The 57,671-nt window shown below is 33.4% G+C and carries 49 protein-coding genes and 1 other RNA gene (2 of these 50 running past the window's edge); 4 read left to right on the plus strand and 46 right to left on the minus strand.

All coding sequences use genetic code 11. The features are described 5' to 3' along the window. The 3 genes from P3F81_RS10295 to P3F81_RS10305 form a co-directional block, all read right to left on the minus strand. Nucleotides 1-1,253, minus strand: the 5' portion of a protein-coding gene (locus P3F81_RS10295; RefSeq protein ID WP_309320374.1) for a hypothetical protein. 1,198 nt of this gene lie to the left of the window's left edge; the window shows 1,253 of its 2,451 coding nt (coding positions 1-1,253); it begins with the start codon at nucleotides 1,251-1,253; its stop codon lies off the left edge, out of view. 379 nt (nucleotides 1,254-1,632) lie between these two features. After that, the gene (locus tag P3F81_RS10300) at nucleotides 1,633-4,374 is read right to left on the minus strand and encodes an AAA domain-containing protein (protein ID WP_147670065.1); all 2,742 of its coding nucleotides are present in this window, start codon (nucleotides 4,372-4,374) and stop codon (nucleotides 1,633-1,635) included. Nucleotides 4,375-5,028: 654 nt separating this feature from the next. Further along, nucleotides 5,029-5,256 (minus strand): hypothetical protein, encoded by a 228-nt coding sequence (locus P3F81_RS10305; RefSeq protein WP_147670066.1) that lies wholly within the window; start codon nucleotides 5,254-5,256, stop codon nucleotides 5,029-5,031. A gap of 813 nt (nucleotides 5,257-6,069) precedes the next feature. Here P3F81_RS10305 and P3F81_RS10310 point away from each other — a divergent pair. After that, the gene (locus P3F81_RS10310; RefSeq protein ID WP_147670067.1) at nucleotides 6,070-6,780 is read left to right on the plus strand and encodes a spore photoproduct lyase family protein; all 711 of its coding nucleotides are present in this window, start codon (nucleotides 6,070-6,072) and stop codon (nucleotides 6,778-6,780) included. Between the two features lie 484 nt (nucleotides 6,781-7,264). Here the strand turns inward: P3F81_RS10310 and P3F81_RS10315 are convergent, their stop codons facing one another. From P3F81_RS10315 to P3F81_RS10355, 9 genes are all read right to left on the minus strand, one after another. Further along, nucleotides 7,265-8,992 (minus strand): methyl-accepting chemotaxis protein, encoded by a 1,728-nt coding sequence (locus P3F81_RS10315; RefSeq protein WP_147670068.1) that lies wholly within the window; start codon nucleotides 8,990-8,992, stop codon nucleotides 7,265-7,267. A 648-nt stretch (nucleotides 8,993-9,640) separates the two neighbouring features. Further along, nucleotides 9,641-10,462: an HNH endonuclease gene (locus P3F81_RS10320; RefSeq protein WP_147670069.1), complete on the minus strand. Its 822-nt coding sequence runs from the start codon at nucleotides 10,460-10,462 to the stop codon at nucleotides 9,641-9,643. Nucleotides 10,463-10,958: 496 nt separating this feature from the next. Beyond that, nucleotides 10,959-12,860, minus strand: coding sequence for a hypothetical protein (locus P3F81_RS10325; RefSeq protein ID WP_147670070.1), 1,902 nt, complete (start codon nucleotides 12,858-12,860; stop codon nucleotides 10,959-10,961). Then, nucleotides 12,857-13,315 carry a hypothetical protein gene (locus tag P3F81_RS10330; protein WP_147670071.1) on the minus strand — a complete coding sequence of 153 codons (459 nt, stop codon included), beginning with the start codon at nucleotides 13,313-13,315 and terminating at the stop codon, nucleotides 12,857-12,859. Before P3F81_RS10330 ends, P3F81_RS10325 begins: the two co-directional genes overlap by 4 nt. Next, entirely contained in the window at nucleotides 13,305-14,627 is a 1,323-nt protein-coding gene (locus P3F81_RS10335) for an SIR2 family NAD-dependent protein deacylase (protein WP_147670072.1), read from the minus strand. The genes P3F81_RS10330 and P3F81_RS10335 overlap by 11 nt, the downstream gene beginning before the upstream one ends. Before the next feature lie 275 nt (nucleotides 14,628-14,902). Beyond that, the gene (locus P3F81_RS10340; protein ID WP_147670073.1) at nucleotides 14,903-16,432 is read right to left on the minus strand and encodes a recombinase family protein; all 1,530 of its coding nucleotides are present in this window, start codon (nucleotides 16,430-16,432) and stop codon (nucleotides 14,903-14,905) included. A 198-nt stretch (nucleotides 16,433-16,630) separates the two neighbouring features. Continuing rightward, a complete protein-coding gene (locus P3F81_RS10345) occupies nucleotides 16,631-17,056 on the minus strand; it encodes a hypothetical protein (protein ID WP_147670074.1) in 426 nt (141 codons plus the stop codon). 17 nt (nucleotides 17,057-17,073) lie between these two features. After that, nucleotides 17,074-17,451, minus strand: coding sequence for a hypothetical protein (locus P3F81_RS10350; RefSeq protein WP_147670075.1), 378 nt, complete (start codon nucleotides 17,449-17,451; stop codon nucleotides 17,074-17,076). Between the two features lies 1 nt (nucleotide 17,452). Then, nucleotides 17,453-19,147 carry a DUF927 domain-containing protein gene (locus tag P3F81_RS10355; RefSeq protein WP_147670076.1) on the minus strand — a complete coding sequence of 565 codons (1,695 nt, stop codon included), beginning with the start codon at nucleotides 19,145-19,147 and terminating at the stop codon, nucleotides 17,453-17,455. 297 nt (nucleotides 19,148-19,444) lie between these two features. Here P3F81_RS10355 and P3F81_RS10360 point away from each other — a divergent pair, with 297 nt between their 5' ends. Further along, entirely contained in the window at nucleotides 19,445-19,969 is a 525-nt protein-coding gene (locus P3F81_RS10360; RefSeq protein ID WP_147670077.1) for a winged helix-turn-helix transcriptional regulator, read from the plus strand. Nucleotides 19,970-20,176: 207 nt separating this feature from the next. Here the strand turns inward: P3F81_RS10360 and P3F81_RS10365 are convergent, their stop codons facing one another. From P3F81_RS10365 to secG, 17 genes are all read right to left on the minus strand, one after another. Next, nucleotides 20,177-21,742 (minus strand): recombinase family protein, encoded by a 1,566-nt coding sequence (locus P3F81_RS10365; RefSeq protein ID WP_309320376.1) that lies wholly within the window; start codon nucleotides 21,740-21,742, stop codon nucleotides 20,177-20,179. Next, complete coding sequence (locus P3F81_RS10370; protein WP_147670079.1) at nucleotides 21,735-22,403, minus strand: DUF1643 domain-containing protein; 669 nt, start codon at nucleotides 22,401-22,403, stop codon at nucleotides 21,735-21,737. Before P3F81_RS10370 ends, P3F81_RS10365 begins: the two co-directional genes overlap by 8 nt. 259 nt (nucleotides 22,404-22,662) lie before the next feature. Then, a complete protein-coding gene (locus P3F81_RS10375) occupies nucleotides 22,663-23,877 on the minus strand; it encodes a hypothetical protein (RefSeq protein ID WP_147670080.1) in 1,215 nt (404 codons plus the stop codon). A 22-nt stretch (nucleotides 23,878-23,899) separates the two neighbouring features. Beyond that, complete coding sequence (locus P3F81_RS10380; RefSeq protein WP_309320378.1) at nucleotides 23,900-24,112, minus strand: helix-turn-helix domain-containing protein; 213 nt, start codon at nucleotides 24,110-24,112, stop codon at nucleotides 23,900-23,902. Between the two features lie 149 nt (nucleotides 24,113-24,261). Next, nucleotides 24,262-24,561, minus strand: coding sequence for a DUF960 family protein (locus P3F81_RS10385; RefSeq protein ID WP_147670081.1), 300 nt, complete (start codon nucleotides 24,559-24,561; stop codon nucleotides 24,262-24,264). A 152-nt stretch (nucleotides 24,562-24,713) separates the two neighbouring features. Further along, complete coding sequence (locus P3F81_RS10390; RefSeq protein WP_147670082.1) at nucleotides 24,714-25,070, minus strand: hypothetical protein; 357 nt, start codon at nucleotides 25,068-25,070, stop codon at nucleotides 24,714-24,716. A 23-nt stretch (nucleotides 25,071-25,093) separates the two neighbouring features. Beyond that, entirely contained in the window at nucleotides 25,094-25,693 is a 600-nt protein-coding gene (locus P3F81_RS10395; protein WP_147670083.1) for a JAB domain-containing protein, read from the minus strand. 260 nt (nucleotides 25,694-25,953) lie between these two features. Next, nucleotides 25,954-26,349: a type II toxin-antitoxin system death-on-curing family toxin gene (locus P3F81_RS10400; RefSeq protein WP_147670084.1), complete on the minus strand. Its 396-nt coding sequence runs from the start codon at nucleotides 26,347-26,349 to the stop codon at nucleotides 25,954-25,956. 2 nt (nucleotides 26,350-26,351) lie between these two features. Next, complete coding sequence (locus P3F81_RS10405) at nucleotides 26,352-26,621, minus strand: hypothetical protein (protein ID WP_147670085.1); 270 nt, start codon at nucleotides 26,619-26,621, stop codon at nucleotides 26,352-26,354. A gap of 157 nt (nucleotides 26,622-26,778) precedes the next feature. Then, nucleotides 26,779-27,174, minus strand: coding sequence for a type II toxin-antitoxin system death-on-curing family toxin (locus P3F81_RS10410; RefSeq protein WP_147670084.1), 396 nt, complete (start codon nucleotides 27,172-27,174; stop codon nucleotides 26,779-26,781). Between the two features lie 2 nt (nucleotides 27,175-27,176). Then, on the minus strand, nucleotides 27,177-27,446 hold the full coding sequence (locus P3F81_RS10415; protein ID WP_147670085.1) for a hypothetical protein: 270 nt from the start codon (nucleotides 27,444-27,446) through the stop codon (nucleotides 27,177-27,179). Nucleotides 27,447-27,531: 85 nt separating this feature from the next. Continuing rightward, nucleotides 27,532-27,884: a transfer-messenger RNA gene (gene ssrA / locus P3F81_RS10420) on the minus strand. A 108-nt stretch (nucleotides 27,885-27,992) separates the two neighbouring features. After that, nucleotides 27,993-29,105, minus strand: a complete 1,113-nt coding sequence (locus P3F81_RS10425; protein ID WP_309320379.1) for an HD-GYP domain-containing protein — start codon at nucleotides 29,103-29,105, stop codon at nucleotides 27,993-27,995. Between the two features lie 309 nt (nucleotides 29,106-29,414). Continuing rightward, complete coding sequence (gene smpB, locus P3F81_RS10430) at nucleotides 29,415-29,891, minus strand: SsrA-binding protein SmpB (RefSeq protein WP_147670087.1); 477 nt, start codon at nucleotides 29,889-29,891, stop codon at nucleotides 29,415-29,417. Nucleotides 29,892-29,981: 90 nt separating this feature from the next. Next, a complete protein-coding gene (gene rnr, locus P3F81_RS10435; protein WP_147670088.1) occupies nucleotides 29,982-32,327 on the minus strand; it encodes a ribonuclease R in 2,346 nt (781 codons plus the stop codon). Between the two features lie 35 nt (nucleotides 32,328-32,362). After that, nucleotides 32,363-33,118, minus strand: a complete 756-nt coding sequence (locus tag P3F81_RS10440) for an alpha/beta hydrolase (protein WP_147670089.1) — start codon at nucleotides 33,116-33,118, stop codon at nucleotides 32,363-32,365. Between the two features lie 146 nt (nucleotides 33,119-33,264). Further along, nucleotides 33,265-33,495: a preprotein translocase subunit SecG gene (secG, locus tag P3F81_RS10445; RefSeq protein ID WP_147670090.1), complete on the minus strand. Its 231-nt coding sequence runs from the start codon at nucleotides 33,493-33,495 to the stop codon at nucleotides 33,265-33,267. Between the two features lie 510 nt (nucleotides 33,496-34,005). Between secG and pckA the strand changes: the two genes are divergently transcribed. Beyond that, nucleotides 34,006-35,586 (plus strand): phosphoenolpyruvate carboxykinase (ATP), encoded by a 1,581-nt coding sequence (pckA, locus tag P3F81_RS10450; RefSeq protein ID WP_147670091.1) that lies wholly within the window; start codon nucleotides 34,006-34,008, stop codon nucleotides 35,584-35,586. A gap of 122 nt (nucleotides 35,587-35,708) precedes the next feature. Here pckA and pyk read toward each other — a convergent pair whose 3' ends face one another. The 6 genes from pyk to eno form a co-directional block, all read right to left on the minus strand. After that, nucleotides 35,709-37,127 carry a pyruvate kinase gene (gene pyk, locus P3F81_RS10455; protein WP_147670092.1) on the minus strand — a complete coding sequence of 473 codons (1,419 nt, stop codon included), beginning with the start codon at nucleotides 37,125-37,127 and terminating at the stop codon, nucleotides 35,709-35,711. A 104-nt stretch (nucleotides 37,128-37,231) separates the two neighbouring features. After that, nucleotides 37,232-38,437: an anaerobic glycerol-3-phosphate dehydrogenase subunit C gene (locus tag P3F81_RS10460; protein ID WP_147670093.1), complete on the minus strand. Its 1,206-nt coding sequence runs from the start codon at nucleotides 38,435-38,437 to the stop codon at nucleotides 37,232-37,234. Between the two features lie 18 nt (nucleotides 38,438-38,455). Then, nucleotides 38,456-39,697, minus strand: coding sequence for an anaerobic glycerol-3-phosphate dehydrogenase subunit GlpB (gene glpB / locus P3F81_RS10465; RefSeq protein WP_147670094.1), 1,242 nt, complete (start codon nucleotides 39,695-39,697; stop codon nucleotides 38,456-38,458). Beyond that, nucleotides 39,687-41,300, minus strand: coding sequence for an anaerobic glycerol-3-phosphate dehydrogenase subunit GlpA (gene glpA / locus P3F81_RS10470; RefSeq protein ID WP_147670095.1), 1,614 nt, complete (start codon nucleotides 41,298-41,300; stop codon nucleotides 39,687-39,689). Before glpA ends, glpB begins: the two co-directional genes overlap by 11 nt. A gap of 412 nt (nucleotides 41,301-41,712) precedes the next feature. Beyond that, complete coding sequence (gene phnD / locus P3F81_RS10475; protein WP_147670096.1) at nucleotides 41,713-43,641, minus strand: phosphate/phosphite/phosphonate ABC transporter substrate-binding protein; 1,929 nt, start codon at nucleotides 43,639-43,641, stop codon at nucleotides 41,713-41,715. Nucleotides 43,642-43,894: 253 nt separating this feature from the next. Then, nucleotides 43,895-45,181, minus strand: a complete 1,287-nt coding sequence (gene eno / locus P3F81_RS10480; RefSeq protein ID WP_147670097.1) for a phosphopyruvate hydratase — start codon at nucleotides 45,179-45,181, stop codon at nucleotides 43,895-43,897. A 210-nt stretch (nucleotides 45,182-45,391) separates the two neighbouring features. On the opposite strand from eno, the gene fliD reads away from it, so the two are divergent. Further along, on the plus strand, nucleotides 45,392-46,102 hold the full coding sequence (gene fliD / locus P3F81_RS10485) for a flagellar filament capping protein FliD (protein WP_309320380.1): 711 nt from the start codon (nucleotides 45,392-45,394) through the stop codon (nucleotides 46,100-46,102). A 34-nt stretch (nucleotides 46,103-46,136) separates the two neighbouring features. Here the strand turns inward: fliD and P3F81_RS10490 are convergent, their stop codons facing one another. The 11 genes from P3F81_RS10490 to P3F81_RS10540 all read right to left on the minus strand — a co-directional run. Then, the gene (locus P3F81_RS10490; RefSeq protein ID WP_147670099.1) at nucleotides 46,137-46,553 is read right to left on the minus strand and encodes a CBS domain-containing protein; all 417 of its coding nucleotides are present in this window, start codon (nucleotides 46,551-46,553) and stop codon (nucleotides 46,137-46,139) included. A gap of 167 nt (nucleotides 46,554-46,720) precedes the next feature. Continuing rightward, on the minus strand, nucleotides 46,721-48,253 hold the full coding sequence (gene gpmI / locus P3F81_RS10495) for a 2,3-bisphosphoglycerate-independent phosphoglycerate mutase (protein ID WP_147670100.1): 1,533 nt from the start codon (nucleotides 48,251-48,253) through the stop codon (nucleotides 46,721-46,723). Between the two features lie 19 nt (nucleotides 48,254-48,272). After that, on the minus strand, nucleotides 48,273-49,019 hold the full coding sequence (tpiA, locus tag P3F81_RS10500) for a triose-phosphate isomerase (protein ID WP_147670101.1): 747 nt from the start codon (nucleotides 49,017-49,019) through the stop codon (nucleotides 48,273-48,275). A 66-nt stretch (nucleotides 49,020-49,085) separates the two neighbouring features. Next, on the minus strand, nucleotides 49,086-50,273 hold the full coding sequence (locus P3F81_RS10505; RefSeq protein WP_147670102.1) for a phosphoglycerate kinase: 1,188 nt from the start codon (nucleotides 50,271-50,273) through the stop codon (nucleotides 49,086-49,088). A 72-nt stretch (nucleotides 50,274-50,345) separates the two neighbouring features. Then, nucleotides 50,346-51,359: a type I glyceraldehyde-3-phosphate dehydrogenase gene (gene gap, locus P3F81_RS10510; RefSeq protein ID WP_147670103.1), complete on the minus strand. Its 1,014-nt coding sequence runs from the start codon at nucleotides 51,357-51,359 to the stop codon at nucleotides 50,346-50,348. 482 nt (nucleotides 51,360-51,841) lie between these two features. Next, nucleotides 51,842-53,200 (minus strand): thioether cross-link-forming SCIFF peptide maturase, encoded by a 1,359-nt coding sequence (gene scfB, locus P3F81_RS10515; RefSeq protein WP_147670207.1) that lies wholly within the window; start codon nucleotides 53,198-53,200, stop codon nucleotides 51,842-51,844. 342 nt (nucleotides 53,201-53,542) lie between these two features. Continuing rightward, nucleotides 53,543-53,683, minus strand: a complete 141-nt coding sequence (gene scfA, locus P3F81_RS10520; protein ID WP_147670104.1) for a six-cysteine ranthipeptide SCIFF — start codon at nucleotides 53,681-53,683, stop codon at nucleotides 53,543-53,545. A 78-nt stretch (nucleotides 53,684-53,761) separates the two neighbouring features. Beyond that, nucleotides 53,762-54,841, minus strand: coding sequence for a copper amine oxidase (locus tag P3F81_RS10525; protein WP_147670105.1), 1,080 nt, complete (start codon nucleotides 54,839-54,841; stop codon nucleotides 53,762-53,764). A gap of 94 nt (nucleotides 54,842-54,935) precedes the next feature. Next, nucleotides 54,936-55,700 carry a polysaccharide deacetylase family protein gene (locus P3F81_RS10530; protein ID WP_147670106.1) on the minus strand — a complete coding sequence of 255 codons (765 nt, stop codon included), beginning with the start codon at nucleotides 55,698-55,700 and terminating at the stop codon, nucleotides 54,936-54,938. Further along, nucleotides 55,684-56,640, minus strand: a complete 957-nt coding sequence (whiA, locus tag P3F81_RS10535) for a DNA-binding protein WhiA (protein WP_147670107.1) — start codon at nucleotides 56,638-56,640, stop codon at nucleotides 55,684-55,686. Before whiA ends, P3F81_RS10530 begins: the two co-directional genes overlap by 17 nt. A gap of 6 nt (nucleotides 56,641-56,646) precedes the next feature. Further along, nucleotides 56,647-57,671: the 3' portion of a gluconeogenesis factor YvcK family protein gene (locus P3F81_RS10540; protein WP_147670108.1), read on the minus strand. 349 nt of this gene lie beyond the right edge of the window; only the last 1,025 of its 1,374 coding nucleotides appear in the window; its start codon lies beyond the right edge, outside the window — the gene reads right to left on this strand; the stop codon is at nucleotides 56,647-56,649.

A 57,671-nucleotide genomic window follows, 5' to 3' on the forward strand; every position in this document is an offset into this window, starting at 1 on the left:
ACACCGGCAGTCGCATAATCACAAGCCATCTCAAATGCCTCAATCGCACAAGAACGGATATCTATTTCGATTCGATCATCTTTAGCCCACCCTAACAGTCGTTTGATTGCTTCTTCTTCGTTTTTCGATACCGTGTCTCTTTTTTTACTTTCAAGCCTTTGATCCCAACTTATGGTACAATCAAAAAATTGATCACGGTATACTTTAATAATGTCCTCTTGAACTGCTGGGCGGACACGAATAAATGAATCTGAAAGCACCTTATCAACCCTCTCAGGATAATCCCGGAAAACTGCTTGTAAAAGATGAATGATCTTTCCGGAAGGTGTCTCTATTCCCGACTGCGCATCTTCATGCATTTCTAATGCTTTCACAAGATTATCAAGAAGATTCAGCACAATTTGCGGTCTTTCCTCTTGAATCAGTTTTAGTGCCCCGCATAATTGAACACGTGAATGATCATCTTGTTTCTGTAAAATTCGGCTAATAACGTGCTGAACACTATTCGGTTCAGCATCAAAGCAATGAATAAGGACTGCTGTACTTTTAGGATATGCCAGCTTACTATCTCCCCTAATACCAAAATGGTGATAGTGATCTTGTGCTAGTATCAATTTTTCAATATACTCTTCATCAAGAGGATATGTAATAGAATTTCCAAGAGCCTCAAGAACCGAAGCAGATAGTTCTACATGTAGCCTCTTTTCAATGTTATCTAAGGCTATCCTATAAAGTCGAGAAGATAAATCAGCGCGTTTCGCCGCTAATTCTGAGCATATTGGAAGTATTAGCCCACTAAATTCTGTCGATATCGCAAAACCAAAAATAAGATTGACTGCCACATCTGGAAAAATATCTGCAGCCAAATGTGCTGATTGCTTTAGACTTTCGGCAGCCCGTTTTCTTGACTTTTCATTCTCATCGAAAAAAGCTTCTAGAAATTCAATGATACGCTGGGATTCAGATTCCACCTCAACGGCAATCTTCTTAGACATTATGCGCATTTCCGAGCGAAGTTGCGATATACGTTCTGCTTCTTTTTTATTTTCCTGTTCGTATTTTTGCATCTCCACTCGATTATCTTCAATTATTTTTGTTCCCCATGTCGTATTCCCATTAGGAATTTGATTACTACATACAGCACAATTCTTTATAAGAAATTCTGAAAATATCCAGCGCAAATTCATAGATTGTGATTCGCCATGCACATATGGACATCCTAAACTATGAGTCGCAATAGGCAATCCCGACATTTGGGCATAAAGTCCTTCGGAAACCCTTTTAATCTTAACACTCTTACACCAACCTTGCATTTGCCGGAGGCAATCAGCATTATCATGTCCTAGCTTTAAAGCCCTCTCAAAATCATCTTTCTGTGATTCATCAAACCGTCGCAATATTTTCACCTACCCAATATTTTAGAGACACTTGTCATGATTTATCAGGTCTCCCAATATACATCTCGTTTATATTTAAAATCGGAGAATTTTATGTATTTAAAAGAAGTAAGCCATCTGCTCATTATACTTTGTCTCTATACCCGAAATATAGGAATACAAAAGAAGTTCATTCATCACCAATAATACCATATAAGTTTTTACACTCCCATTTTTATTGAAAGATTTGAGATATTTAGCTATCTAAACTTTGCTCTTTTGCCTTTAAACTTTGAATAAGTTTATCATACAATTTTGCTTCTTCTCCGCTTTCATTAGTTTTAATTCTTAAAATAGGGATATCATATTTCTTTAAAATAGTATCTTTCAATTTATCCCGTTCCAGTTGTTTAGGATTATTAGCATGAAACTCATAACCATCTACTTCAACTGCAAGTACTGGTGATTTATCTGACTTATTAAAAATGAGAAAATCCGTATGAGTTAATACATTCATAGTAAAGCTATATTCACTCGGATCTAGTTTTTCTGAATTGCGAATGAGCATTTTTAATGGCTGATGCAATACGCAATCAAGGTAATTAAATTCTGGCAAGTTTAGAACCTTTTCAATTACGATATACATTAGGTTCTCTGATTCATAATGCGATACATTCTTTTTCTTTTTCATAAGTGCAAGTAAACGATCAGAATAATCATGATATAGCAAATCAAATACTGAATAAATGCTGCTATTAATAATTTCAAAGTTATTATACTCAATGTATCTTACTAAATCACCAATGTTAGAGCCAGCTTTCTTTTCACCTTCTGAAATAATAACGACTAACTTGTCCACCGCACGAGAAACAGCCACATTGATTAAATTAGGATTATCTACAAAACTATTTATTTCATTTACAACTGTCGTGAGAATAACAACATCTTTTTCCCGACCTTGGTACTTATGAATGGTATCAACTTCAATATTTCGTGTTCCTATAGATTCTTTTACTTTATCTGTTTGAAGTCGATAAGGAGAAATAACCCCAACAGTTTGTTTTGGATCGTTATCAGTTTGATACGGAAGTACTTCTTGTAATATAACGTCAATTTGACGCTGGTTATAGTTCCCCCGCGCATGATTGCCTTTCACCGTCTTATATGCTACTAATGGATTTTTACGGCCATCATCTTCTGTAAGTATAATCAATTCATTATTGTAAAACTTCTGATTACAAAAACCAATAATTTGCGGATGACATCGATAATGTTCTTTTAGCAACGACCTAGGAACATCATTAAACAATCCTGTAATTGATGAAAGCATGCTGTTATCTGCATAATGATATGCTTTATTTAACTGATACTTTTCAAATATCCGATTAGACTCTTTAGAAATGCTATTTGAAACCACATTAGGCAATTGCTTTAGATCACCCACAATAACAGCATTCCTAGCGCAAGATAAAGCTAATGATCCAGCAACAATATCAACCTGTGAAGCCTCATCCATAATTACATAGTCAAATAAGTAGTCTGGACTGATACAACTCCTCAAAGAATGTGTCGTACTTAAAATAATTGGATATTCCCTATTAAATGAATCAATGTTTTTCCATAATGCATCTGCTGTAAAAGTTTCTCTTTCTTTATTTTTCGAGAATCTTTTAACAAGGGTAGCTTTGAATAACTTCATTGACTCTTCGCTATATTTTTTTATAGCTACATCAAATTGGTAATTCTCAAGTCGCTCTGTCAATCGCTTAATTTGTTCATTTAACTCTTTTTCTTTGAGATCATAATATAACTTTTGAAAAAACGCAATCATTTCTTCGTTTGAATTTTTATAAAAAGAAAAACTAATAATTCCATACCGGAATAGATTTTTGAGCTTGTAGATTAATGTGATATCAGTGCATGTTTCCATCATCAACTGATATTCTAGCCATAAATTCATAACAATATTTGAGCTATGCTTATACAAAGACTTGTAGGCTAAAATACTCTTGCTTGCTTCATTATAATATTTATCAAAATATTCTTTTTCTACCTTTAATGCTGCTAATTCTTGTTTTAAAATCGCATTTGTATTTTTTATTTTGAGCATATCTTCTAATTGTTTTCCACTCGTCTCGATACTTTTTCGTATAATATCATAATCTTGCTCATTTATCACCCAACTAGACATATCCGGATATATCTTAGCTTGGTTAGCAAAAAATTCTTTTTTGTTTTCATTTTTCCCCAGATAAGCTGCAATAAAATCTACACCGTACTTTTCTAATTTTTCTAAAACATTTGCCGTAGCCGCATTATTATTAGAAACAATAGCTACTGTTTTTTCATTAATAATTGCATTTGCAATAATATTAAGAATGGTTTGCGTTTTTCCCGTACCAGGAGGACCTTCAATGACACTAATTGGGTTCGCTAATGCTTTTTCAGTAGCATCTTTTTGACTTAAATTAAAACCAAATGGAAATATTGGTAGATATCCATTCAATTGGCTATTCAGTATAGTGGGATTTAAATATTTTGCCAAAACGCTATTAGAATTTACCTTCGATATTTTTTTATATTGATTACTTAGAAAACTAGAATTCTCATCGCTACTAATGCTAACAATCTCCGCTAATTGTTTTAGATATTCAAAACGCTTAGAAGCATTTGGATTATTAAGACAGCTTTCTTCAAAGCGTATTTCTTGGCTCTTATAGATTTTTTTATATCCACTTGCAAAACAAATTCGTATATGTTGCTCAAAAACCAATATTTTTTCAATTCCAGATAAAGGTTGATCATTATAATATACATCTGTTGTAGTTGGATAACGTAAATCAGGTTCCTTAAAGCATTTAACCTTAGAATAATGGTAGAAATATGTCTTATCTTTCCCAAAATTAATTTGCCATTTGCCATTTTCATAGGCACAATGACTTATAGATTCAGTCTTATCCTCATCGTCTATAAGAATAAGGTGTTTTTCAATATTCAAAATTTACTTCCCTTTCGTTATTTAATATATATTCACACAATTATAAGTGAGTTTATACCAAATACATTAATCTAAATTTATAACTATGATTCAAAAAGGGATTAAAATATCTTTACCTGCTGCATTAAAACCTCTTTCTATAACTTCATCTATACGATTAAGTAATATATTTTTCCCCACTATATGCATACCTGCTACTAACACTACAATTCACAGTGCAATTTGTGACTGAATTTCTACACTTTAATCTTGATTTATCAATATAAGAGCAATATCAAGTTTATCTAATCCTATTTGTATTTTTTTAACTGAGTCCAGGTGATCTTTATTTTTAGGCAGGGCTATCGCTACTCTAATTTCACAATCTTCATTAAGAGAAAATATTTCATTGTTCTTATATAGTTCCTGTCCAATATGGGCTCTTACCTGACTACAAGTAAAATTTTTCCCAAATCGTTCTGTTGATTGAGAATTACGCCAGTATAACATCTAGATAAAACTATATCTTTTTCATAATTTAACAACGCAATACAAATTCAAGAAGGTGTTCCTATGCCCCGTCTAATCACTACAATCGAACAAAAAACTTCATTATAGAAAAAGCTATTTTTCTTTACGTAATAACGTATCATGATTAGAAACTTTAATAACTAATCAATCCATTTTGCTTTTAATTCGATTAAGAGTATCGAAGATTTGTTCATTTACATCAAATTGAAGCTCATGGGCATCCAAGAGGGATTTAAATTTTTTACCATATTGATTCTTCATTTTACCTAAAGCTTGTTGAAACAATTGTTGACCAGCGATAAGTTCCTTTTGCCCTTGAGCAATTGCGGATATTTGTCCTAACATTAGTTTTTGAAAATCCTCATTTGTCATAGTTAACATCCTTTCAAAAATTTAAGTATCTTGAGTAAAGCTTTTTTCTTCATCAATTATAAGAAATATTATCATATAGACCTCCCCCAAAATTAAAATTTCATCTAATTCTATATTTATATGTCTTTTTATAAATTTTCCTTATTTTTCAATTATTTCTTTATAGTTAATTATACTATATAAATTTACAATATTAAACAAATAGCGCAACATATTTTATACTACTTCCTTTTTTTAGATATTACAAAATACTAATTTTGTAAATCAACTAGATTCTTTATTTACAATTTAATTGTTAGTGTGTTATATATAAAGAGGTTTTAGTATGAAAAGCACAAGATTTATATGTTCTCGTACTCAAGTAAAATAAAAAAATTATACAATCTAATTAGATTGTAAGATAAAAAGTTTGAACAGATATAACTATTATAATAATTATATCTATTCAAACTTTTTAACGTAATTCACCTATTAGAAAACATAAATATAAAGTGTTCCATCAGCTTTATTAAATTCACAGTAGTATCCCCACCAAATTTATACACCCACTTTTTTAGGATGAAAATAGACTTGAACGTACTTTCAAAAGCTTTAATAGCCTCAACATGAACAAATTTGGAATCAATATAAAGAGCTTACCTAATAAAAATTGATATCGGATGACAATATTTAAATTGCACTCTAATCACTAAACTATTTAATGCCAATTATCTAACGTCATAAAACCCTTGATTTATAAAAGGCTAAATTTATGCCAATCTATTTTATTGGTAAACAATTCGTATGTGCGAATATTGCTATCTTAATACTCAGATGGCCAAACGTCCCTATATTAAAATTTATGCAAATTCCGAAGAAATATTTTCAAAAGCGGATGAATATATCAAATCCAGGTTACCAGAGATAACTATTTTTGAAGGGGCAGCTACTTCTGATCCATTGGCATTAGAACCTTATACTCATGTGCTTGAGGATGCTATACTTCATTTTGCTAAAACTAAGCAAGGACGATTTCGCTTTGTAAGTAAGTATGCTGATGTTAACAGTCTGCTAACTCTTGAACACAATAACCACACTGAAATTAGGTTAAGTTTAAATATAGATGCTGTGATTAACGCCTATGAACACCGTACACCACCATTAGCTAAGAGATTAGACACACTTAAACAGCTTGCCGAAGCTGGATATCCTACAGGAATTATTATTGCACCAGTATTTTGGACTAAGGAAAATAAGCCAAAATATAAAGCTTTAATTGAGCAAATTGGCATCTTGTTAGGCAAATATCCTATTACCTTTGAAATAATCTCCCATCGTTATACTGCCGCGGCAAAGAATAATATTCTTGAAATCTTCCCCAATACTCTACTTCCTATGAATGAAAAAGATCGAACTTTTAAATTTGGTCAGTTTGGATATGGAAAATACGTTTATCCCAAAGAAACTTTTACTGAATATAAAGAATTCTTTTCTCAAGAATTAAGTAATTATTTTAATAACGAAAAAATTTTATATATTATTTAACCTTTAATTATCTTTTTCTTCACTGTCTTTACATTTTCAGTCGGTAGTAAATCAATATTTTCCGTATCATCAGTCATTACGAAAGGGAGATACTCAAATTCAAGAGTATCTCCCTTCATATTATTAAATTATGCACATTTATTTTCTTCATTAAATATAATTTCAACAGCTTCATTATCTATAATTACCTTTTGTTAGCGATGATTTTTAATCCTAAGATCACTAGTTGTAACCAAGGCATTATCTTCCCCCCCTCACAAAAGTAAAAAATCCGCTAAATCGCAATATTTACGATTTAGCGGATCAATTATTTTCTATTTGATTTTTCAAGGTGTTAATTCTAGCATTTCTTTGCAGATTTCGAAACTGTCTTCTGCTTTTTTGATTGCTGGTGGAGACACTTCAACTCAATAAATAGAAAAACCACTTAAGATTATTCCTAAGTGGTTCTGATTCTTTTATATGATTTTTATCTTCACTCTTCTTAGTACAACTTAAATCGTTTTATCATTTCATCCAAAATAGCTGCTCTGTCTTTAAGATTCTCACTAATTGCCGTGTTTTCTTCTGATGCAGCCGCCGTATTTTGCACAGCACCCGCAATCTCCTGAATTCCCTGATCTATCTGCTCTAATGCCCGAGTCTGATTTTCTACATTTTGATTTGTCATTCGCGCAACTTCCGCAAATCCGTTCATCTCCCTTATTACTGCTTCAATAGCTTCAGAAGTGGATGCCGTAATTATATTTCCTTTTTCAATTTCCTCTAGTGTCTTACTTATCAATTCTCTTGTATTTACTGCTGACTGTGCACTATCAGCGGCCAATTTCCCAATCTGTCCAGCCACTACAGCAAATCCTCTTCCTGCACTTCCTGCCCTTGCTGCCTCAATAGAAGCATTCAAAGAAAGTAAATTCGTCTGTGAAGCGATATTCTCAATCGCAGTGATGATATTTTCTATTTTCCTGGAAATTTCCGTGATGCTATTCATTTCCTCAGTAAGCTCTTTCATCTTCTGCTTTCCATATTCCGCTTTCTGCGTGGACTGTTTGACATCATCATAAGCTTTCTGTGTATCCTCAGCACTCTTTTCTGCAAGATTTACCACTGTAGCTATCGTAGCAGTTAATTCTTCAATTGCACTTGCCTGATTTGCTGCTCCATTTGCAAGAGATTGCGATGAAGCAGAAATCTCAATTGAATTTTTTGATACAAGTTCAGACGTTTTCTGCATATTCGTAAGCGTAGAGTTAAAAGATTTTAATATATGTATCAAAGATTCTTTAATTTCTGCAAAATCTCCTAAAAAATCTGTAATCTCATTACTATCTTTAGTCAAATCTCCTTTTGCAATTTCACCTAAGGTAGATGAAATTTCTTCTATGTAATCCTGTAAATTCTTCATTGCTCCACGCAAAGAATCTGCAACAATACCAATCTCATCCGACGATTCATAAGTAATTAGTTTTCCTGCTGACATATCTCCCTGATGCATTCTTTTCACTGCTTCTTCAATCTGAGCAATTGGTTCTGTAATCATTCTTGTCACAATCCTAGCTACCATCGTTGCCACTACTATGGCAATTAGAATTAGAATAACAATTACCGCCACGATAATAATAAACATAAGATTTGCACTATCTTTTGCTTTTTGTAGTTCAACTCGTGCAAATTTTGTTAATTTATCGAAATCTTGTTGAAAATCTTGATAAGTATCAAGTACATCTCCAATCATTAGTAAACCAGCATTTTTTGTATTATGAGCACGACTCGCTTCTAAAACCTGCTCACTCTTTGCTTTATATTTAAGCCACTTTTTATTAACCTCTGCAGATATCTTTCGTTCCTCATCGCTAGTGCTATATTTCATAAACCTTTCACTAATGATTGTAATTTTCTTATCTATTTCAGAAAGTTCAGCTTCGTATTCCCTCATCTCAGCATCTGTTGTAGAAACTAAATGACCATACTGGTTTACTCTATAATTTGAAGTAAGTATATCCAATTGTTGCACACATTCCAACGTTGGTGCCCATACTTCTGTAATTTCTTTTAAGCGAAGATTCAATAAGAGACTAAGTACTATTACTACAATTCCCAAAACAACAATAATGCCGAGCATATATTTCTTATATAGATTGAGTTTCTCCTTTACTTTTATGTTTTTCAATCGTTCAGCAAAATACATTTCCATATTTTCTCTAATTTTCATATCGTTTCTCCTTCCTGTTCGACAATATTCGACAGTTTTTATCTAAAAAAAAAGGATACTAAACATTACATATCTTGTCAACCTTATTTATCCTAAAAAATGGTTGCATTTGCATTTGTATTTATAAGAAATAGATTTGTAAATCAGTAACATTCATATGTAGAATTTTACTAAAGTCACGATTGAATAAATATAATTGATTATATTTATTTTTAAAATAATAAATCTGTATTACTAGTCAAAAAATTTTTTTGCTATATTTAAACGAAAAAGCAATTTTCTTCGCCAAATATAAAAATATAATTTAATAAAGTAAAACTTGATTCAATGTGACAAAGCTACTTCACTAGACTGGCTCTGAGGCTTAAAAAATCAGTTTCCTCAGTGTGAGTACCTATTAGACTCCACCATAAGTTGCAATCATCTCTTTTTCTGCACTACTAGGAATTATACTTTCTAGTAACTGTTCATCTTTTAGATAGTCAAAATTAGGCATAAAAAAACCTCCTTGAAATTTACTTGGTAGTATTTCAAGGAGATAATATATATTGATATATGTAGTTGTTTCGATAAATAACTACATCAAAATATCTTTATTTATGTTCAGACAAAAAGTCATATAAATTTTATAATAAAAAGCATTTAAGTCTACAGTTCTTGTACTTTTCTTTTTAAAAATGACCTATCTTTACTTAAATTTAAACTATGCATTTTTCTGTGACAATTTGCACATAAAGCAACAGTATTATTAACAGTATCACTACCACCTTCTGATAGTGGTATTATATGATGACATTCTAAATAAGGTTCGCCATTTTGTTTTTTAAACGGCGCATTTTGTTCACATAGTTGACATATTCCTTTTGCACGCCTTTTGGCATATTCGGCAATATCTGCATCTCTATCATATACAATAGAGCTAATATTCCTTACACTAGATTCTCCACCAATCTTAGCTTTGATTCTATCTCTTAAATCCGATTCAGATAACCTTCTTGCTTTTTTTTCTTTAACTTCTTGATTTCGCTTAATGATATCCAAAGGTATAATTTGGTTTCTTTCTGATAATTTTAATGGAAACATCCAAACTGAACGTTCTACACCATCCTCACCTTTTTGCCTATCTTGATATGGCTCTGCTACAAGTTTAACCTCTCCTCTGTATATGTATTTAGTTGCCTCGAATACTTCAAACAAATGAACTTCTATACCATTTTCATTTGATTGGGCTAATGTCTTATTCTGTGCAAAATTAATTTTCTGATCACCTGATTTTCCCATTCCAGTGTAATGTAATATATCTCTATCCCATTTATCCTCATACAAACCTTTAGTGTGATCAGAAATAATCATTAATGAATTAGTAACTCTAGAACGCCTCATTCCTCCCATATTACCACATTTAAATACATTTATAATTTGGCTATTTGATACTTCTTCTCCAATTTTAAATGTGCAGAAATTGCTCATTATACGATTCCTCATCTTAAAATTTTAAAAATGTACTTTTCTCATAAAGTCTATTTTCATTTTCAACTATATCTTTTCCTACAAAAGCCTTTTATTTATGGAATTAATCAATTCCTCTTAAAGCTCAAAACTATAATTATATCTACTTATTAGTTTCTATATTTATATAAAACAATCCTTTTATTTTACCAAAATATTTCTTTTTTCCATATAAGAAAGGCGCTAAGACCAAATAGTCTTAACGCCTGATTCTATATCCAAAACGATTTCCCAAATCGCATTATTTCTGGTGGAGACGACTCTCAACCGACCTTAATGCGATTCTAGAAAGCAAAAAATTGAAATTACTTCATGATACTTTATCATATCACTCTTTTCTCTATTTTAGAATATATACATAACACATATCTATGTTTTGTATTATTTAAGATACTCCAATTTATCATTATATCTAGTTAATTATTATATTTTAAACTCTTTATATAATAATTTTAGATTATTCTTGAAGAATCTTTTCATTTTTATCAATATCAATTAATCCTTTTAATTTTTCACCTGGATTTACTCTGTGAAAAATTAATTCTATATGTTCACTATTTATTTTAGGTGGAGTGTTATCAATGATAAAAATCTGATTATTCTCTGCTAACTTTATCAAATAATTATATATTTCTTGATACGTTTTGGGATCGATACTCTCTTTATCAGCTTTGTCTGTTCCAATATTATTACTCAGCGTATCAAGCATTAACAACCCTGGATGACAATTATTATCCTCCTCTTGATTTAATTCTAATATTGCTCCAAGGTAAGCAATTTGCATACATAATAATAAACACCCACTGCTGTGTTTCATCACACTAGCACCACTATAATATGGCAAATAATTCTCTTTATCTATATAACATCGTTCTTCATTAATATCTGTAAAATTAAACTGCTTCATCAGCATCCTATATTTGTAATTCAATCTGTTTAATATTAGTTCTTGCCTAACAGTTAACTTCTTTAAATCATTTTTTTTACTTTTTAATTTGCCTAATTTATCTTGTAACCTATTTAAATTAACTAAGTTATTATTTAATTCATTATGTATATCTACCAACGAATTAATTTTATTTTTTTCTGTTGTAAGGTCTCTTATTATAGAATTAATTGATTCAATCTCTGACAAAAAAGGAACCTCTATATTCTTTTTATAAGTATCAAGCGCATGTAAATAAACTTGTTTTTTTTCATGCACTGCACTAAGTTCAGAATCAAACTGATTGATTTTTCTCTCTTCATTTTCCGAAAGAATTTTTAATGTTTCTATTTTATTTTTAAGTTTTTCAAGAACATTTTCTATATCTTCACATTGTTCTTCTTTATCCTGTAGTACTGATACAAAAGAATTACATAATGGACACTTTTCTTTATGATCAACTATTTTAATCTTTTTCATAGCTTCTACAGTTGCTTCTAATTTCACATTCTCATCATTATATTCCTCCAATAAAATTTCTTTATTCTTAATTGAAAGAATCACATTACTCTTTTCTTTTTCGATTTGCATTATTTTAACATTTATATTATTAATATCTTCCATTAATCGGTAATGAAGGTCTGTCTTTTCACTTTTATTATTTTCCAAAATAGCTTTTTTCTGCAATTTTAATTCGCCAATTTTTTTATCCAGTTTATCTCTGTCATTGTATAATTCACCAATAATTATAGAGTCGCGATTATTAAGATAATCATTTAATCCATTATTAAGACCTTCTAATCTATTACATTCATTTTGTTTAATTTGAATTTCTTTTTCTATTTCTTCAATATCAGGAATAATTAGATCATTAATAATTTTAAATACTTCTTTATTTTTCCCACTTATAAATGGATTATTATTTTCTAAAAATTGATTAGTTCCTAATTCATTTTGTTCAATATAAATATACCTCATTAAATCTCGAAAAGATATTTTTTCAGGAGCCAAGTCTTTACTACCAGATTTTTTTCTTAAAATACTATGAAAATTTATACTTAATTCATCTACTAAAAAGTCTAAAAGTTCATCTAACTTTTTCTTCCATGGAGAATATTCTTTATGTTCTTCATATGATGATAAGTAGACGTCTATATTATTTTTATTATTTTTCAACTGTCTACTTAACGTATATATTTTCTTATTTATAAAAATCTCTAAAAATACAATATCACAATACTCTTCCAATTCTGCCTGAACCGTCAAATTAATAGATTCACTTTTACTACCCAAGCAATATTCAATCAGCTTTAAAAAAAGTGATTTACCTGAAAAGCCATCGCCCTTAATAATTATTAATGATTTATCAATTATTAAACTTCTCTTATATTTTTCGCCTTCTAATACTAACTTAGAAATCCTTAAACTTCTCATTTATTTTCCAAAACTCCCTTTTCATTTCTTAAACTATAAGGCATAAATTTTTTCAAATAATTTATTTTCTTTATTTGCTGATCAAAATATATGTTTTCTAATTCATTAACTAATTTAATTCCTGCATCCAAAATTTTAAAGTACATCGAATTCTTTTTATCTAATTTATCTATTTCAATCCAGACTAGCCCTTGATTAACTAAAATCCGTATATCTATTTTTAATTTTTGATCATAATTTAAATAATTATTTTGAAGAAACATTTTATCTAAATTAAATTCTTTATTTTTTAGTTTTACAGAATTCAAAAGGGTAAGCCAATACAAAAGCTCTTCATAATTAATTCCTTTTTTTCTTCTTTTAAATATATACAAAACACATAAAATATCTATATATTCTAGATATTTATTTTCAAACAAAAGCTTTATTGATATAGGTAGAGTATTATTTGTCAAAACGTTTCTCCCCCCACCAAACTGGTTGTTGTGATTTCTCATCATCAGCAACTAAATGTATAAACCCCTTTTTATTCGCTTCATTGGGCATATTTTTATCTAAAAATTTTTCAACATGATTAAAATTTAATATACTTAATGCATTATGTACACTTTGCAAAAATTCATCGCTATTTTTATGACCTTCATACACTTGAATTAATAAATCTTTATATTTTAAATAACAGAAATGTAACATATGTGTTATTATTTTTTCATTATTTTTAATTCCTGATTTTTTTAGCCATCTAATATATTGCTCTGCTGTAAAAAAACAATCTTTACTATAATCAATTTTATTTTCTTTAATATTTTCAAGCCTTAATTTTTGACAAAACAAATTTTTTTCTAATTCTCGTTTTTTCTCCAAATTAGGTAATACTTCTATTAACTCATCCATAAAATCATCAACTAAATCCTGTTTTTTAGTATCATTTTTTAATTCAGAAATTTCAAGTAAAATTTTTCTTATTTCTTCTACATGCGAAGAATCGTGACTATCATAAGATATCGTTTCCAGATTAAAATTACTTTTCAAAAAAACTATTTGTTCCGCAGTAGGGCGATCCAATACAATATAATGTTTTACTTTAAAAGCTTCATAATTCTCCTTGATAATCTTTTGTATAAATATATCATTAAAAGAAAAACCAATAAATAAAAATGTCTTAGTATTTGTAAATGTAGAAAATAAGATTTTATATTTATCATCATTATATAATTCCATATATTTATCATGACTAAGAACGATGCTACTAGAGTCTGAAATATGACCATGCAGATGAAATATTCTTTTTTCACTCTTTGAATTCACAATGTTTTGTATATTAGAATTAATATCTTTTAAATTAATTGGAATAAAATTAGACATCAAAAATTCGCTTAAAATATGATCATAATTAGTCGTGATATACGAAGTAAAACTCATTTTAGATAAATCTGAATAATTATGGTTAGATTTATCAACATCAAGATTAATACTTGCATTTACAGTACGTGCAACATATTGTTGAATATCCTCGTCTGACCGATTTAAATAGTTCTTAATTAACCTTACAGCTTCCCAATAATCATATTTTTCCAGATTATGTTCCACCATCTCTAATAATGGCAATTCGATTTCTTTTATACCCATCTCTATTGCACAGTTTCTAATTAAATTCCCCCAATCTGGGACACTAAATGGTATGGATAATCCTGCTCCTATAAATGGAACTAAGTAACCATCCTCATATATATCTTTTAATTCATTTATAAAAGTTTTATTACTCATACTGCACTTTCCCTCTTTGTAACATTAATCGTATTACTTTCTCTAATTTTAACATACATCATTTTATCTAACTTTATTTTTCTATATTTATACAAATAAACCCTTTATCCTATCAAAATATTTCCGCAAAAAAATATTTTGATAGGATAAAGGCTATATCAAAAATCTGCTTTCCCCGATAAAATTACACTTCACTTCCAATAATATTGCATTATCGGAATCTATAATAAAAGGCAGATACTCAAATTCAAGAATATCTGCCTTCATATTATAAGTTATGCACATTTATTTTCTTCATTAAATATAATCTCAATATCTTCATTGTCCACTATCACCTTTTTGATGTATGAAGATAAGTAATTTTTTACCTTTTGGGTATTGTTAGCTTTTACATATTCGTTTAATCCTTGAATTGCTTCTTGTACCTGTTCTTGGGTAAATCTTCTTTGTTGCATTTCTTCCATTACTTGTATTTTCTCTTTAAATTCAGCTTGTTCTGCGGATAGTTCTTCGATTTGATTTGTTATTCTACTTATCATGCTATCAGATTTTGAATATTTTAAACTTCTGTAAAGGTTTTCTTCTTGCTGTTTTTGCTCTTTTAAGGCTTCCTTATACCTTTTGATTTTATGAAGCATGTCTTCATCATTCTCGATTATGTGATTTATCAATTCAGTAATTTGCTCAATATTTGCATTTTGAAAGATTGACTTATGTAATAGCTCTAAAACAAAATCTTCAAGTATAAACCGATTAACTGGTTTTACATCACAGGCTTTTACTTTTTTATTTGGACATCTGTAATGAGAACGTATTATAGATTTATTCTTAGAATCACGGTTCACATCTCCATGTAACATAGCTCCACAATTTCTGCATTGAATCATTCCCCTTAATATGTAATTATTTTTACTTTCTCTAGCTTTCCTTGATTTTAATTTTATACGTTCTTGAACTCTAGCAAACATTTCTTTATCTATTATGGCAGGATGATTATCATGCACCCTTATAATGTCTTCATCATCTTTATATTTATGGGAATTGTTTTTTCCATTTGGATCTCTTGGATATGCTTTATTATAGCAGTATGTACCTTGATATTTTTCGTTTATTAATATGTCATGGATAGAATTTTTCTTGAATTTTAATTTTCTCTTTGTAAGATATCCCATTTCGTTAAGCCTTGCTGCTATATTTCCGTAACCATATCCATCATCATACATTTCAAATATTTTTCTAACAGCTTCCGCTTCTGTAACGTCAATTATTAATTTTTGTTCTTCATCTAACATATAGCCAAGTGGCGGAACTCCTCCACAATGCAAACCATCTCTAGCATTACTTTTTAAACCGTCAAAGCTTCTATCTCCAATCACCCCACGTTCGTATTCATTTACCGCATATTGTATATTTTTGTGAAATATTCCGGCTGTTGTTTCTGCCATTTTTTCAGTTGCACTAATAAAACGTTTTTTATTTTCCAAAAGAATAGCTTCAAGAACTTTCATATCGTGAACATTACGACCTGCTCTATCGTAGCGATAAACAATCAACGCATCAAAATCTAATAGATTATTTTTTATTTCATCTAACATTTTCAAATAATTTGTACGTTTTCCAGTTCCACCGCCACTTTTTGCTTCATCTGCAAATGTTGCAACTATTTCATAACCATTCTTCTTACAGTATTCTCTGATTCCTTCGATTTGTATTTCTATACTTATTGGATTTTGATGATCTGATGAATATCTTGCATATGCGATTACTTTTTTTATTGTTTCTGTCCTAGAAAAATATACAGCCATATCTCTCACTCCTTGTGTTAAGTAGGTGGAGATATCTCACAAAAGCATACCTCCACACGTACTATCAACTAAATTTTCTTTGCAGTATTTCAACTAATAAGGCTAAAAGAACGGTATTTAAAGAATTTTCGAGTTTATTGTCGAAATTTTCAAAATTATCTTTCGTTAACTTTATACGTCTAAGTTTAATATTATACATCAGTCATCCTCCCTTTCCATATCAACAATCTGAATTATTGCGATAGGAGATTCGCCTGTTGTATCAACCTTAACACATGGGAAAGAAATACTTGTTCGATTACTATAATCCAAATTAAATGTCTCTGCCAACGATCTGACAAGCGGTTCGCTATATACTATCGGTCTTTTTTCTGAAACATTATAAGAAATTTTATTACTCAAATTTTCTCCTATTAGAAGCAATCCTCGTTTAGGAATAACCATAAATTGTACTTTATCTGGGGAATTTAATTCAGTGTATAAATTTTCCGTAAAAGAAACTCTGTTTCCATTTCGGTTCTTCACTATAGAAATGCCAAGTAAACCTCTCCCTTTACTTGATTGAACTTTTGATACTTCTACTTCCATAGCTTCCTTACGTAAATTTTCTAAATTTAATTCCATAATAATAACACTCCTTATTAATAATTAATTTTTATAGCTGAACAGTTTTTACCTTTTACTGGTACTACCTCAAAATCTGAAAAAGTTTTTATTTTTTCTTTGTTTTCTAAATGCATAGCATCAAGAATTGCCTTAACCACACCATGTCCAAAAACAGCAACTTCATTTGCACAAATAATATCAAAATATGAAGAAGTCCCTAAATTTTTGCCTACTAAAATGTAGCGATTATCGTTATCTACAACGAGTTGAATTCGTTTTGGACTACCAATCGCCTTATATGCCAAGCGGGGTAAAACAATCTTAGAAATAATATTATTCCTATATAGCTTGGCAGTCTCTACTTGTTTTTCTTTTTCTGGTTCGGGTTCTATTTCTATATCAACAATCCCCATTTCAAGAAGCCTCCTCGCAAAAAAGATTATCTTCAGCTGCTACCGTTTTCTTGTCTTCATAGGTTGGATAGGATGAATCCTCTTTGGCAAACTGAATAATATACACTCTCGATCTAATACCATTAATCGTACGTTTTGTGTCTAATCTACCTGGGTCAGAACCAATCAAAATTCCTTTCTCACGCCAAGCTTGCAATATGGTTTGAATTTTTGGAAATGTGCTTCTTTCAAAGACCTCCTGAAATTTTTTAGTTAATATGAGAACCTCAAGAACATTTTCCTTATTGTCTATTAATATTTTCCCAAAACTATTCACCCCAAAGCTACCATTAAAATGTGTATTTTTAGCATTGCGATACTGAGGAAGAATCTCATGATGAAACTGACTTTTCTTCTCGCTAATCCAGCTTTTAAAAAATTCTAACGCTTCGTCAGCTACATCAAAAGACCTTGTAATACTATCATGAATGGATATAATTTCCTTATCTATTGATTCTTCATTGACTTTTAAGCCAATGTTTGTATTCATAATAGATGCCGTTACTGATATTACAGCTAGTTTTTCTATAATACGGGATGATAGAGAGTTTCTTTTTCTAAGCTTATCTGATAAAGCATTGCGTCTAGTATGATATAATTGGATCATTTCGTCATCTTTTAAGCATATTAGAAAGTTTGCAAAAGGAATTACAGCATGCCCATAGTTTTGGGAAATCCCATCTACTATACGATTGGAATGTTCCGCAGAAGCAGTGAATTTCCTTTTTAATTCAAATAAACGACATCTTAAACCACCATGTTGTGCTGAGTTTTCAAGCATAGAGACTTCTGAGGTCATTACAACAGTCGTTCTCCATTCTCTTTGGTTACGTGCAATTAGATCTTTAGATAGTCTATTTTTTTCTGTTCCACCTTCAATCCTATAAATGAGATCCTCCCATCCAGTTCGATTATTCATCATCGCTTCGTCAAGCAGGACAGGAAATCCGCATTTATCACACATCAAGTTTATCAATGCATTATGCGTAGCATCAAACGTATTTACTATCCCGTTTCTACCAATGCTTGGATTTCCGTATATACTAGCCATCAACTTTAAAGCAGTAGTCTTCCCCAATGAAGTATCGTTGTAAAAAAGAAATAACAAGTTACTAAACCCAATTAAAGAGGAAAGTCTCCCTACTACGATAGCCGAATACCCAATAGTTAAGGCAAATTCTAAAGCAGGATATCCTATAACCTCGTGATTTATGATATTTAACCACATTTCGTAAGTACCCCTTGGCAACAATTTTTCATTCTCAACATAAGTTGATGTTACTTCCCCACCTATAGTTTTTGATGCTAGATACAATAAATGATCGTTGACCTTGTGAAAGCCAAGCTTATGGTGTTGATAATATTTAGGAGCACTTTCTTCTAAGTAGAACAAGTACTGTATTAACGCATTCGTATCCCAAGAATTTATACTAAGCCCTTTTCTCAGCAGTTCATTAATTATATCGATTTTTGTAAACCTGCCTCGTTCCATCGCAAATTCAACTTCTTCATTTTTTAAAATAAGTTTCAAATAAATTACTTTGTCATTAGAATGCAAATCACTAAGAACGTGTGAAATTTGCACCTCCTGACACACTTCTAGTTCTACTCCTTTTTCATTTAATTTGTACAGTTTACCGTTATGTAGATACAACATTAAGATAGCCCCCTTAAACAAATTAGCTTTATTGCTTACTGATATAATAAGCTAAGAATCACTTTTTGTTAAATAACATTATTGGAAACTTTATATCTTTTTATCATTTTTTATTGACAATTTCTTTATTAAATTTGTATAATATTCATGTTTTAGGAATGTATAATCATTTTCTCTTAGGACTTCCTTTACCAAACGACTTTCCCGATTTAACCTATGGAAAACCATTACATTACCCTATTTTGAGCAATTATTCATGAAACTTTTTAACTTTCAACTATTTTTTTAGGAGGATTTATGAAGAAGTCTAATAACCCAATTGACATATTGGATGAACAAAAATTTTCTTTAGCTAAGTTAAGCGAAACAAAAAAAAATATTTTATTCTTTATTCATGAACAGAATATGTTAGGAAATAAGGTAAAAAGTCAAAAGGAAATAGCTAGAATTTTAAACCTTAGTGCCTCTACAATAAGCAAATACTTGAAGGATTTGGAACAAGGTGGTTTTATTTCTTCTGCTGGCAAAAATCATACTAAAGAATATTTTATAAGTTCATCTTACAAATCAAATTCTTCACGCGACAAGCTAGAGAGGTTAAATTTACTATTTGGAAGTACACCCCATGTGTCATTTGATGTTAAAACCATATTTATAAAAACCGCACCACATCAGGCTCAAGTATACGCTAATTTATTAAAAGAAATTTTTCCAAAAGAAATTTTATCTACTTTTCACAATGACGAAGGTATTTTAGTTATCCTTTATGAACATACCTATGATATAGTGAAGGATTTTTTAAGTAAGCAATTTATTTCGTAAAAAAAATAGTCAGTTTATATAAATACATGCCCCATCTGCCCCATTTACATATTCAGATTCCCCATTCACTTCTCTTATCAGGTAAGGGTTTCCCCAATCGCCCCATCTGCCCCGTTATTTTCAGAAAAAAAATATTATAATATGTAGTATTAAAAATGCACTCCAAACACAGGTTTATCTTACCTGCCATTTGAAGTGCATTTTCTTTTAACTACTCTTTTCCATTTTTACTGTGGAACTATATTCTTCATAGATAATTTGCTTTTTTATTTCAAGTGAAGTATCTAGTTCATCTATAATTCCTAAGCCTGTTTTTATTATGAAACAGACTTTATAGGGATAAATTACAACTTCTTCTATTACTTCTTGGATTAACGTTTTAAATTCTACGCTATTTTGCTCTAACATTTCAAATTGATTTTGTTTTTCTGTGAAGTCACTTTCTTCATATTCAGGATAGACAGCTTGTTTATTAAGTTTACAGAAGATTTCTTGTTTGCTTATTTCTAACGTTTCTATCCGCTTTATTATCTCATCCGTTATCACGCCTTTTTCTATGAATTTTGTTAAATTTTCTATTTTACTCATCACTTCTTCATATTGAAGCTTTAATTCTTTATGAATATTTTCAGCGTTATCTTTTTGGGATTTCACATATTGGTTAATTTTACAGATATTTCTTTTACATGCTTGTTTATTAAAAATATACCTTTTTAGCAATTTGACAATGTAATCGTCAAGGTAATCTTTGTTTACTTCCTTGTTTTTACATTCAATCCGATGGGTTTGGCATCTATAGGTTACGTATCGGCTTTTGTTTCTGCCTGAATATCTCAAATCACCGACCATTTTTCTTCCACAAATCCCACATCTTATTTTTGTGCTTAGTAAGTAAAATTCTTTACTGTCATATGCTCCACTAGATAGTTTATTTTTTATCATGCGTTCATTTGCTTTTGTAAAATCTTTTTTATCTATGATTTTAGGACAACCACCTTCTACTCGAATTACTTTATCATCTTTTTTATACAGGTGATTATTTCTTCTTTCTAAAGCATCTTTCGATTCTACTTTATTGTAAATGAATACTCCTGTATATTTTTCATTGATTAAAATATCGTATAGGGAATTTCGTTTGAAAATTTCTCCTCGCTTGTTTTTGTAACCTAGCCTATTAAGTTCAGCTATGATTTTTCCATATCCGTATCCTTGATTGTATAGTTTAAAAATCAGTTTTACTGCTTTTGCTTCTTGCTCATTGATTACGAGTTTTTTATTTTCGTCTAAATCATAGCCAATTGGTGGTTTCCCTCCTGTATGTTTACATTGCAGTGCATTTTCTGTCATGCCTTTCATTACTTCTCTGGCTAGGTTTTTAGAGTAGTATTCACTCATTCCTTCGAGTAAGGCTTCTAACATTACGGATTCTGGACTGTCGTCAATGTTTTCTAGTACACTGTAAACTTTGACTTTGTTCTTTTTGAGCTTGGTTTTGTAGATGGCGGAGTCGTAGCGATTTCTGGCAAATCGGTCGAGTTTGTGCACGAGGACGATGTCAAATTTGCCTTCGTTGCTTTCTTCTATCATCTGTTGGAAGGCTGGTCTTTTGTCTGTGGTGGCAGATTTTGCTTCGTCCATATAGATTTCGACAATTTGGTATCGCTTGGTTTGGCAGTATTTTTTCATGGCTCTGATTTGTGCATCTATACTTTCACTTCTTTGATTGTCTGAGGAAAATCTTGCATATAAGGCGACTCTTTTAATTTCAATCATTTTCATCACATTTATTTATTTCAGGATGATTTTCACTTACTTGAAGATTTTCTACTTCTTTATCAATTGGTAAGTCAGATGCATTTTGAGGGTTATGTTTTTCAACTGGTTCGGGTGGATTCATTAGTTTTTGTAATTTTTCCATTGTGATTTTTTCTAATATCCATTTATTCCGTATTTGTGGTGTTAATGGATGAAGTCCTCTTCTTCCGTGTTCATCTTTAATAATTCTAATTTTTTCTGCATAGGGTGCAAGAGCAACTAAGATTTCCTGCTGACGTTCTCTGACTCTTTTAGTATGCTGTCCGATCTGTCCCCATGCTAAGATAATATAGTCTACTTTATCAGCAGATTTTTTCATATACTCGTCATTTTCATTGACCAGAAGTTCTTCATCGTCTTGAAAGCGAAAAGATATTTTATTGGTAATGCGTGTATACATATTAAAAATATCTACCGAACCGACATTTAATTTGTCTAAGTTATTAATTACGCACATCGTTGTTAAGTCAGTTTGAACATTTTGTATTTCACTTGGATTTATCATGATAACCATAGCGGATTCTTTTGTTTTATCCCATTCCCTTTTAAGTAAGATTCTGTGTTCCTTATCTTCTGAATAGATACTTTCACATTTTATGATTGTTTTTTCAATTTGCATGTTTTTATCCTCCTAAATAATAGAAAAAGACCAATATAGATTTTTGTCTATATTGGTCTTTCGTTTTGTATTTTGTTATTTAAAAAATCCTATTACCAAAAGTATTATCCCTAGAACTACAACTAACCAGATAGGAAAAATCCACGATAATAGCCATACAAATAAGACAGTTACCCCTATTAGTAGAACATATGGCAAAAAGTAAATAGCCAGTCCTGCTCCAACTATTATCAGCAATGCAGTAAAGATTATATCCATATTATTTTTCTTGTTCTAAAATGATATTTTTAATTTCTTGCGAATTTCTGTCTACTTTAAATTTTAATATACATTTTAATCCGTTTTCATAGGTTTTGTTATTCCTATACGTATATACATCTAAGCTGTCTTTTGATTCTTTCTCATAACCATCACCATATTTACGGAAAATGCTACTAACATCCATTCCCACATTTACGTCTCTTGGAGTTCCCTTATACAATTCTTTATTTAATCTTATTGAGTAAACTATTCCTTCTTTGTTTAAATAAACCATACACTTTCTATCTGTATCTTTATCATCAATAGTATCGTTTTTTATATATTTATATTCATCACTTACATAACCTGAATTCTTAGTTGAAGATCCTATACGTATACCAGCTAAAGAAAAATCTAATTCATCTAAAGGTATAACTTCTTCTTGCTCGTCTTTCAAATTTATCTTTTGGGCTAGTTCTAATATATATTTATACTCTTCTGAATCATCCTTTTTAAAGTCTTCTTTTATTTCAACAACAATTTCATTTAATTCATCTTCAGAAAAATTATCTCTGTATATTTTTACTATTTTTTTCATAGGATATTCATACTCAGCCCTACGAGAAAGTTCAAATATACTTTCATGTCGTCGATACTCTCTTATATTTAATACCTCCTTCTTTAGTTTTTCAATTTTATTATTTATTTCAGATAATTCTTTTTGCAAATCATCTAATTTTTGTAAATCATTTTTTTCTTTTGCTTCATCTATTTTTATTTCCGTTATAATTTCGCTTGACCGTATCAACGCCTTTAACTCATTATATTTTTCCTTCTCATATTCAAGAGACTGAAATGCTAATTTACAGTTCTTTAACATTTCAATGTATTCTTTCTGAGCCGAACTAATTTTATCCTGCTCATCTTTTTTTAATGAACTAGGCATTTTCATATTATCTAACTCTTTTAATCTATCATCAATTTTCTTAATAATTTTTTCATTAAATAATTTAATTTGATCTAAATCTCTCTTATCCATATCGCTTGAAATCGCAAAACTCCCTTTACCTATTACATTCACATACTCATAAGATTGCTTTATACATTGTAAATCTTTTGAGTAAGCTTTAATTACCATTTTGAGCTCATCTTTTTTTTCATCACCACAACCACCTAACAACAATGCAATCAGAGGAATTAATAATAAGTACGCATATCTTTTTACATTCTTCATCTTATCACCTTTTATTCATCTTTTATTTTAGCTCCGATACGGGTTTGATTAAGTCTACTGCATCTATGCCCAAAGTATCGGATAGGACAAATAGTATATATAAGGAAAATGCTCTTGCTGTTTTCCCACTTTCAATTTTCTTTACGTAGCTTACACTTATGCCTGCTTTTTCTGCTAATTGCTCTTGATTTAATCCTCTTAGACTACGATAGAATGCTATTTTTCTCCCTATCATTCTATACCTTTCAGCGTAAATTTTTCTCATCTCCCGTCTTTACATTACATATATAATTATGGCATAAAGTAGCAGATTCTTAGGGACAATCATAGTGTACTATAGAATATTTATAGTGTACTTTTAACCATTTACTTACATTTGCTATTTTAATATTCATCAGCTAATAGCATTGTGGCGTTTGCTCCATCATCTATTACGAAAATTTTAGTTTCAACAGCTTTATCTACATCAATAAGAAACGTCCTTTGATACTTAGGCTCTTCTTGTCTATGTATGATTTTCTGTCTAATTCCATCTTTTGTATTCATTTTGCTTAAACAGAATACTTGCAGATGATCTTTTTTAGAAACTTTCATTGCATTTATCGCCTGCCATATTTTAATCTGAGTCAGAATTGGTAATGTTGAACCTATTCCTTTTGTCAGATATCTCTTATTGTCAAACATTGTTTTCCTCCATCCATCTTGTAAATTTTATTAGTCTTCTTGATTGTTAACGATGATTTGTAATACTAGGATTGCAATTTGTAGCCAAGGCATTTTCTTTCCCCTCCCCCTAGTAAAAAATCCGCTTAATCGCATATTTACGATTAAGTGGATTAGTTATTGTTTATTTGATTTTTCCAAGGTGTTAGTTCCAACATTTCTTTTGTCATGATGATTACTATTGAAAAATCACTATTTAGTAGGATTAGTGTTTCAACATAGGTTTGCTTATCTTTATTTTTTATCATTTCTACATATTCTGGAATTGCACTTTCTACGTATAGATGATATTCTTCCAGTTTTTTTAAATCTGCAATATCTTCAAGAAGTACAACAAAACCGCCCTCATCATGATAAATAGTCCTATCATAGGATTCTTCAAAAATTTTTATTGTTTTAGTAATTCTATCCTTTACTTCTATTGGCAATGATAATGCAGATATTTGATTTTGGTTTGTAATTTTTATCATATTCTATATTCCTTTCTAGATTGCTAAAATAGTCCTTCTTCCTTGAAACTAAAATACTGCCCTTTGCCTATGATTACATGGTCAATTACTGGTATTTCTAATAGTTTACCAACTTCTATGATTTTTTTTGTAAAGATTTTGTCTTCATCGCTTGGCTTTGGTATGCCTGTCGGATGGTTGTGGACGAGTGCAACGTGAGCTGCCCGAATTCTGACGGCTGGGCAGAAAATTTCCCGCGGTGTGACGAGGGTTGCGGTTAGGCTTCCCCTTGATATTTTACTTTGCGTTAGAATGGCATTTTTGGCGTTTAGATGGACAACACGGAATTCTTCGATTTCGAGCGTTTGCATTTCTTTGCAAATTACGAAAATGTCTTTTGGCTTTTTGATTGCTGTTGGTGGCGGATTGAGTTTGCTGTGCAATCTTTTGGCGAGTTCTGTTATGTAGCAAAGTTGTTTTGCTCGGCTGACTCCGATGCTTGGAAAAGCTTCGAGTTCTTTTACCGTGCTGTTGAAAAGAGCCTGCTGGACTCCACCGTAAATAGCAATCATTTCTTTTACTGCACTAATAGGAATTATACTTTCTAGTAATTGTTCATCTGTTAGGTAATCAAAATTAGGCATAAAAAAACCTCCTTGAAATTTACTTTATAGTATTTCAAGGAGATAATATATGTTTGATTTATGTAGTTGTTACAATGGTTAATTTCCGTATAACATTTCCCCCTAATAGTACAAAAGGGCATTAGAACTCCAAAAGTCCTAATGCCCTTATTCTATATAGAACAATATTTACAATATTGTGTCTTTGCTGGTGGAGACGACCGTCGTGGGAATCCTGTCCAAAAATTTATTATCCCATCTACGCTTTATTTATAATTTTTTCATTTAGATTTCCTATGGCTTCTTATCCATTCTGCTATTTTCTCAACAAAAATAGTTTTTTCTGCGATACCTACTGCTAGCTCTTCTATTTCTAACTGCGTATATTCTATATCATACTCATTTAATAGTAAAAATACAAGCATACAGTGCAAACCCGTTCTTTTATTTCCATCAACAAACGGATGGTTATTTATAACCCCAAATGATAATCTTGCGGCTTTATCCTCAATATTTTGATATAAATCTTCACCAAACATTGATTGAAACGGATTGCTTATTGCCGATTCTAATAATTTTATATCTCTAATTCCCTCTAAGTTCCGATATTCCTTGGTTAAATCACTATGAAATTCTATCGCATCACTAAGTAGTATTTCTATCGTTTGTTGTGACATTTTTATCTTTTCGCAAGATTAGAATAAGCTTGTTTATTTTTTTCCATTAGCATCTGCGAAATCTTTCTAACCTTTTCCTTTCTTTCTTCTTCTTTCATCGAAATTTCAAATTTATTTTTCTTTTCCATAATATTTTTCTCTCCTTTCAAAAAATAGAGCTTCATTTTACAAATAGAGGGGTAAAGAACACATATTTTACTGTCCTTTACCCCTTTATTATTTACCATCGGACGCGGTATCCGCATCCGTCCACGTCCACTGGTAATTTCCATTTGATTTTAAAAACTTCACAATATATTGATTTTACTAAGTTTTATAATTCTATATTCAAAACGATTTCCCAAATCGCATGATTACTGGTGGAGACGACCGTCGTGGGAATCCTGTCCAAAAATTTATTATCCCATCTACGCTTTATTTATAATTTTTTCATTTAGATTTCCTATGGCTTCTTATCCATTCTGCTATTTTCTCAACAAAAATAGTTTTTTCTGCGATACCTACTGCTAGCTCTTCTATTTCTAACTGCGTATATTCTATATCATACTCATTTAATAGTAAAAATACAAGCATACAGTGCAAACCCGTTCTTTTATTTCCATCAACAAACGGATGGTTATTTATAACCCCAAATGATAATCTTGCGGCTTTATCCTCAATATTTTGATATAAATCTTCACCAAACATTGATTGAAACGGATTGCTTATTGCCGATTCTAATAATTTTATATCTCTAATTCCCTCTAAGTTCCGATATTCCTTGGTTAAATCACTATGAAATTCTATCGCATCACTAAGTAGTATTTCTATCGTTTGTTGTGACATTTTTATCTTTTCGCAAGATTAGAATAAGCTTGTTTATTTTTTTCCATTAGCATCTGCGAAATCTTTCTAACCTTTTCCTTTCTTTCTTCTTCTTTCATCGAAATTTCAAATTTATTTTTCTTTTCCATAATATTTTTCTCTCCTTTCAAAAAATAGAGCTTCATTTTACAAATAGAGGGGTAAAGAACACATATTTTACTGTCCTTTACCCCTTTATTATTTACCATCGGACGCGGTATCCGCATCCGTCCACGTCCACTGGTAATTTCCATTTGATTTTAAAAACTTCACAATATATTGATTTTACTAAGTTTTATAATTCTATATTCAAAACGATTTCCCAAATCGCATGATTACTGGTGGAGACGAGGAGAATCGAACTCCTGTCCGAAAGTATTGTTTCATAGGCTTCTCCGAGTGCATTTTGTGTTTTAAATTTAAAACCGCCGACGCTCACAAACTGGCTTCATTGGTTCGATCTCGATAAAATTTCCCAGTCAAGCCTCCGAGAATTGGCTCTCAGGTATCCCACTATTTGCCCCTGTTCAGTCCCGCGGGATTAGACTGAGAGAGGTTAGCATTAAGCTGCTAAAGCGTAATCTTCGTTAGCTTTTATATTTAATATAAAAGGTTCACCTTACTAACGGGTTGATGACCCCCCGACTCGCTACCTATGCACCAACTACCCCCGTCGAAACCATTACGTCCCCAATTGAGCAGTGTACAGTATTCTTTTTCTTCTACTGTACATGATAGTATATCACATCTAGAAAATTTTTTCAATTGTAAACTTTAGGAAGGGATAATATGTATCAATTTTAAATACGATTAAAGGTAGAAAATATTGCCATTAATTCATATTCATCAAGAACCAATTCTATTTGTAAATCTCTATTTTGATATAAATCTACTCGTTTTGGATTTTTAAATGGTTTCATATTTTTATCTGCAATAATATGTACAATTGGAGTTTGCGTTCTACCAGTCTGTACATGAACAACAATTGCATAAGATCCTTCGTTTAACTTCAATATCGTCCCTACTGGATAAATTGCTACATTATCAAAAAAAAGTTTTAGTAAATTCGCATCGAAATGGCTCGCATTAAATTTTGTCATAATATTAAACGCTAAATCAGGTCTATAGGCTTTTTTATAGGGGCGGTCTGAAGTCAAGGCATCATATACATCAGCGATTGCCACAATTTTCGCAAATTCATTAATCTCCTTACCTTGCAGCTGATGCGGATAACCCGTCCCATCGCATTTTTCATGATGTTGCTGAGCAATATAAATCGGAATATCTGAGGCTAATGAAGCTCTTTCTAGTATCTCTGCACCTTTAAGGGGATGCCGACGCATAATTTCTTCTTCAAAAGGAACTAATTTACGAGGTTTCTTCAAAATTTCTATAGGCGTTTTCGTTTTACCTATATCATGAAGTAACGCACCAAGAGTAAGGATGTTTAACTGTGATTTCGTATAATTTCTCATCGTGCCAAGCATCGTAGATAAAATAGCAACATTTACTGAATGCGAAAATGTATAATCATCATAGCGACGAATATCTGTAACTTGAATTAAGTTGTTGTGATTAGAAATCAAATCTTCTACAATTGAAGACGCTGTCTGCTTCATGAAATCAACATTGATTGATTCCGTCAATTGACAATTATTAAAAACCGCAAAAACATTTTGCAATGCGTGGGTACGTGTCTTTTCTTTTACGATATCATCAGTTTCGGGAGAAATGTCTAATATAGGATTCCCAGATAAAACATAAACAGAGGGAATATTCAATCGTGTTAATCTCTGAATATATGTTATTGTTAGTACTTGCCCACGAGTTAACAAAAAACATCCTTCTGGATTATAAATGCTCCGCCCAATTACCATCCCAGGTTTCAAAGCTTTTATTGATAACTTGTGCATATTTTCTCCTTCCATTTCTATAAATTAAACAGAAGATTTTCCGCATCTACCATCACACAAATCCATTATCTAAAATAAACCTTTTCACGATAAACAACGTTCTATTTTATGAATAGTATACAATTATTTATTATATACTATTTATTAATTAATTTGAATATTTAACAGAAAACTATCTGCCAAGTCACTAGACAATTTTACACAAGGATATATAATTCCTTTTTCTTTTTTTAACTTTAATTTTTATAATAATTTATCTATAGGATATAAAAATGGGGGTGTATTTTATAAATACACTCCCATTTTTCTTTAATAACTTCTTTGCCGTTCTTTTAGTGCACGGTCTACTTCTCGTTTAGCTGAGCGTTCAGCTAAATCTTGACGCTTATCGTAGTTCTTTTTCCCTGAAGCTAATCCTAGTTCTAGCTTTGCTTTTCCTTTTTTAAAATATATTTTTAAGGGAACTAAGGTAAACCCTTTTTCTCGCGTTTGGCTGAATAGTTTAATAATCTCAGCTTTATGCATCAAGAGTTTACGTGTACGAAGCGGTTCGTGATTAAAGATATTGCCTTCCTCATATGGACTGATATGCATATTATGCAACATAATTTCACCATTTCTAATTTGTGCAAAGCTATCTTTTAAATTTGCTTTTCCAGCTCGTAATGATTTTACTTCTGTTCCCGTTAAAACCATTCCTGTTTCAAAGACTTCGTGTATATGATAATCATGTCTCGCTTTACGATTTTCTGTCGCAATTTTAATTCCTTCATTTCCTCTACCCATATTCTCACTCCATAACTCAGTCGCCCGAAAACCCTCTACTATCAGCTTTGAAATATCGGCCTATTTTATCTATACTATGTCAAATAGGTTTTACTTTTTCTTTACCTTAGTCTTGGTTTTTCTTTTGACGGTACTACATTTTTTCTTATCTGAGCGACCTTTTCCTTTCGGTGCAGATTCATACCATTTTGCACCACTCTTTTTCTTTTTCGATTTTTCTTTGCGTTCATCCTGCTTTTCTTCTTGTATTTCTAGGTTTCGAATAGATGAACGTGTTTTTTTTGGTGCAACTGGTCTAAAGGTTCCATTATCAGCCAGGATAAAGTCAATTGTTTTATCTTCTACATTTGCATTCACAACAATAATTTTCGCTGGATCACCAAGGCGATAAACTTTCTTTGTCCGTTCACCGACAAGTGCATATTGTTCTTCTACATATTGATAATAGTCATTTTCCATACTGGAAACTCTGACAAGACCTTCTACGCCATTATCAAGCTCTACAAATATACCAAACGCTGTAACGCCATTTATTATTCCATCAAATTCTTCCCCAATAAATTGCTGCATATATTCAACTTTTTTCATTTCAACAGTTTCACGTTCTGCTTCTGCCGCAAGGCGTTCACGTTGTGATGAAGATAGTGCAATATCAGGTAAAATAGTTTTTAGTTTGTCTTGACGCTTTGGTTTTAATAAGCCATTGAAGTTTTCTCTTAACAATCGGTGAACAATTAAATCTGGATAACGACGAATCGGCGAAGTAAAGTGTGTATAGTACTTTGCCGCTAAACCAAAATGTCCAAGGTTTTGCGACTCGTAACGTGCTTGTTTAAGAGATCTAAGCATGACTGTACTGATAATTCTTTCCTCCGGTTTGCCGGCGGTGGCCTTTAATATCTTTTGGAGTATTGCTGGCTGAATTTCTTCGCCCTCTTTTAGACTTGGTAAACTTAAGCCAAAGGATTTTAACAAATCTTTTAATTTTTCAAGTTTACTCAAGCCCGGCTGTTCATGTACACGATACATAAACGGTAATTTTAATTTAAACATATGCTCAGCTACCGTTTCATTGGCAACGAGCATACATTCTTCAATTATAGATTCCGCTAAGTTTCTTTCCCGTTTTACCAGCTTAACTGGTTTTCCTGCTTCATCCAATTTTACTTTAATTTCCGGGAAGTCAAAATCAATTGCACCGCGATTCATTCGCCGTTGTCTAAGTACGTGACAAATCGCTTCTAAATTGTGGAGCATTGGCAAAATATCTTGATTATCTTGCGTTAATGCTTCATCTCTATCTACGAGAATTTTACGGACTATATTATACGTCAGTCGACGATATACTTGAATAACACTTGGAAAAATCTCATATTTTTGAACGTTACCGTTTGGGTCAATAATCATTTCAATTGACATTGCCAGGCGATCTTCACCGGCATTTAAACTACATATTCCATTAGATAACCTTTTGGGTAACATGGGAATTACTCTATCAACTAAATAAACACTTGTGCCACGATTTTTTGCTTCATAATCGAGTGCGGTATTTTCTCTGACATAGTAACTTACATCCGCAATATGCACACTAAGAAAGAACGTTCCATCCTCGCGCTTTTCAACATAAACACCATCATCTAAGTCTTTTGCATCATCGCCATCAATCGTAACGATACTGAACTCACGTAAATCACGCCGTCCTGTGATTTCTGCCTGATCAATTGTTTCTGGAACATTTTCTGATTCTTTTACGACTTTCGCCGGAAATTCTAACGGCAAATCATGCTTTTTAATGACAGTAAGAATATCTATTCCCGGGTCACCAATATACCCGATAACTTCAATGACCTTTCCTTCTGCACTTCTTCTATTTTCAGGCCACTTTGTGATTTCAACAACTACTTTTGCACCAATTTTTGCCCCATTAAAAGAGGCTTTCGGAATAAAAATATCCTGTCCTATTTTAGGATCATCCGCCGTAACAAAACCAAAACTCTTACTACTTTCAAACGTACCAACGATTCTTTTGTTTGCTCTTGTAATAATGCGGATAATTTCGCCTTCACGTGCTTTGCCAATTCCAGCAGCTCCATGGAGTCTTACGACAACTCTATCATTATTCATCGCACTGTTGAGCGCCGAAACTGGAATAAATACGTCCGTCTCTTCTTCACTATTTTTTACATCAGGAATTACAAAGCCAAATCCTTTACTGGTCATACTAAGTGTACCGACAACTAGATTCATGCGCTCGGGTACACCAAATTTATCATAGCGCGTGCGAATAATTTGCGCATGATGCTCCATTTGATCGAGCAAAACCCAAAACTCCGTCAATTCCTCCCCTTTTATTTCTAAAGCTTCTGCTAAATCTTCCGCACTAAGAGGTCTATAGGCTTCATGTCTCATAAAATCAAGAATTTTTTCTTGTAGCATGGTTTTGTCCCCCAAAACTTTTTTTCGTTAAAAACTCAAATAGGATTACTGCGGTCTTTGTCAAGAAATTCCACAATCTTAGCAAAAACAATTTCTTTTTCTGTATCTAAAGTAACTAAATGGCCTGAGTTTTCAAGCCAAAATAATTCTTTTTCTTTACTTCCAGCCGAACGATAAATATATGCCGCACTATGATATTTTACAGTATGATCATTTTTGCTTTGCACGACTAAAAATGGTCTTTGCAAATCAGGTAAATGCTTGGCAATATGGCGAATTAACGCCAATAGACTATGAACACTTGTCAATGGCATCTTATTATAAGCAACTGTATAAATCGAATCAACACCTTGGATTTGTCGCCTTTTTTTCGGCACATATCTTCCCTTACAATCTTTTGGAGCTGGAATAAAACGCACTGCCTTATTCATAATATAAATAGGAGAGCTAAGTGCCACGACTCTATCAATATTATTATCTATTGCTAATTTAATCGCAAGTAATCCTCCCATGGATAACCCAATAACAGAAATAGATGTACAAATTCCTTTTAATAAATGATATCCATCTCGTACAGAATTATACCAATTTGCCCAATTGGTGACTTCCATTTCTTCCGGTGTGGTCCCATGTCCAGATAAGCGAGGTGCTAAAACAGTATATCCACAAGCATTTAAATGTTTTCCTAGTAAAACCATCTCCGCTGGCGAACCAGTAAACCCATGAATAAGTAACACCCCTTTTTCACTACCGTATAATAAAAAAGGTTCAGCTCCTTTTAATATTGCCACAAAATCTTCCCCCAGATTTATCGTCTTAAATTATCATTACAATATATATTATTATACTTTATTTAAATTAATTTTCATAACAAAAATCGCCATATATAAAAACGTCCTGCACAAATCATGCAGGACGTCATAAGTAAAAATATCTATTAAGCTTGCATTTTTGCAATAATCAATGTAATAATTGCGAATAGTGCGCCTAAAACCATTGTTGTTTTTGCTAATAAAGCATCAATGCCTTTAGCTTTGCCACCAAATACAGCGTCAGCACCGCCAGATATTGAGCCGCCCATACCCGAACTTTTGCTAGATTGTAAAATTACGCTTACAATTAACGCTAAACAAATAATAGCATCAATTACCATTAATGTTGTGGTCAAAATCCTGCACCTCCCTTAAACTAATCCTATTTATTTTATCATATAAAGATGAATATTAGCAAGAGATAGAACCGCATAATCAAGAATTTAATAATTTCTTTTTTGCATTTTTAGTTATAAAAAAACTCCCTATTCATAAAATTTATAAATTTAATTTTTAATAAAACAAATTTATAAACAATTGATTCTATTTATAAATTCATGAACATAATTTATAATAATAAAAATCAATGAGATTTATTTTTCACGATTATTTTCTTTTAAGGTACTACTTAGTAATAATAAATTAAATTTATAATTGTTAGAATATTTTAAAAAATCTAAATATTTTCAGAAAATTAGGAAGGTATTTTAAAATATTTGTTGAAATTTAACAAATATATAAAGAGGCAATGATAAATGAATCATAAATTTTGTTGAAATTTAGATATAGTATAAAATCAGATTACCCAAGTTTATTTACTTTTAGTATATACTTACCATTACGGTTTAAGGGAAAGGATGATTTATATGACTAACTTATCATGCGGCGGAAGCAAGGATTTCTTAAAAGGAGCTCGTAAAATTAAACGCAACCTTACTTATGTTGAATTAATGGAGGAAGCAGTAGTTCACAAAGAAGGGGTTATTTCTCACAAAGGTGCGCTTTGCGTTACTACAGGAAAGCACACTGGCCGTTCACCTAAAGATAAATTTATCGTTGATACGGCTGCTGTTCACGACAAAATTAGTTGGACAAATAACGCACCATGCAGTGAAGCAACTTACGATAGTTTGTACAAAATTATGACAGACTATGTAAGAGATCATCAGGTATATGTTGGCGATGGTTTTGCGGGTGCTGATCCTGAAAATCGTCTTCAAGTTCGCTTTATTACTGAGTTTGCATGGCAGAATCTTTTTTTACAACAATTATTTATTAAAGCAAAACCAGAGGAATTGAAAGAAGTTGAAGATTTCACTGTAATTTGTTTGCCAGGTGTACAGGCGGTACCTGAAGTAAATGGAACAAATTCGGAATGCTTTATTATTATAAACTTTGACACCCATACAGTTCTAATTGGCGGTAACCGCTATGCGGGAGAAATGAAAAAATCTATTTTCTCCGTAATGAATTACATCTTACCGCAAAAAGGAATCTTGACAATGCACTGCTCAGCAAACGTTGGTAAAGATGGTAAATCCGCTTTATTCTTTGGGTTAAGCGGTACAGGTAAAACAACTTTATCAGCAGATCCAAATCGCTATCTGATTGGTGATGACGAGCATGGCTGGAGCGAAAATGGGATTTTTAATATTGAAGGCGGATGCTATGCAAAATGTATTAGACTTACAGAAGCAACTGAACCTCAAATTTGGAATGCAATAAAATTTACAAGCGTACTAGAAAACGTCATTATTGATCCGCAAACGCGTATTCCTGATTTTGATGATGGTTCACTTACGGAGAATACAAGAACGGCTTATCCACTTGATTTTATTCCAGGAGCAATTATCCCTAGCGTTGCTGAACATCCTTCGACTGTGATTTTCTTAACAGCTGACGCATTTGGCGTACTTCCTCCAATCGCTAAATTAACCAAAGAGCAAGCAATGTATCATTTCTTATCCGGATACACAAGTAAAGTTGCTGGTACGGAACGCGGCATCACTGAACCACAAGCTACCTTCTCCACTTGTTTCGGTGAGCCTTTCCTTCCACTTTCTCCGCTTAAATATGCAAGATTACTAGGAGAAAAAATAGAAGAACACAACACTGATGTTTATTTAATTAATACGGGCTGGTCCGGTGGTCCTTATGGCATTGGAAAACGCATGAACCTACCTTACACTAGAGCGATGGTGACTGCTGCTTTAGATGGCAAATTAGATAGCGTAGAATGGGAACTTGACCCTATCTTTAATATTGCAATTCCTAAGTATTGTCCAGATGTCCCTTCTGTTATCTTAAATCCTCGCAATACTTGGGAAGATAAGGAGGCCTATGAAAGACAAGCAAAAAAACTTGCTGAATTGTTTAATAAAAATGTCGTAAAATTCAAAGGTGAAATGACCGACGAAATTTTAAATGCCGGTCCAAAGCACGAATAAAATCTTTCTCACTTACAAGTTCACTTCAATATAAAAAGCTGCATTCGTCTAAAGCGAATGCAGCTTTTCTATGTTTATTTTACAAAATCCAAAGTTTTAATAAATCGCTAAAGATTAGAAAATTAAACTATATGAACTTTAATCATATTTGTGTTGCCAGCGGCACTTAAAGTAATACCAGCAGTTACAACAGCAATGTCACCTTTTTTTAAGTAGCCTTCTTCAACGGAAGTTTTCATTGCACCTTCAATCATTTCGTCAGTGCTGCTCCAGCAAGATCCAACGATTGGGTATACGCCCCAACGTAAGTTTAATAAACGTTGTGATTTTGCATTAGGAGTTACAGCAATAACACCAGCTTTTGGACGGTATTTGGATACCATGCGAGCTGTGTAACCACTTTCAGTTGGAGTTACAATTGCAGAAGCATCTAATTCATAAGCAAGTTGTACAGTTGCATGGCTGATTGCATCTGTAGTGTTAGCTTGTCTTTCAATACCTTTATTTGTAAGAAGCTCATTGTATTGTAAAGAGTTTTCTATACGATGCGCAATTTTATTCATTGTTTGAACAGCTTCTACAGGGTAGTCACCGGAAGCTGTTTCACCACTTAACATGATTGCATCTGTACCATCCATAATTGCATTTGCTACGTCACTAGCTTCGGCTCTTGTACAACGAGGATTGTTAACCATGGATTCAAGCATTTGAGTTGCAACAATAACTGGTTTACCAAGTTTGTTACATTTTTCAATGATCATTTTTTGAATTAATGGTACATCTTCAGCTGGAATTTCTACACCAAGGTCACCACGAGCTACCATGATTCCATCGGAAGCTTCGATGATTTCATCAATATTTTGAACGCCTTCCATGTTTTCAATTTTAGAGATGATTTCCATTCTAGCACCATTTTCTTCAACTAATGTACGAATTGTTTTTACATCAGAAGCACGTTGAATGAAGGAAGCTGCAATAAAGTCCATATCATTTTTAATACCAAAAAGGATATCTTGGCGGTCACGATCGGAAATTGGTGGTAAGTTAACAGCTACGCCAGGAGCTGCAACTCTTTTTAAAGTTCCCATGATACCAGAGTTCATAACTGTTGTAACGATATCTGTACCGTTAATTTCTTCTACAGTCAAACTAACTAGACCATCAGAAAGTAAAATTGTGTTACCTGGTTTTACTTCTTTGTAAAGTTCTTTATGACTAACGGATACACGTTCTGCTGTACCAGGAGTTGAATCATCAGTTGTTAAAGTAAATTTTTGACCTGCAACTAATTGTACTTTACCATCAGCGAATTTACCAAGACGCATTTCTGGCCCTTTTGTATCTAATAATAAAGAAGGCATTTTTCCAGTAGCTTTACCAGCTTCTCTTACTTTATTAATGCGATCAAGATGCTCTGCATGATCACCATGAGAAAAGTTGAAACGAGCAACGTTCATTCCGTTTTGCAATAACGCTTCAATAACTCCTTCTTTTTCTACGCTAGGACCCATAGTACAAACAATTTTCGTTTTCTTTAGCATTTTAAACTATCCCTACCTATTTTTATAAATTTATTCTTATTATATTACATCATGGCTTTAAGTAAACACTTAAAGCCATGACCAACCGCAATAATAATCAATTATTATTTGCTATACGCTCTGCTTAAAATAGTCAATGGATGCAACGACTCTAAACCACTACCACTTGTCATTTGTAAACGGCAAGTACCACATTCAGAAAGAGCTGTTTTTGCACCAGATTGTTTAATACGATTAAACAATTTTTCACCAACTTTAAGAGAAACAGGACGCTTATCCTTTTTAAAACCATAACTACCAGAAATACCACAGCAACCAGCATCGGCATTTTCAATTTCAAGACCTGGAATCAAGCTAAGCACTTCAAGACTTGGCAAACCAAAACCATGTGCACGTAAATGGCAAGCTGCATGGTAAATAAATTTCTCGTTAATTGGTGCAAAGTTTGTATTTAACTTGCCTTCTTCATGAAGAATTTCAAGATATTCAATAGAATCGTACAAGTGTTTTGCGTTATTTTCTGCATCTTCAGAATGAAATAACTCTTGATATTCCTGTTTAAGCATTAAGCCACAGCTTGTGCATGCAGTAATTACATCATACCCTTTATCAATCCATTTTTTGATTAAGGCAATATTTTTATTTGCATTTTCATGAGCTTCATCTAAATATCCACCAACAACTAATGGAGACCCACAGCAAACGAATGCGTCATCAACGATAACTTCAATTTTGTTTGCTTGGTATACTTTTACAAGATCTACACCAACTTCTGGTTGGTTATAGTTAATAAAACAACCAGGGAAGAATACAACCTTTTTAGGGTAGCTAGTTTGTTTAATTTTTTTGAATTTGCTTATAAAGGATTCACTAGCAAAAGCAGGAGTTGGTGCATCAGCAGCAATTCCCATTGCTTCCATAATGCCAAGACCTTTACCAATTGACATTCCCATATTAACTAAGCTAGAACCAAATGGAATAGAAGTCACTAATTTACCCATTTTTTCGCTATGTGCAAGCATATCGTCAGCTTGAGTTTTGCGTTTATGAGTTTTATAGTATTCAGCACGAGCAAGCATATTTAATGTCGATACAGGAACACCAGATGGGCAAGACATATCGCAATTTTTACAGTTTGAACAATAGTCAAGCATAACATCGTCGCCATCTGTTAACTTTCTCATTCTTTCAAAAGCAGGACCAGTCATTTTAGGTCCGCGGAATTCTCTTGTAGCTGCAGTTACAGGACAATTTGCAACGCACACAGTACAAGCGGTACATTTATCTGGATCAATTAAATGTTTAGTCATCTTATCATCTGCACTCCCTTATAAAGATATAGCCGCTTTATAAGCTGTCGCTATCGCTACACCATTACCTGATTTTTCAAAGCAATAATCGTAACCTGCTAGGCTGCGACCAACCACTTTAACATTGGAAAGAAGTTCATTTCCTTCACCGTCAACTGGTGCAAGTGAGCTATTTACAAGAACACCCAATTGCGCAAATAGTTGTTTTTCTTCAGAGAATAAGTTTTTGTTAGACCAATCAGTTTGTACTGTTGGTGCAGGAATTGGTAACCCAAAAACAGGCTCAACCATTTTACCAATTTCAGCTTTTAAACCGCCGCCAAAAACGCCGCCACTAGCTAAAATAAATTCTTTTGCATAGTATTTACGTTCTCTATCAAAACCTTCTGTAACAACATATTCGCATTTACCGTTCTCGATATGTGAAGATGTTACTTTTGCTTTTTCAATAATTTTAACGCCTAATTTTTTAGCATAGTTTAAAAGCATAACGCGTAATCTATAGCCTGTTACAGATGGAGGCATAGCTGAAACTTCAATAAATTTGCAAGATAGGCCTTTTTCTAAAGCTTCTAAAACTTTATAATCTGGAGCAGTTCCAAGCACTGGAGGTACCACAACTGCCATACCAGGTTTAACTTTATCTTTAATTTGAGCAGCAAATTCATTGCGGCCTTCAGCTGAATCTAACCAGCGAGCAACGTCCATAGCGTTTACATCACGTCCAGCGAAATTCAAACTCACAACTGTTTCACTAACGGATTTTTTATCGCCATAGAATTTTTGTAGATTTTTTGCAACAATATGTGCATAAAAATCTTTTAAAGTATCAAAACCTACAACTAATACTTCTTTCGCATTTTCTAAAACAGTAACATCCATAGTTTTAGAAGTTAAGCAACTTGGTTTGAATGTGCCAACAGCCGTTGGAATCCATTGATTGTGATCTAATTCACCAATATAAGCATAACCTTCAGCTTCAGTAATTTTTTTGAACGCATTGAAAGCTGCACTTACTACTGATTTACCAACTTTGGCATAAGGATGTGATTCTGCTACATTTGCTAAAGCAACGCTTGGTTTTGCAACTGGTTTTGCATCATCAGTATACCCAATTGCATCAATAATACCACCGCCGATAGTTAATGTACCAGCACCATACGTAAGAAGTTGAACTTTTTTCCCTTTTTCAGCTGCCACACATGCAGCTACTAAACCTGCTAAACCGCCGCCAATTACTAATACATCACTATTTCTCATCGTTAATCATCGCTCCATTTATGTTTAAAGTCGCATCATAAATTCCGCGCGTAAGTTCAGTATCTCTAAACATATTGCCCCAAAGAACAGGACGGATACCTTTCCAGCGGGATTCGATAAATTCTTTGAACAAGAAAGTTGTATCTTTTGCCCAAGGGAATTCTTCATTATCTAACGCACCAACTGCACGGTAAGCACAGAAAGCCCCTTGGCAAGTACCCATACCTAAACGAGTTCTACGACGTACGTCACTTACTGTATGACTGCTTGGTTCAGCAGCAATTTCTTGAATTTCTGCAAGTGTAACGTTTTCACATTCGCAAACCAATTGTTTTGTTTCTGGTTTAGATTCAATACGATCCATTACACGTTCTAATTTTTCGTTACCAAGTCTGGAAGCTGCAAGTTCAGCACCATACGTTGGGAATACTTTTCTTGCTCTGCTCATCAAAGCAGGCGTTGGATCATCTACTAAATTTTCTTCAGCTGTACGACATTTTGTAGTAACACCTAATTGAGCACAAACCATGTCACATACTTTTTCAGCCATTAATCTATAAGTTGTGAATTTACCACCACATACACTCATAAAGTGTTTTACGCCATCATGCGCATGGTCAAGAGCAACGAATCCACGGGAAGCGTTACGACCACCAGCATTAGGATCAGCACTATAAAGTGGACGAGTACCTGCAAATACACGTAAAATACGGTAATCATAAATATTTTCAAAAGTTGCTTTACCAACTTCCATCATTTTTAATACTTCATCTGTTTCAGTATGCGTATCTTCTGGAGCACTATCAATAGAACTAGTACCTAAAATTGTAATAGAACCATGTGGAACGAAGATATCAGCATCAGAAGGCTTATGAAGTCTATGAATTACACGATCGCAAATACGATGATTGAATGCAATCAAAGTACCTTTACTTGGTTTAACGTTTACGTTAAGACCTGCCATCGCAGCAACTCGACCTGCAAAAGAGCCGGCAGCACTGATTACATAATCACAAGCGATTTTATCGACTTTGCCAGTCCATCTATCTTTGATTGTAACCCCTTGAACAACACCATTTTGTACATCAATACCGATAACTTCAGTATAAGTCATGCAACGTCCGCCATATTTTTTTGCGGAGGCAACGTTTTGCCATGTCATTCTAAAACCATCAATCGCAGCACCAGGGCAACGATATGCAGATAAAATTTTGCGGCTTAAATTTGGTTCTAACCGGCAAGCTTCATCTACAGAAATAGGAATCGCAGAAATACCACATTCTTTACAAGCTTTTACCCATTCTTCTTCGAAAGCTTCATCATCTTCCGGAGTACGAACGAATAAGCTTTCTGTAGCTTCTACACAGTGTTTACCAATTTTGCGTAAGATCATATTTTCTTCAATACATTCTTTTGCTGCCTCTTTATCCTTTACAGCATAACGACCGCCACTATGAAGTAATCCATGATATCTCGAACTAGTCCAGTAGCCCAAATCATCACGTTCTACCAAAATTGTATCTACTCCACGCATACACAAGTCACGAAGTATCCCAACCCCAGTAGCTCCACCACCAATTACTACAACTGTTGCTTTTTGCATATCCGACTCTCCTTTGTAAAAAAATAGAACAATCCACCTTACACTGGCGCATATCTCACCAACAGGGACTGCTCTGATTAATTATGACTTGGCTTATTTTACTGCAACCGGCAAAATAAGCAATCCCAAAAAAGGCACTCTTCATGCCTTCACTCGGATTCTCAAGTTCTCATCCGACGCTATTAAATTTCACGCCAATACTATTATAATCGCATAATGTAAATAGAGCAATACTTTTATACTATAATTTTGACATAAATACACAATATTTTCTGGTAAAATGCAAAATATTTTGAAAATAATTTTTAATTAAATTTTGCTTAAAAACATCAAAAATTTTTATTTTTCTGCAATATAAACACAAGACTCAAGGCATATAAAATGTCCTGAGTCTCTGCAATATATATTACAACTATTGTACTAACGACGAAGCTTTTCTTACCACTTCATAGTCACTATCGTTAGTTTTTACAAATCCATTAATCTTTGTTTTACTGCATTGTGTCTGCGTTTCTGAAAGCGATTCGAAAGCCGTACGAAGTTTTTCAACGATTTCTCCATCAAATCCAGGGGAAGCTGCGATAACATCCTTTGGAATTGGCTCTGTTTGCGAAATAATTCTTAGTCTATCTACTGGAATTCCTGCCTTTCTCGCTGCATCCATAGCCTCAGAATAAGTTGCTCCAGCATCAATCCCACCGTTAAGTACTTCTTCAATTACCCGATTATGACTGCCAAGGAAATGAGTTTCAGCAAAGTATGTATCAGGATTTTTTCCCTGCTCTACGAGTAAAGCCTTTGGATATACATAACCGGATGCTGATTTTTTATCAACAAAGCCAAAACGTTTTCCCTGCATATGATTAACACTATCAATATCACTATCATTCCGCACAACAATATATCCTAAGTAAGAAGTTGCTTTGTTTACTATCGGCGTTACAATTGGGATAATATCGGCTCTTTCTTTCGTTGAAACATAAGCAAATGGTGAAAACCAACCGACATCAACCATTTTTTGTTCTACGGCTTTTCCCAATGCATCATAATCCGAAACAATAATTACTCTAGCTTTGCAGCCAATGCTTTTTGCCGCTTGTTCTAAAATAGGTACATAGTTTTCTTTAATCACTTGTGGAGAAACGAAAGGATTTACACCAAATATGATTTCATCTGATTGTTTATAACGACTAGCAATTCTTTGCATTTTTTCTGCTGTTGACAACATGGATTTTGCATGTCCAAAAATCTCTTCGATATTTTTCTCTTGACCGTTCACACTTTCTAATGAAGTATGTGTACTCCCCGCAATATGTACAGTTGCATGGCCAATTGTCTCAATCACTTTTGCCATTTGTTCTGTTGTATCCCTTTGGTTACCAGCTAAATTGCACAAATGATTTACATTTTTCTCAATACCTTGTACATCATTGACGATTTCATTAATCGCGTCTGCTGAACTCTTCGCTAAAGCTTCTACTGTCTGCAATTCAGTATTTCCCTCTTGCATATTACGCGTTACTTCTGCCGTTTTTTCAGTAATTTCACGAACTATATCCTCAATTTCTTTCGTCGTTAACTCGCTTTCACCAGCTAATTTTCTAACTTCTTCTGCTACGACTGCGAATCCTCTACCGTTTTCGCCTGCTCTAGCTGCCTCAATTGCAGCATTTAATGCTAATAGATTAGTTTGACTCGCTATCCCACGAATTTTTTCTACGAAATCTGTAATTTTGCTCGACGCAATATTTAAATCATCAATATCACGAACTGCAGTTTGTACTACTCGTACAACATTCAACATAGATTGACTTACCTCTTCAATTTGCGCATGATGTTTACGCGCAATCTGGGTAGAAGTCTGACATTGGGAAAAGCTATCTTGGGATGCCTGTGAAACAGTAGTAGCTGCAGAAGCAATTTCTTCTACTCCAGCAGTAGCTTCTTCGATATTGCTTGCATTAATTTCACTATTACGACTAATCTCATCAGATAACTTACCTAGACGTTGTAAAACATTTTGATATTGCGATACACCCCAAACAAGTTGTTGCGCTGAAAATCCCAACTCTTCTGCCATACCTAACATATCTTGTTCAGGATCCAACTCTTTTACGTTTGTATCTTTCTTGACTTCTTTTGGCTTAACAGTCGAAGGCTCTAGATTTCCACTATGTTGTGCACAATAGCTCTGTCCCATAATCAAACTTGCTCCCACTGCAACTACTAAAGCACCCCCTAGAGCTAAAAGGGTACTATTTGTCGCACCATAAACAAAGATACCAATACCGCTTCCAATGAATGTAATAAATGCTTGATACAACACTACTTTTTTGTCCACGATTATGCCTCCTCCATACTCGTTCTACTATATGCAAAAATCAGCAAATTATTTCTATTAAATCACCTCAAATTATTCATGATACGCCTCATGCATATAAAAATAAAGTTAATATATATTAACTTTATTTAAACATTTAATTGATTTTTCCTCTATTTTACGAGACATATTTCCTATATTTTTTAAAGAAAAAAACTACTGAATTTTATATGAACGATTTAAGTCCATTATAATTTCCAGTAGTTTTTGCAACTTATTTTAAATTATAAAATACACATTGACCTTTGTATTCAGCCAAACAATCCAATTCTTCCTCAATTCGTAATAATTGATTATATTTGGCAATACGATCACTTCTTGAAAGTGCTCCAGTTTTAATTTGTCCCGCATTTACGGCAACAGCAATATCTGCAATCGTTGAGTCTTCCGTTTCTCCAGAACGATGAGAAACGATACATGTATATCCTGCACGCTTTGCCATTTCCATCGCTTCAAAAGTCTCAGTTAACGTCCCAATCTGATTTACTTTAATTAGAATAGAATTTGCAGTCTTACTATCAATTCCCTGTTTTAAGCGTTTTGGGTTTGTGACAAATAAATCATCACCAACCAATTGAACGCGGCTACCTAGTTTTTCTGTCAGCTGACGCCACCCATCCCAATCATTTTGATCCATACCATCTTCAATTGATATAATTGGATATTTATTAACTAACATCTCGTAATACTCAATCATTTCAGATGTCGTTTTACATACACCTTCACCTTGCAAATAGTAAGTACCATCTTTATACATTTCTGATGCTGCTACATCCAAAGCGAGTTTTACTTCTTCACCTGGTTTATAGCCAGCTTTATCTATTGCTTCAACAATAACTTTAAGTGCTTCTTCATTAGAGCTTAAATTAGGGGCAAATCCGCCTTCATCACCTACTGCTGTATTTAAGTTTCGCGACTTTAACACTGCTTTTAATTGATGGTAGATTTCCGCCCCCATTCTTAGAGCTTCACTGAAAGATTTTGCACCAACCGGCATAATCATAAACTCTTGAATGTCGACGTTATTATCAGCATGCTCACCGCCATTTAAGATATTCATCATTGGCACAGGTAACTCTTTTGCATTAAACCCACCAAGATATTGATATAGTGGTAAATCCAACGATTTCGCTGCTGCATGTGCAACTGCCATTGATACACCTAAAGTAGCATTCGCACCTAATTTACTTTTATTTTCTGTTCCATCTAGTTTACAAAGTAATTTGTCAATACCAATTTGATCTGTTGAGTCAAAACCTACAATTTCTGGTGCAATAATCAAATTTACATTATCAACTGCCTTTTGCACACCTTTTCCTGAATAGCGATCTTTATTTCCATCTCTAAGTTCTACAGCTTCATACATTCCTGTAGATGCTCCTGATGGTACAGATGCTCTGCCAATTGTCCCATCTTCTAGTACAACTTCAACTTCAACCGTGGGGTTTCCACGCGAATCCAAAATTTCACGTGCAAATACATCTTCAATTATTCTATTCATTTTCTTACCTCCTAAAAAACTTTGATATCAACCATAGTATGCATTTTCATATTGCATATTATGTAAAAGTAATACTATTACAAACTATAACAACCTTTAATATCTAAGTGAAAAGGCTGTAACCAAACTCTTCTTGCAATTTATAACAAAATGTGTTATACAAATAGTATAAAGAAGGGTTTGTAAATACTTATGAAAGGAGTTTTAATTATGAATGTTAATTCTGTTGCTTCTATGAGTCAGATATCTTATAAAATTTTTCATACATCACAAAATAATGCATTGTTTAATCATGTTTTAAATCAAGGTTCAAGTACTAATTCTTTATTTGGTTCAACTAACAACACTCTAAATTATAAAAATTTACAGGATATTTTATCAAATCGTTTAAATGAGCACAAACAATTCCTTAGTGATTTAGATACATATAATAAAACTTCAACAAGTTTTTATAATGATTATTTGCCCGCAATGAAAAATTTAAAAAATTCTTCTACTGCATTGAACAATACCTTATCAGATTCCACAGCATCAGCTGATACAATAATAGCCAAAGTTAAAAACTTTGCATCAGATTATAATAAAACTGTAGATGTTTTAAATGCGAATAGTAACTTATCTAATAAAATATCCAACCTTGCAGAATCCTTTGCTTCGCCGAAATATAACAGTCGTGCATTTACCTCCATAGGGATTAGTGTAAACGATAAAGGAACTCTTACGATTGACGAAAACAAACTAATGACTGCCTTAACAAATAATTTAGGAAAAGTAAATGAATTGTTAGGCGGCAGTAATGGCTTGGCGAACAAGACCGCACTTAAGGCGGATTCTTCTATCGCAAATTCTACAAATTTAATTTCATTTCCTAAGCTGGTAAACAGCTTCATGCCTGGAATATTTCTTGACTTATATGCATAGAAGATCTGAATCGCTTTTAGCGATTTAGATCTTTTTATTCTGCAATTTTATTTAAAATCTCTTTTGCATAGTAGTTAATAATATCACTCCGTCTAATAATCCCGATAAAAATACCGTTATCATCTAAAACAGGCACAAAGTTTTGCGCACTCGCGAGTGTAAGTAAATCTTCAATTTCAGCATCAATCTTTACTGGTGCATTCGTCATTCGCCAATTGATTTCCGTGATTTTAATATGCGAAGTTTTTGCAAACGTCAATCCAGGCGTATTTTTTAACTTCCATAATAAATCTCCCTCAGCTAATGTTCCTACATATCTTCCCTTATCATCAATAATGGGAACCGCAGTATAGCGATGATATTCCATTCTTTCTAATGCTTGCCGCATATTTGAATTCACATTTAAAGTTACAACTTCTTCTTTGGGTATTAGAAAAAAAGCAATATTCAAGCAACCATCTCCTCTTCACCATAATGCCCCATAATCCTATACAAACTTCTCTCTAAAATTAAGCATATAGCAAAGAGTATGAAAAAGCAACAAAAGAAATGAATATTATACAAAAAGAGCACTAGAAAAATAAACCTCATTCTAGCGCTCTTTTTTATTAATTCATCTTATTTTAATAAGGATTTTCCAGTCATTTCTGCAGGAACTTTAATACCAAGAATATCAAGAATCGTTGGTGCAATATCAGCTAAACGACCATTGTTTACAGTCCTACCAATTTTGTCTTTTCCAACAACGATAAACGGTACTTTGTTCGTTGTATGTGCAGTGAATGGTCCACCAGTGATTGGATCAACCATTTGATCTGCATTACCGTGATCAGCAGTAACACATACCGTACCACCAATTTTAAGCATAGCGTCTACCAAACGACCAACACAAGTATCTACAGTTTCAACGGCTTTAATTGCTGCAGGAATCACACCTGTGTGCCCTACCATATCACCATTTGCATAGTTTAATATAATCACATCATGATTTTTTGCTTCAATTTCAGCAACAACTTTATCAGTAACTTCAATTGCACTCATCTCTGGTTGTAAATCATAAGTTGCAACTTTTGGTGAAGGTACTAAAATACGTTGTTCATTTTCAAGTGGAGCTTCTACGCCACCATTGAAAAAGAAAGTTACATGAGCATATTTCTCAGTCTCAGCAATGCGCAACTGCCTTAATCCATGATCTCTTAACACTTCACCAAATGTGTTTGTTAAAGTTTGTGGATTATAAGCAATTTCTACATTAAGACCTTTTTCATATTGTGTCATTGTTGCAAAGGCAATTTCCATATAACCTTTTTGACGAGCAAAACCATCAAATTCCACATCCGTAAATGCATGTGTCAACTCTCTAGCTCTGTCTGGTCTAAAGTTAAAGAAGATTGCACCATCTTTTGCATTCATGCCAGTATAATCGCCAATTACTGTAGGCACAACAAATTCGTCTGTTTTATCATCTGCATAGGAATTCTTTACACATTCTACTGCTGTAGCTGCTTTATTTCCTTCTGCACACGCAATCGCTAAATATGCTTTTTCAACACGATCCCAACGTTTATCGCGATCCATTGCATAGTAACGTCCTGATACAGTTGCAATTTTGCCTACACCAATTTCAGCTATTTTTTCTTCTAGCGCTTCGATAAATTCAACTGCGCTAGATGGAGGAACATCACGCCCATCAAGGAAAGCATGTACATAAACATCTTTAACCCCTTGTTTTTTTGCAAGTTCCAATAATGCATATAAATGGGTGTTGTGACTATGCACACCACCATTAGATAAAAGTCCCATTAAATGTAATGCTCCACCAGCAGCTTTTGCTTTTGCAATTACATCTAAAAGTACAGGATTTTCAAAGAATTCGCCTTCGCGAATCGCTTTTGTAATTCTAGTAAGCTCTTGATATACTACACGGCCTGCACCAATATTCAAATGACCTACTTCAGAATTTCCCATTTGGCCATCTGGAAGTCCTACAGCTTCGCCAGAACAAGCTAGGGAAGTATTCGGATATTTTGCAAGAAGTCCGTCCATTACTGGTGTATTGGCTACAGCTATTGCATTGTTAGGATCATCTGCTTTACCAATACCCCAGCCATCAAGAATAACTAACGCCACAGGTGCAGTTAATTTTTCCATTTCTTTCATTCCACCTAAATTAAAATTTTACGATTTGACTGAAGTCTTCAGCTTTAAGAGAAGCACCACCAACTAAAGCACCATCAATATCGCTTTTACCCATAAGTTCAGCAATTGTAGCAGGTTTTACGCTACCGCCGTATTGAATTCTAACTTTATCAGCAGCATCTTTACCGAAATCTTTTGCAACAACGCCACGGATAAATGCGCATACTTCGTTTGCTTGATCAGAAGTTGCAGTTTTACCTGTACCAATTGCCCAAATTGGTTCGTAAGCAATTACAAGGTTAGAAACTTGTTCAGCAGTTAAACCAGCAAGACCAGCTTCTACTTGTGCCCCAACGAATTCATTTGTAGTACCAGCTTCACGAGTTTCTAAGCTTTCACCACAACACATAATTGGCACAATTCCACCAGCGATTGCAGCTTTTACTCTTTTATTTACAGTTTCATCAGTTTCACCGAAATATTCACGACGTTCGGAGTGACCGATAACCACGTATTCAACGCCAATTTCTTGTAACATAGGTACGGAGATTTCACCAGTGAAAGCACCTTTTTCTTCCCAATGTACGTTTTGTGCGCCAACGTGAACGTTTGTGCCAGAAGCAGCTTTAGTCGCAGCTTGAAGAGCAGTATAAGGAGCGCAAACTACAACAGTAGCTTTTGCATCTTTTACTAAAGCAGCTAAATCTTTTACTAATTTAGTACCTTGTTCCATAGTGTTGTGCATTTTCCAGTTACCCGCAATAATAGGTGTACGCATGTGAATAATCCCCCTAATAATTTTTATTTTATTTGAATTTATTTGTTGCCGATATTATTTAATCGCTTATTTATCTGCAAGTGCAGCAATTCCAGGTAATACTTTACCTTCTAAGAATTCTAATGTTGCACCGCCACCAGTTGAGATATGTGTGATTTTATCGGAAAGACCAGTTTTCTTAAGTGCGGAAATAGAATCTCCACCGCCAACGATACTAGTCGCACCGGAATCAGCTACAGCTTGTGCAACATCTTTTGTCCCTTGTGCAAAAGCATCCATTTCAAATACGCCCATAGGTCCGTTCCAAACAACAGTTTTTGCACCTTTTAAAGCATCTACATATTTTTCAGAAGTTTTAGGACCACTATCAAGACCTAACCAACCTTCTGGAATTTCTTTAACATCAACGATTTGTGTATTTGCATCTGGAGCAAATTTATCAGCTGCAATAATATCAACTGGTAAAACAAGATTTACATTTTTTTCTTCTGCTTTTTTGATCAATTCTTTTGCTAAATCGATTTTATCTGGTTCGCAAAGAGATGCCCCAATTTTGTATCCTTTAGCAGCATCAAAAGTATGTGCCATACCGCCACCGATAATTAATGTATCTACTTTTTCAAGTAAGTTAGAAATTACACCAATTTTATCGGAAACTTTCGCCCCACCAATAATAGCAACAAAAGGGCGCTGCGGATTTGCTACAGCTTGACCTACGAATTTAATTTCTTTTTCCATTAAGAAACCTGCAACTGTAGGAATGTATTTTGTAATTCCTTCAACAGAAGCATGGGCACGGTGAGACACACCAAATGCGTCATTCACTGCAATATCAGCTAAAGAAGCCAATTGTTTTGCAAATTCAGGATCATTTTTTTCTTCTTCACTATGGTAACGAAGGTTTTGTAATAATAAAACTTCACCTGGTTTTAAATCAGCAGCCATTTTGCTTGCTTCTTCACCAACACAATCCGGAGCCATTTTTACTTCTTTGCCAAGTAATTCACTTAAGCGTTTTACAATTGGCGCAACGGAGAACTCAGGAACTGGTTTTCCTTTTGGACGACCAACATGACAAGCAAGAATAACAGCAGCATTATTGTCTAGTAAGTAATTTACAGTCGGTAATGTAGCTCTGATTCTTGTATCATTTGTGATATTTTGTTCAGCATCCATTGGTACGTTATAATCGACACGAACAAAAACTTTTTTGCCATTGACATCAATATCAACGATAGATTTTTTGTTAAGCATTTATGTGCCTCCCTAAATTTAAAAATGGTCCGGCCCAACAAGGCCGGACCTTAAAGATCATATTTTTAAAGATTATGCAAGTTCAGCAAAATATTTAATAGTACGAACCATTTGGCTAGTATAGCTGTTTTCATTGTCATACCAAGAAACAACTTGTACTTGAGTATCGCCATTTTCCATAGGAGCTACCATTGTTTGAGTAGCATCGAATAAAGAACCGTATCTGATACCAATGATATCACTGGATACTAATTCTTCTTCAGTGTAACCGAAAGATTCGTTAGATGATGCTTTCATCGCTGCATTGATTTCTTCTTTAGTTACTTTGCCTTTTACAACTGCTACTAAAATAGTAGTGGAACCAGTTGGAGTTGGAACGCGTTGTGCAGAACCAATTAATTTACCGTTTAATTCAGGAATAACTAAACCGATAGCTTTTGCAGCACCAGTAGAGTTAGGAACGATGTTAACTGCAGCAGCACGGGATCTTCTTAAGTCACCTTTTCTTTGTGGACCATCAAGAGGCATTTGATCACCAGTGTAAGCATGAATAGTGCTCATGATACCACTTTGAATAGGAGCTAATTTGTTTAATGCATCAGCCATAGGAGCTAAGCAGTTTGTAGTACAAGAAGCAGCAGAAATTACTGTATCGCTAGCTTTTAAGATGTCATGGTTAACATTGAATACAACTGTAGGAAGATCGTTACCAGCTGGAGCAGAGATAACAACTTTTTTAGCACCTGCTGTAATATGAGCAGAAGCTTTTTCTTTAGAAGTATAGAAGCCTGTACATTCTAAAACTACATCAACGCCGATTTCACCCCAAGGTAATTCAGCTGCATTAGCTTTTGCATAGATTTTAATTGTTTTGCCATCAACAGTGATGGAATCTTCACCAGCAACTACTGTATCGCCTAAAGCATATCTTCCTTGTGCAGAGTCATATTTTAATAAGTGAGCAAGCATTTTAGGACTAGTTAAATCATTGATAGCAACAACTTCGTACCCTTCAGCTCCGAACATTTGTCTAAATGCAAGACGACCAATACGGCCAAAACCATTAATAGCTACTTTTACTGCCATTGTGTAAATACCCCCTAAAAATTTTAAAAAGTTTTCTGAGCTTTCTCAGAATTTTATTATTGACTGAATATGTACACCAACAATGAAACATCAATTTAAAAATATAAATTGACAATTGACCTCAATCATTGTCATACAATTCAGACGAAAACCTCATTAAACTATACCTTCTAATTCTTCTTCATTCAATTGAAATATCCTGCTTTACTATGATATTTTTTTTGAATTTTATGAAAGAATTTATTTTTTTTAGTACCTAGAACCATTATTAATCATAATCTTTATTCTTCTTTCATGCAAGTTTTTTTTGTAAGAAAAACACGAAAATTTATGAAAAATACTTACAAAAATAAAAAACCCTAGTATATCATTTCATAAAAATCTTTTTTTATACATCATTACAAAAAATAATCTTCAAATAGATGCAAATTATGAACATCCACGCTACAAATAGCACGTCTAGTATTTAATAAAAGATTTTATTATTTCATCGCGAAATACGCTTGAATCATCAAAGCACATTCCATCCGTTTTTTCTGTAATTCACAACCGATTTTATAAGGCTTTTTAATATCATCATTAAATAAATCCGCATTTGCATGGCAACCACCACTACAGTAGAATCTAGCCCAGCAATTACTACATTCAGGTTTATTTAAGACATGCGCTTGTCTAAAATGTTCGGGCATCTCTTTTTTCTTTACACCTTCAAAAATAGTTCCTAATAAATATTGGTCACGTCCAACAAATTGATGACATGGATACAAATCTCCATTTGGCGCAACTGCAAAATATTCATGACCAGCACCACAGCCGCTTAAGCGTTTTGCTACACATGGACCATTATTAATATCCATATTAAAATGGAAAAACTCGAAGCCATTACCATTTTCTTTACGTGTAATAAATTCTTTTGCTAAACGCTCATATTCCTCATACAGTTTCGGCAAATGTTCCTCTTTTAATTCATAATCACAATCCTTTGCAACTACAGGCTCTACCGATAATAGATTAAATCCTTTATCCGCCATATCAAGTACATCGGTAGTAAAATCAAGATTGTACGCTGTGAACGTTCCACGTAAGAAATAATTCTGCCCATCTCGCGCTTTCACTAACTTTTTAAAGTTAGCTAAAATTCCATCATAACTGCCTTTACCAGCAACATTCAGTCGCATATTATCATGTACTTCTTTGCGACCATCTAAACTTAATACGAGACTAATATTATTATCATTTAAATATTTAATATTTGCATCGTTTAATAATACGCCATTTGTCGTAAGCGTTAATTTAAATTCTTTTCCCGTTTCTTTTTCTCTTTTACGAACATATTCAACGACATGCTTTACTACTGGCATATTCATTAACGGCTCACCACCGAAAAAGTCCAATTCACAATGTTTACGTTGACCACTATTTTCAATGATAAAATCAACTGCTTTTTCGCCAACTTCCTTACTCATTAAGCTACGGTCATGACCAAAGTCACCAGTTCCCGCAAAACAGTATTTACAGCGTAAGTTACAATCATGCGCTACATGCAAACAAAGCGATTTAACTAAAGGTTTTGCACTAAAGGTTGGCGGTACATCTAAGTCCGGTGCAAATAATTCTTTCCGCGCAACAAGCGTTCCTAACTCCTCCACCGCTTCTATAAGCTCCGCCTTATCATATTGATTACTTAATGCTTCAACAACTTTATCGCCGTTCGTTCCATCATAAATATCCATCATATCATAAATCATTTTATCAATTACATGTACTGCACCGCTGTTAATATCCAGCATAATATACATGCCATTTAGGTAAAACTTATGAATTCTTTCTCTGTCTCCCATCAAAAAACTACCTCCCAAATATATAAACTTAATCTATATCACAAACCCCTTCAAGCATTCGCTTTCTTAGACAGTACCGCCCCTATAAACAAAAGATTAGAAGGCTTTGGATTTTATCATCACACAAAACAAAAGGATGTTGCAAAATGCAACATCCCCTTAAAAGATTATAAACTAGCACGAAGATGAATTGCCGGCTGCTGAAAAGTGCTTAGATGCTAGGCGCACCGCAATGGCGTGAGGAAGTCGTACGTCTGTACGTCGACCGAACCCATGAGGAGCAACGACGCAGATGAGTGCTTTTCAGCTGCCCGCGATTCATCTGTCCCCGCTACTAGATAACTACTTCGCGCAAACTTGGTTTCCTACAGTGCAGGAAGTTTTGCAAGCGGATTGGCAAGATGCTTGGCATTCTCCGCAACCGCCAGTATGTACTGTGCTTTGTAGTGAAGCTTTGTTCACAGTTGTAATACGTTTAGCCATAGTAAAAGTCCTCCTTAAAACAAAATCATCATACTTCATTTATTTTAGCCTTTTTTACTTAAGTTCGCAAGAAAAAAATCATTCAACTGGTGCCAAAATAAGTTTTACCGGTAAGTTAGATGCTCCTGGTGGAGAGAACTCGATCCACAATGGATGTCTATTTTCATATTTCCCCAAATAGGCAATTTCATCTACCTTTTTCTCCGTTCCAAAAAACGGCTTTTCACTTGGAGTCTCTATAACTGTCATATCATTAAACACATTGTCTTTCACGCCGATAACACCAGCATAAACTCCGCCTCTTGGAGAGAGGTAATAATTTGTACTGGCTCTACCTTTTGTCGGAATATTGATTTTGTATAAAATTCCATAATTGCCGTAATTCTCTGTAATACTTCCATCAGTCGCATCAATACCAGTACGATATTGATCAATTTTTCCATCTGCTAATGTAATTGAAACTATACCATCTTTTTTAGGATCGTATTCGCGTTCACTTTTAATAACTCTATCCATTCCCGTAAAAGTCCCACGAAGACCATGTTTATCTCGTGGTAAAACTTTCGCAGTTTTTAAAAATTCTATTGGATCTGCATTCATTGGCATAATTGCAACTGTAACTTTTATAGGTGTTTTTGCTTCAAATTCAAAAATTCCATTTACTAACTCATCTTTATCGATTTTTTGTTGTTCCATCATTGGATGAATTACTTTACTTTGATTTGCTTTTAAATGTACATAGGTCATATATTTACCATCAAAAAAATCTTTTTGGGCAGTTTTCCCAACGTATAAATAATCTTTACTTGGTCCTGTTAATGCATAACGGTTAACAACAATACTCACTTTATCATCCATTAAATTTTCCATTACTGCAACAACCTTTTTAGGTTTGTTCGTTGCATTTGTATGATAGTAAAAAAGTCTTGTCTTTCCTTCTACTTTATCGGTATACAAAATTCCATCTTCTTTAGCTTCCTCTGGGCTATCGGAAAATAACAGCGTTCCTCCAGTATCAGCAGAACTTACTTTCCATTCATTCACATTGACAAGATCCGCACGTTTTACATTTTTATGCTGACTAGCTTCAGCAAATGTTGAACTAATACAAGTCATTGATATAAATAAAGCCAAAACCACTTTAACAAAAAACCTCATCCTTTTTACAATTCTCCCCTCTTTACAAACTGCCTATATTATATAATGTTCCTTTTCTGCTGTAAATGAAAGACGCATTGGTAAATTTACATAATTACCAACCCATATGCGCAGCAACATTTGCTCTCATAAAACGCAATTTAAATTCCGTCAATCCAAAAAACGGTTGTGGAATGTTAATTCGATGCAGTTGATAAGGATTTGTTGCAAAAGTATTAAGGCCTGTATCTCCAGTAAGTCCACCCAAATATTCACCATCTTTTAACATTTGTTCAACTTCTTTATCATAGCTTCCATTTGGATATGCCATAAAAAATACAGTTTTTAACCCTTTCCATTCTAAAAGTAGCTTTGATTTATCTATTTCTGATTTTTTCTCTTCACTAGATAACGTTGCTAAAGGCAAATGATTAGCCGTATGCGAACCAATTTCAATATTACGTTTTTCCAAATCCTTTAATTGATCAATCGTTAAGTAACGTTCTTTACCAATTTCATTCACTACCATAAAAATTGTACCACGCATACCATATTTTTCCATAATAGGTACTGCATTTGTATAATTATCTACATATCCATCATCAAAAGTAATAATGATCGGTTTTTCCGGTAAATTAAATTTACCTTTTTTCGCTTTTGCAAATTCAAGTAAAGAAATTGGGGCGTAGCCCTCTTCTTTTAAATATTTCATTTGCTCTTCAAAGTCGGCGATTGAAATACTATAATGATTATCTTCATCACTTACCATATGGTAAGCCAAAATTGGTATTCCATCCGCTGGAATGCTCCCTAATATTCCAAATCCAATGGCGAAAGCAACAGCTAACGCAATTGCCGTTATTTTATACTTTACTTTCATGAATGTCACCTTCTACTAATTCCATAGCGATCTGTTCTAATTTGCGCAATCTATGATTTATCCCTGATTTCCCCACGGTGTTTCCCATGACTACTACTAGCTCTTGTAATGTTGCTTCCGGATAATTTAAGCGTACCTTCGCAACCTCTTGCAAATTTTCTGGCAGCTTATCTAAGCCGATTTTTTCTTTAATTAAGTTGATTCTCTCCACTTGCCTGCAAGCTGCATTTACTGTCTTTTGAAGGTTCGCCGTTTCACAATTCACTAAACGATTTACTTGGTTACGAACATCTTTTACATTTTTCGCAACTTCAAATTCAACTAAAGCCCCTTCAGCTCCAATAATGCCTAGAAAATCCATAATAGCATCACTATCTTTTAAGTAGATAATATAATCATTTTTGCGGTCTGTGATACCAACTGGTAAATCAAGTTTCTTGAATAAAGAAACTAGAACTTGCGCAAAGCTATAATTTCCTGTAACTAATTCTAAATGATAGTCACTCTCTGGCTTATTTACCGAACCTCCGCCAAGGAATGCTCCCCTTAAATAAGATTGCCGGCAGCATTCCCTGCGCAAAATACCAACATCTTTCCCAACATTAAGATTGTCTCCCTGCATAATTCCTAATGTGGTCAACAATTCATTCACAAGCGGAGATGGTGCAACTTTGATAAAGTAATGATTATTCTTTTTTAACCGACGCGCCTTACTCACCATTACAGAAGTCTCAACTGGATAACTTTCTTTTAACAGCGTTAACGTTTTCCTCGCAATTGCAGCATTTTCTGTAGTAAAATTCAAGCCAAAATTTCTACCGCCGATCGACATCGTTGCTCCCATGCGCATCAATGCAGCAAGTTCAGCAATTTTACAGCATTCTGTATCACTGATAAACCGCGCCAATTCATTTTTAACCTCTGTTGAAAACGATGGCATTATGCTTCATTCCTTTTTAACTTTTTCTTTATTCTCTTTCTTTAATTGTTCTTTAAGAAAGTAATAATCAAATAAACCTACCTTATCCGTCCCCGTTCTAAGTTTATAAATCATTTTCATAATAATATGCGACAACTTTCTTGGATCATGACGAACCAAATTCGTTTCACTGACGATATCAGCTTTTATCGTCCGAATCCCTAAAGACTCTATTGCTTCTTCATCTACTCTTACAGGATATGCTTCCTCTCTTGCGTATACTTGTCTTACATCATTGCCTAATTCATGAGAATTGACGATGATATAATCAATAACGCCCATACCAACGTGGTCAAGGATAGCTTTTGCATGCATAGATGCAGTATAACCATCTGTTTCTCCAGGCTGTGTCATTACGTTGCACACATAAACTTTCACTGCACTGCTGCTACGTAAAGCATCAGCGATGCCATCAACTAATAAGTTCGGCATAATACTCGTGTACAAACTTCCCGGTCCCAAAATGATTACATCTGCATTAAGAATTGCATCTACCGAACTCTGTACAGGATCTACATCAGGCGGATAAAGATGAACGCGTTTAATTTTCTTTCCCGCGAGAGGAATCTTTGATTCCCCTTCAACGATACTTCCATCTTCCATTGTTGCCACTAAGCGCACTCTTTGTGTGCTCGCTGGTAAAACGCGCCCTTTTACCGCCAATACTTTACTAGCTTCAGTCAAAGCTATTTCTACATCACCCAGAACTTCAGTCATGGCAGCAATAAATAAGTTTCCAAAGCTATGTCCCTTCAAATCCCCATGTCCACCAAATCGATGCTGAAATAATTTTTCCATCAGAGGCTCCGTGTCAGCCAGAGCAACTAAACAATTCCGTAAATCGCCCGGCGGTATCATCCCCAAATCTTCACGTAACCTTCCAGATGATCCCCCATCATCGGCAACAGTTACAACGGCGGTAATATTATTTGTAATTCCTTTAATCCCCCGCAATAAAACAGATAAACCAGTTCCCCCACCGATTACCGTTA

This window comes from Selenobaculum gibii (assembly GCF_030273445.1).
Classification (GTDB): Bacteria; Bacillota; Negativicutes; order ICN-92133; family ICN-92133; genus Selenobaculum; species Selenobaculum gibii.

What these genes read in the sequence shown, in the direction of transcription:
- P3F81_RS10395 (WP_147670083.1), bottom strand. Translation starts at nt 25,693, where the DNA reads ATGCCTAATTTTGATTACCTAACAGATGAACAATTACTAGAAAGTATA.
- scfB (WP_147670207.1), bottom strand. Translation starts at nt 53,200, where the DNA reads ATGGGAGACAGAGAAAGAATTCATAAGTTTTACCTAAATGGCATGTAT.
- P3F81_RS10325 (WP_147670070.1), bottom strand. Translation starts at nt 12,860, where the DNA reads ATGAGAAGTTTAAGGATTTCTAAGTTAGTATTAGAAGGCGAAAAATAT.
- P3F81_RS10425 (WP_309320379.1), bottom strand. Translation starts at nt 29,105, where the DNA reads ATGCACAAGTTATCAATAAAAGCTTTGAAACCTGGGATGGTAATTGGG.
- P3F81_RS10345 (WP_147670074.1), bottom strand. Translation starts at nt 17,056, where the DNA reads ATGGAATTAAATTTAGAAAATTTACGTAAGGAAGCTATGGAAGTAGAA.
- fliD (WP_309320380.1), top strand. Translation starts at nt 45,392, where the DNA reads ATGAATGTTAATTCTGTTGCTTCTATGAGTCAGATATCTTATAAAATT.
- rnr (WP_147670088.1), bottom strand. Translation starts at nt 32,327, where the DNA reads ATGCTACAAGAAAAAATTCTTGATTTTATGAGACATGAAGCCTATAGA.
- P3F81_RS10460 (WP_147670093.1), bottom strand. Translation starts at nt 38,437, where the DNA reads ATGACTAAACATTTAATTGATCCAGATAAATGTACCGCTTGTACTGTG.
- scfA (WP_147670104.1), bottom strand. Translation starts at nt 53,683, where the DNA reads ATGGCTAAACGTATTACAACTGTGAACAAAGCTTCACTACAAAGCACA.
- P3F81_RS10350 (WP_147670075.1), bottom strand. Translation starts at nt 17,451, where the DNA reads ATGGGGATTGTTGATATAGAAATAGAACCCGAACCAGAAAAAGAAAAA.
- P3F81_RS10355 (WP_147670076.1), bottom strand. Translation starts at nt 19,147, where the DNA reads ATGTTGTATCTACATAACGGTAAACTGTACAAATTAAATGAAAAAGGA.
- gpmI (WP_147670100.1), bottom strand. Translation starts at nt 48,253, where the DNA reads ATGGAAAAATTAACTGCACCTGTGGCGTTAGTTATTCTTGATGGCTGG.
- P3F81_RS10360 (WP_147670077.1), top strand. Translation starts at nt 19,445, where the DNA reads ATGAAGAAGTCTAATAACCCAATTGACATATTGGATGAACAAAAATTT.
- P3F81_RS10375 (WP_147670080.1), bottom strand. Translation starts at nt 23,877, where the DNA reads ATGAAGAATGTAAAAAGATATGCGTACTTATTATTAATTCCTCTGATT.
- P3F81_RS10410 (WP_147670084.1), bottom strand. Translation starts at nt 27,174, where the DNA reads ATGTCACAACAAACGATAGAAATACTACTTAGTGATGCGATAGAATTT.
- P3F81_RS10315 (WP_147670068.1), bottom strand. Translation starts at nt 8,992, where the DNA reads ATGAAAATTAGAGAAAATATGGAAATGTATTTTGCTGAACGATTGAAA.
- P3F81_RS10340 (WP_147670073.1), bottom strand. Translation starts at nt 16,432, where the DNA reads ATGGCTGTATATTTTTCTAGGACAGAAACAATAAAAAAAGTAATCGCA.
- pyk (WP_147670092.1), bottom strand. Translation starts at nt 37,127, where the DNA reads ATGCTAAAGAAAACGAAAATTGTTTGTACTATGGGTCCTAGCGTAGAA.
- smpB (WP_147670087.1), bottom strand. Translation starts at nt 29,891, where the DNA reads ATGGGTAGAGGAAATGAAGGAATTAAAATTGCGACAGAAAATCGTAAA.
- P3F81_RS10305 (WP_147670066.1), bottom strand. Translation starts at nt 5,256, where the DNA reads ATGACAAATGAGGATTTTCAAAAACTAATGTTAGGACAAATATCCGCA.
- pckA (WP_147670091.1), top strand. Translation starts at nt 34,006, where the DNA reads ATGACTAACTTATCATGCGGCGGAAGCAAGGATTTCTTAAAAGGAGCT.
- P3F81_RS10405 (WP_147670085.1), bottom strand. Translation starts at nt 26,621, where the DNA reads ATGGAAATTACCAGTGGACGTGGACGGATGCGGATACCGCGTCCGATG.
- P3F81_RS10530 (WP_147670106.1), bottom strand. Translation starts at nt 55,700, where the DNA reads ATGAAAGTAAAGTATAAAATAACGGCAATTGCGTTAGCTGTTGCTTTC.
- P3F81_RS10525 (WP_147670105.1), bottom strand. Translation starts at nt 54,841, where the DNA reads ATGAGGTTTTTTGTTAAAGTGGTTTTGGCTTTATTTATATCAATGACT.
- tpiA (WP_147670101.1), bottom strand. Translation starts at nt 49,019, where the DNA reads ATGCGTACACCTATTATTGCGGGTAACTGGAAAATGCACAACACTATG.
- P3F81_RS10380 (WP_309320378.1), bottom strand. Translation starts at nt 24,112, where the DNA reads ATGATAGGGAGAAAAATAGCATTCTATCGTAGTCTAAGAGGATTAAAT.
- P3F81_RS10400 (WP_147670084.1), bottom strand. Translation starts at nt 26,349, where the DNA reads ATGTCACAACAAACGATAGAAATACTACTTAGTGATGCGATAGAATTT.
- gap (WP_147670103.1), bottom strand. Translation starts at nt 51,359, where the DNA reads ATGGCAGTAAAAGTAGCTATTAATGGTTTTGGCCGTATTGGTCGTCTT.
- P3F81_RS10385 (WP_147670081.1), bottom strand. Translation starts at nt 24,561, where the DNA reads ATGTTTGACAATAAGAGATATCTGACAAAAGGAATAGGTTCAACATTA.
- P3F81_RS10415 (WP_147670085.1), bottom strand. Translation starts at nt 27,446, where the DNA reads ATGGAAATTACCAGTGGACGTGGACGGATGCGGATACCGCGTCCGATG.
- P3F81_RS10505 (WP_147670102.1), bottom strand. Translation starts at nt 50,273, where the DNA reads ATGCTTAACAAAAAATCTATCGTTGATATTGATGTCAATGGCAAAAAA.
- P3F81_RS10320 (WP_147670069.1), bottom strand. Translation starts at nt 10,462, where the DNA reads ATGAGCAATTTCTGCACATTTAAAATTGGAGAAGAAGTATCAAATAGC.
- P3F81_RS10390 (WP_147670082.1), bottom strand. Translation starts at nt 25,070, where the DNA reads ATGATAAAAATTACAAACCAAAATCAAATATCTGCATTATCATTGCCA.
- glpA (WP_147670095.1), bottom strand. Translation starts at nt 41,300, where the DNA reads ATGCAAAAAGCAACAGTTGTAGTAATTGGTGGTGGAGCTACTGGGGTT.
- eno (WP_147670097.1), bottom strand. Translation starts at nt 45,181, where the DNA reads ATGAATAGAATAATTGAAGATGTATTTGCACGTGAAATTTTGGATTCG.
- P3F81_RS10310 (WP_147670067.1), top strand. Translation starts at nt 6,070, where the DNA reads ATGGCCAAACGTCCCTATATTAAAATTTATGCAAATTCCGAAGAAATA.
- P3F81_RS10365 (WP_309320376.1), bottom strand. Translation starts at nt 21,742, where the DNA reads ATGATTGAAATTAAAAGAGTCGCCTTATATGCAAGATTTTCCTCAGAC.
- whiA (WP_147670107.1), bottom strand. Translation starts at nt 56,640, where the DNA reads ATGCCATCGTTTTCAACAGAGGTTAAAAATGAATTGGCGCGGTTTATC.
- P3F81_RS10370 (WP_147670079.1), bottom strand. Translation starts at nt 22,403, where the DNA reads ATGCAAATTGAAAAAACAATCATAAAATGTGAAAGTATCTATTCAGAA.
- P3F81_RS10335 (WP_147670072.1), bottom strand. Translation starts at nt 14,627, where the DNA reads ATGAGTAATAAAACTTTTATAAATGAATTAAAAGATATATATGAGGAT.
- glpB (WP_147670094.1), bottom strand. Translation starts at nt 39,697, where the DNA reads ATGAGAAATAGTGATGTATTAGTAATTGGCGGCGGTTTAGCAGGTTTA.